The sequence below is a fragment of the Bacillus sp. V3-13 genome (assembly GCF_002860165.1).
Taxonomy (GTDB): domain Bacteria; phylum Bacillota; class Bacilli; order Bacillales; family Cytobacillaceae; genus Bacillus_BJ.
This window is the reverse complement of record NZ_PGUZ01000078.1, coordinates 1-57,671: the sequence shown is the minus strand read 5'-3', so window position 1 is coordinate 57,671 and position 57,671 is coordinate 1. Positions and strand designations below refer to the sequence as shown.

The window sequence follows — 57,671 nt, the reverse complement described above, 5'->3', positions numbered from 1 at the left end:
AACGGCAGTAATTCCTGACGGCACACAGACCATTACATACGGCTTGCCGGCAAACCAGCCTTTGTTTTTCGTAGCCTGGTTAATGTAATATTTCATCATTGTAGCAGTTGTTTCATAATCAGCGATGACGCCGTCTTTCATTGGCCTTAATGCGACGACATTGCCCGGTGTACGGCCAATCATGTTTTTTGCATCGTTTCCGACCGCCACAATGTGTTTTGTATCTGTTTGCAGCGCGACAACGGAAGGCTCCCTGAGGACGATTCCTTTGCCTTTCACATATACAAGGGTATTCGCTGTACCCAAATCGATTCCAAGATCTCTTGTCCCAATTCCAAACATAAATGTATCTCCCTTTCTGATACTTAAGCAAAAAATGCAAATAAGATGTTTTATCCGGTTTCGGTTTACCCGCTTGTCCTTTATTGTCGAAAGAACGCTGCGAACGTTGGCGAAAAGCCGGTGCAACGATAGTTTTTTAACGTTTTAAAATTGACCTGAATGGCTATACTGGATGGTTTGAAGCCTTAATCCAGCCTGCAAAAATCATAAACAATATTATAGCCTATCGTCAAATAAAAACCTAGTGTCATAAATACCCTTTTTCTTTGAGGCTGACATATTTATTTTCACCGATAATTAAATGATCAAGCATTTCAATCCCAATTATTTTCCCGCATTCTGCGAGCCGCTTTGTGACTTCGATATCCTCCCTGCTCGGTGATGGATCCCCGGAAGGATGGTTATGCACACAAATAATCGACGCTGCCGACCTCCGGAATGCTTCTTTGAATACTTCCCGAGGGTGGACGATCGAGGCATTCAAGCTCCCGATAAAGATCGTCTGTCTGTGCAGCACCTGGTTTTTTGTATTGAGATAAAGACAAACAAAATGCTCCTGGGACAGAAACCTCATATCATTCATTAACAATTTCGCGCCGTCCTCGGGAGAGCGGATAATATAACGGTCATCATCGCTAAGATTGGCAATCCGCCTGCCCAGCTCAACCGCTGCGAGGACCTGTATCGCTTTTGCCGTTCCAATTCCTTTGATTGCAGTAATTTCTTCTAATGAAGCATCCTTTAGCAGCCTTAGACCTTCAAAACTCGACAAAACCCGGTTTGCCAGCTGCAGGACAGATTCCTGCTTTGAACCAGTTCGCAGCAACAGCGCCAGCAGCTCGTGGTTTGACAAGTTTTCCGGGCCATTCTGGACAAACCGCTCACGGGGGCGTTCATCCGCGGGAAAATCGCGAATCATTAATTCTGTGCTCAAATCAATTCCTCCCTGTTCGCCGATTGTGACGAGGGAGAGCTTACCAGGCAGCAACGAAATGACCTAATCTGCTCTTGTAAAACTTGCAGCCAAATTCCTGTACTTTCGGTTGCATTAGGATCCAACATAACAAAGCTGATTTAAAACGGCAATTCGAAGCCTGCCTTTCTTAATTCTCGAACCGTTCTTGAGACCGGCAATCCCATTACAGTAAAGAAATCGCCTTTAATCTCTTTGACAAGCATGCTTCCGAGGCCCTGTATTCCATATGAACCTGCTTTATCAAACGGTTCACCGCTGTTTACATACGTTTTGATTTCTTCATCGGTTAACTCCCAAAACGTCACATCGGTTTTTTCATAGAACTTTATGTTTTTTCCATTACCAATAATCGATACACCTGTAAAAACAGCATGGGTTTTACCTGATAGCTTCCTCAGCGTCGAGACCGCGTCAGCTTCGTCCTCAGGTTTTCCAAGCACTTTTCCCCCGGACACCACTATCGTGTCTGAACCAAGAATAAAAGCAGACGGGAATTTACCGGCGACAAAGCGTGCTTTTCGATCGGCAAGCTCGGTGACGATCTCCTCCGGACTTGACTGAGGATCAAAGATTTCATCAACATCACTGCCTGAAATTTCGAATTCCAAATGAAGATTTTCAAGGAGTTCTTTTCGCCGTGGAGAAGAAGAGGCTAAAATGAGGCGCTGCACCTAAAATCACCTTACCTTCACAATTGCATGATCATTAGAGAGATACAAGCTAATCGTATCAAACTTCCCTGTTTCTAACAATTAAAAAAGAGGAAAACAGGAAGTTTTTCTGTTTTTTTTTTTGCGGTTTACGCTAATTTCGGTGTTTGGTAGTCTCTAATTGAACTACCCACCACTTAACACCCTAACGGGTTGTTTGATGTGGGGGATTCTTGTAAAGACAAGACACATACCAAAAATATGCGACCGTCTCCCGTTCAACTAGGAGGCGGTTTTTTCACTTTTTAGTTTCGACAAACCTTTTGCTTCCAGTCCTGTAAGAGCCCCCGGGAAGAAAAGTTCGTTCGTAGAACGAAACCTGTCTACATCAAAAAGTTCTGAACGGTAATACGCACAAGTGCGAATCTCTTTCAGCATTTTCGAAACATACCCCCACTGCACCCAATGATGAGCACCTATTATCTTCTCTGGTAATAGTGTACCCAACACTGGTGGGAGTTTTTCTTTGAATCCCATTGCTCTTCGAGCGATTACAAAGCTTGCAGCTTCGTGAATGGAGATCCCAAAGCGTTTCATGTATTTCATTTTACCAATTTGGCTTGTATAAGCTGGATTTACTTCGAATACTGCTACACCCATTTTTTCAGCTCTTGATTTAATCGCTGAGACCATTTTATTATAAGCAAACATATTGAATTTGAAGTTTGCTTTTTTATTTCCATATGGAGGGGATACTTTCGATTTTGTCGTATCCAATTTTTCAATAGCCAACGGTTTGTTTGCCCGATGGGCAATATTCACTAATTCGATTGCCTCTGCCTCAATCATTTTAGAGATTTGACCCGATGTTTTTCCTAAAATATTGAATTTTAATGACCATGAAGAAATAAGCTGTCCCTTGGAATTAACATTCGAAACAGCGAAGTGGTCAACATTGCAATCAATTCCGATCATTCCATCAGATTTGGAATAGTTGATATTTTCTTTTCGTTCCGTGCTCACTATACATTTGAATATGTAGTAATCTCCATGTTCTTCAACGGACCAGGCGATTGGCTTTCCGTATTTTTTCTTATCCTTACAATTCATCTGACTAAAGATAGCCTTTTCCACTTCGCCTTGTCCGTAAGGAAAATGAACATTGTTTATCTCAACATTTACACCTGACGGTGTTTTAAAGTTTAATGTTCGTTCTGATATGTCGTATCTAAAAACAAAATTGCCGGAACCTGAATCTTTTCTGCCTGAAATAGTCATTTGATTGTAACGGGAATGTTCCCATTCCTTCAGCCACAACTGCTGGTTATTTTTATATTTTTCAACGGTGTGTTGGGACTTGAACAACTTTTTGGAGCCAAAAACAACACTGGTTATCCCTGTTTTTAATTTCTTTAATTCTTGTTCGTATTTGTTCAACCTGAAAGTTAAAAAACCAATCTTTGTTTGAAGTTTCCGAATTTCATTATCCAAGTAAATATGCTCAAACTGATAAGCGTGGTAATAGATGTCCGTTTTCATTTTAAATTGCACAACAAAAAAACTTCCCATTTTGTTTATCTTTGAGTTTTTAGGGAAGGATGGCTTCCCTTTTATGAAGGAAGTTTTAATCTTTTTTAAGGTTGTCAGTCTGGTTTTTTCTTTTTTCATTTTGTTTTTAATAGATACAATTTGTGTTTCTTTATTCGAAACATACAATTTGTTTAACTCAATAAGGCTTTTTTGCATAGCAGATGCTTCTTGGACAGCACTATTTGCGTAATAATCATCAAGATTGAATCTTTCTTTCACCGTAAGGTGCATAGATTTTGGACGTCTATTTTGACCGGAACGCTTTTCTTTTATAGTCGTGCTGAAAGCAAAGTGTTTGGCTCTATTAAACACTAAAAGGGCATGGCTAGTGGCTTCCACATATTCTTTCGGAAGAGTATTTTTATATACTCGATTTGAAAAATACGCTTTTATACCCATAATCCATGCTCCTTTCTAAACAATTATATTCTATATTTTATCAGAATATATGTTCCTTTTTCAATTGAAAAGCGTTCTCCTTCGGAGGGGCGATTCATCCCCTCCCTACTCATTGGGCTACGCCCAACCCATTCCTTTGAGAAAGGGGTCTTCTCGCCCGAAATGATAAAATGAAGAGCCTGCCAAAGGTGTGAGCAGACTCTGATAATTTGTCCAATTTCCCGGAAAATATACGATTTGGCTATAATTACAGAGCATGGTAGGCGGCAAGGACAGCAAGCAAACTTTTCTGCAAAGCTTTTTCCGAGTCGGCACCCGGAGATTTTGCATAAAGCTGCGCTTGTTTTAAGCCATTTTCCAATTCAACTTTGAGTGTTTTTATTTCATCCTTTTGCAATGTATTAGCAGGCACCTTGTTCAGTGATTGTGCGTGTGCACTGACTTTGTCAGTTAATGCAGCATCAAAGGGCCGGGAAAGAGATGCATGCGTGCCGGCTGAAGCAACATCGGAGTAGGCAGAGGCAGCGATCTCGAGCAGCTTTACTTCCCCTTCCGTTAAGCCGCTTGCTTCTTTCCCCCCGACTTCCAGCGCCTTGGCATATATTTTTAATCCTTGCTTCTGCAGGCTGATCCCCATACTTTTAGCAGCTTCAAGGCTATCTGCCACAGCGAGAAAAAGAAAGGCTTGTCCATTCATTTCAATGATTTTTCCGACAGCGCCCTTCTGCTCGGCTGCAGCCAGAGCTGCTTTTGCCGCATCGGTGGTTGTATAAACGCCTTCCTGCACAACAAACGTTGAAATCGGCGCAACCATTGCTGTTGCTTCACCTTTGCCAGCCTGTTCTGCCCCACCCTGGCTCGCGTCTTCGCCAGTCGGAACATCCTTGACTGTCTGCTCCGTTGTGACCAATTTGAGCATAATGAAGCCAAGGCTCACCCCCAGCAGCACAGCAAAAAAAACAGACCAAAAGAGCGAAGAGAAAACCTTCTTCGAATTTTTCGAGCCTGTCTTTTCTTTAAAGGCGTTCCAGCCACGTTCTTTCTTCTGCTTCAACATATCTTCGATTTTATATTCGTTTATATCCTGTTCAAAATCCGGATCAGGAAGAATCCAATCAAAGCTTTCATCAACTGCCTCCTGGCCGGCTGCTGCTTCTTCATGTGGAGATATTTTTGCTAAATCGGCTGGAGCTTTCTTTTCATGGCTTGCTTGATTGGGATTTTGCGGTTTTTCCTTATAGGGACGGTCACTGCCGTTAATTTTGATCGTAATGGTTTTGCCGTTTTCATGCTTGTCCACTGCTTGCTCCCCCTCCAGTCGATGCAGATTTGTTTCATCCTAACATACTGGCAAAAAAAAATAACAAGACTTTTGTCGTCTTGTTATTGAATGCTTTCGTCAAATTTTTCGAAGGGAAATCCCGGGCAGGTGACCCGGATCATCTTTCAATATTCATGGTTTTTTATCGAATCAAACCATTCATATTAAGGCTGATCATTGTTTGTGTTCCCTTCTGAAAAACGGCTTGTCGGGTCTTTCTTATTCGATACTTCAGGAGCGGCAAGGGGCGGCAGTTCTTCCTGCAAGTCTTCCAACCCGGGATAATAATAAGCTGCGATCGTTAATTCAAACTCAAGCAGCTCGGGTGTCTGCTCTACAGAATAGATCTCCTCCGGCGCAGTGAATTGTAATTGTTCCACCTTGACGATTCTTTGTAAGCCTTCGATCACTTCAATAAAGCTTTCCATTTCAAAGTAAGTATCCGCTTCTCCGGCAATCACAACTGTTGTTTTTTTCACCCCGTTCGGGAGAACTCCGTCGCCGGGATTTTCACTGCTTTTGCCGGTTTCGATATTAGCTTCGCCGATCTCGTCGCCGTCAGCTAAATTATTGTGATCCGTTTTGGCCGGCTCGATTTCTTCCTCACTTCCCGGCCCGTTCAGCCTTATTTCTTTTACATATGTATCCGAAATAATTTCTGCCCTCTCAATATCGAGGAGCAATTGATCAAGCATCCGTGTCACCGGCATCCGGCGTTGTAGCTCCATGGTGCTTAAGGGAGGTTCTTCATCCATTTGTTCCAATCGTTTTTGGATGATTTTTAATTCGCCTTCCGCCAGATTTAAATCGGATTCTTTTCTTTGCAGTTGTTCATTAAGAGGCAGCAAAAATGCATAATAGCTTCCAAGCGCCATGCCCCCAAACAGCAATAGCACGAGAACGGTGATCAGGATTTGTTTTTTCGCCACTTCTCGATTCACGGGGTCTCTCCCCCTTCTTCCGTGTCGGCACTTCGAGGGCCGGCTGCCTCACTATATGCTTTTTTTAACGCAGGAATATCGAGCTTAACTTCATATTCAGCATAGTATCTTGGCAGATATTCTTTTTTGCCTATTTCTACAAGCTCTTCATCCGATACGCCGGTATTATTATTCAAAACTTCCCAGTCGCCGGCTTTCGTTTCCTTCACGATTGCTTCCTTGACCCAGTCAATGTTTACTAAAGCGTTCAAATAATAGGCAGCCTCGCTTTTCGTATCAAATTGAACAACCTGTTTGATTAAATATTCCTGATCAATTGCGAACTCGGTAATAAAGCCTCTTTCAGGGAGAAGTCTTGTCAGCTCCTGCAGTAAATACACGGTATTTACTCGCTGATCGCCAGCCCGGGTAATTGCGGTTTCCAACTTTTCTACTGAATGGACAGATTGATGATCAGCTAATTTTTTTCCTTCCACTTCAATGATATCATTTGTTAGGCGGAGCTGATTTTCAATTGATTCCAGATTTTGTTTGCGCACCTCCAGCTGCCAGTAAAAGACCGCTATTCCAGTTATAAGCACTGCAGCCGCGACAGCGAGCAAAATGGCGGCTGTTTTGTTTCTTGGTTCTTTCTTCGGGAGGAGGTTGATATCTGCGAGCATGTCTATACCTCCTTCAATCCTAATCCGATATTGACGTGAAAGGGAGTTAATAATGCTTCTGATGATCCTGCCATCGCCCGGTGCGTTATTTTCACCGACTTCACCGCAAAGCGCCTGTTCATTTCGGCAAAGATTTCATCAAGCCATGGATGGTCGCCATCGACAACAATCTTTGTAACCTGGCGGCTGCCCTGGTTTAAAGAGTAATGGTAGAAATTCATGACTCTGTCAATTTCTTTGTAAATGTCTTCGAGAGGATTGAGTACCTCGCTCCTGCTGCCGGTAAATTCAAATTGTTCCGTTTTATAATTCCACGTTGAAGCGTCAATGTCCATCCCGATATGCCTCATAAACACGGGTAAATGCCTCTCAAAAATGCTGACATTTACAGTCTGCAGATCAAACTGGATCATCATCAGGTTGTCATTGTTCCCGGCTAAATCAAGCTTATGATACAGCCGGTAGAGAGCAAGGCAGGAAATATCAGCTGCATTAGGCTTCAGCCTTGCACGTTCAAGCAGGTCAACATATTCTTTTACGATTTCTTCAGGGGCCGCAAACAGCAGCAGCTCCTTTTTCTCGCTGTCTTTACCGGAAAGCGGGTAGAAATCAAATACCGCTTCCTCAAATGGGAGGTGAATGCTTGTCCCGAGTTCCATAAACAAATAGCCTCTTATTTCATCATCTTTAATATCCGGCGGAATCGACGTTTTTCTAATGACAACAAATGGATCAGGAACGAGAAAACGGACCTGCTTCCTTGAAATTTTCCAATTGGCAACACACTCTTCCATTATCGTTTCAAGCGTTTCAGGATCGATAATCTTCCCGTTCTTGACAATTCCGGGCGGCAAAAACCGCGCTCCCGTTCTCGCTGGAACAGGCGGATTTGCTTGTTTCAATTCGACGAAACGGATGATATGGTCTTTTATCGTCAGGTTGACTGTCCGTGCTTTGCCAAAATGAAAATTCAGTGCCATTGTAAAAACTCCCTAAATAAAAGAATGAATATACCAGTACAGCAATTCTTCACCAAAAAAATAAGCTGTCAGGGCGCCAAGCCCGATAAAAGGGCCAAACGGGATCGGCTTCTTCTTTTCCAGCTTTCCGGCCATCATTCCGATCAGGCCGAAAACCGCACCAAATAATGTCGCCAAAAAGAACGCCAGGAGCACAAGCTTTGTGCCTGTTGCAAAGCCGAGCACCGCAAACAGCTTAACGTCCCCGAAGCCCATTCCACCTTTGCTGACAACCGTAATCAGCAGCAACAAGCCAAAGCCAGCTGCCGCTCCCAGAAACGAATCCCACCATGGATCGAGCGGCAAAAAGACCCGTTCCAATAAAAAAATCACTGCAAATACGAGCAGGACTTTATCGGGAATAATCATATACTTTATATCCGTAATAAACACAATCACAACGAGGGAAATGAGCGACCATGCAACAAAAAGCTCTGCCGACCAGCCTGTCAGCAGCGGCGCTGACACAAACAAAAGCCCTGTTACCAGTTCAACAAATGGATACAGGGGAGAAACAGGAGCTCTGCAGCTCCTGCATTTCCCTCCCTGTAGCAAATATGAGATGACCGGTATCAGTTCGAACCATGACAGCGTATGCCCGCAATAAGGGCAATGCGACCGCGGCTTTACAATTGACTTATTTAACGGCACCCGCAAGCCGACGACATTGAAGAAGGAGCCAAGGAGGATGCCAAGAGTAAAAACATATAATTGCATCATTTTAGTATTCTAATAATTCCTTTTCTGTCGCCGTAGCGTTTTTATCTCCAACTAACCTGACTGAATTATGATTTTTTAGCTCATAAGAATATTTTCCCGAGGACTGATCTTTTTTCACAGTAACCGTATAAGTATCATTTTTCACATTATCCAAATAATTGTCCAATTCCGTTTTTGTTAATGTCGTTGTTGCTGCAGAAGGATTATTGGAAGTAACATATAATTTCGCTGCATTTACAATCGAAATTCCTTCAGCAACTTTGGCATCATTTTCTGCTTTATTAATAATCCCGCCCACACTTGGCACAGCAATTCCGGCAACAATTCCGAGGATTACGATCACAGCCAAAAGTTCAACTAAAGTGAACCCTTTTTCACTTTTTGCACTTGCTTTGATTCTTTGCCACATCTCCATCTTCCTCTCTTTAGTTCATTTGCCCCGATTCTTTTGACCTTGCTAACTCAAGTATACTAGAAAAATAGAACAATAAAAGTAATAAATGTTAATATTCTTTCAAAATTTCAGCCGACCTGCTGGAATATCTCAAACATCGGCATGATGATCGCGATGACGATTGTGCCAACAAGGCTGGCGAGAATGACGATCATGATCGGTTCGATCAATGATTTAAGGCGGTCAGTGCTGCTTTCAACTTCCTTTTCATAGAAATCGGCAACCTTGGCGAGCATCGAATCAAGCGCCCCCGTCTCTTCGCCGATTGCAATCATTTGCGAAACGAGAGGAGGAAACACCCAATGTGCACGCATCGGCTCTGTCAGCGATTTTCCCTGTTCCAGGCTGTCGCGTGATTTGCGGATGACTCTTGCGATCACTTCATTTCCGACTATATTCTCGACCATTGACAGCGCCTGCAGGATCGGCACCGAGCTCGCAAATAACGAACTTAACGTCCTCGTCATCCTTGCAAGGGCAGCCTTTTGCAAAATTCTGCCGAACAGCGGCAATTTTAAAAGAAAAAAGTCCAAATAGTATTTCGCCTTTTTGTTGTTCCTCATCATCACAACAACCGTAAAGGCGGCAATGAACAGGAAGATGACAAGCCACCAAAATCGCTGCATCATTTCACTGGATTTTAAAACAAATTGTGTAATAGCCGGCAGCTCGCCGCCAAAATCGGCAAACATGTCAACGAAGGTCGGGACAACGCTGACAAGCAAAAAAATCACAACCGCAACCGCAATGATTCCAACTGTTATCGGATAGGCAAGCGCCGACATGATTTTTTGCTTCGTAAAGTGCTGCTTCTCAAAGTGAACCGCCAGCCTTTCAAGCGTATCATCAAGATTTCCGCCTGCTTCCCCGGCTTTAATCATGTTCACAAACATGCTTGTAAAAATTCTTTTATGCCTGCCGACCGCTTCTGACAGCGGGTTGCCTTCGCGTAAATCCTCTTCTACGGCGATTAAAGCTTTTTTCAACGCTTTGCTTTCCGTTTGCTGTGAAAGGATCGCCGTTGACTCAACGACAGGCACCCCGGCCTTTAGCAGCGTTGAAAACTGCCGCAGGTAAATAACAAAATCCTCAAGCTTGACGGGATTGCCGATCATCAGCTCCTTCGTCCAGACCGTCTCGGGAATCTCCGCTATTTCCATCGTTCTGATCCCGTTTTCCTTAAGCTGGAGGAGCGCTTCCCTTCGCGATCCGGCTGTGACCACGCCGGACTTTTTCCCCTTGCGGTCGCGGCCGCTGTATTTAAAACGAGGCATATTAATTCACCTTTCCCTGAATATAAGGGATTGTCGCTTCTTTGGAAACCCGGCCTGACTGAACAAGCTCATAAATGCTTGATTCAAGCGTGTGCATTCCTTGCGCCTTCGAAGTTTGCATGACATTATTGATCTGGTGGATTTTTTCATTGCGGATCAAATTGCTGATCGCCGGATTATTGATCAAAATTTCAGTCGCAGCCTTCCTCCCCTGTTTATCCACAGTAGGAAACAGGCGCTGCGATATGATCGAGACAAGCACGGTCGCAAGCTGGATGCGAATTTGCGGCTGCTGGGCCGGCGGAAAAACATCGATAATCCGGTTTATCGTTGCTGCCGCACTTGACGTATGGAGCGTGCCCAAAACTAAATGGCCGGTTTCTGCGGCGGTTATCGCCGTTTGGATCGTCTCAAGGTCGCGCATCTCGCCGACAAGAATCACGTCGGGATCCTGGCGGAGCGCTGCCCGCAGCCCATTGGCAAAGTTGTTCGTATCAAAGCCGACCTCGCGCTGGTCGATAATGCATCCGCCATGCTTGTGCAAATATTCGATCGGGTCTTCAAGCGTAATAACATGCTTTCGCATCGTTTGATTCATATAATGGATCATGGCTGCAAGCGTCGTCGACTTTCCGCTGCCGGTCGGCCCCGTAACAAGAATTAATCCGTGCGGTTTTGCGGCGATTCTTTTCAGCGCTTCGGGCAATTCCAGCTCATCAAGGGAAGGAATGGCTGTCGGGACAATGCGAACCGCCATCGCTATGCATGATCTTTGCAAATAGGCATTGACCCTGAATCTGGAGACTCCGGGAATGCCGTAAGAAAAATCCAGTTCACCTTTTTCTTTAAAATGACTCCACATATTTTCCGGAATCAGTTCTTTTGCCATCCCTTCTGTATCTGCCGGCATAAGGGAATCCTTCCCATACCGTTTCAATTCTCCATTGATTCGCATTACCGGCGGGACGCCAACCGTAATATGAATATCCGAGGCTTTTAATTCAAAGCCGGCTCTAAGCAAAGCATCAACTCTATTTTTCATTTCTCCGCACTCCTAATCAGGAATTGCCATCCGCAAAACTTCCTCTGTTGTCGTGATGCCCTGCTTGACTTTTAAAAGGCCGTCATCGATTAAAAATATCGTTTTTGCTTTGATGGCCAGTTCGCGCATTTTTGAAAAAGATTCACCGTTCATAATGACCTTTCGCATCTCGTCATTGACGACGAGTACTTCATGAATGGCAATTCTTCCTTTATACCCGCTCATATTGCAGGAAGAGCAGCCTTTTCCTCTCCAAACCTGTTCAATGCTGAGGCCGCGTTTTGCAAAGATCTCCACTTCGCGCCGGCTTGGCTCATTCGCTTCAGCACAGTCCCTGCACACCTTCCTGATCAGGCGCTGGGCAACGATGCCGCTGATCGAGGAAGCAACCAGAAAGGGCTCGACTCCCATATCGAGAAGCCTTGTGATCGAGCCGATTGAATCATTTGTATGCAGCGTGCTGAGTACAAGATGTCCTGTTAAAGAAGCCCTGACCGCCACTTCAGCCGTCTCTTTATCGCGGATTTCCCCGACCATGATAATGTTCGGGTCCTGGCGCAAGATGGCCCGCAGCCCTTTTGCAAACGTCATGCCGATATTCGGGTTTACCTGGATTTGATTTATTCCTTCAAGCTGGTACTCAACCGGATCTTCAACGGTAATAATATTAACCTCTTCGTGGTTGAGGCGATTTAAGGCGGCATAGAGGGTGGACGATTTCCCGGATCCGGTCGGGCCGGTAATGAGAATAATCCCGTTCGGTTTTTCAATCATCCCGGTAAATCTCGCCAGGTTGATTTTATTAAAGCCAAGCTTATGGATATCATTTAGAGTACTGCCGAGATCCAGAAGGCGCAGGACGATTTTTTCACCGTAAACGGTTGGCAGCGTTGAAACCCGCAAATCAACCGGATGGAAATCGAGGTTGATTTTCATTCGCCCGTCCTGGGGAATGCGGTGCTCGGTAATATCCAATTTAGACAGGATTTTAATCCTTGCAGTCAGAACGCTTTGCATATGCTTTGGCAAGATCCGCTCTGTCCTTAGCACTCCATCAACCCTGTAACGAACGGCTACTTTTGTTTCCTGAGGGTCGATATGGATGTCGCTCGCTTTAAGCGTCGCGGCGTTCGCCAATATTTGGTTGACGAGCCGGGCAACCGGGGAATCCTGGTCAACCAATTTATCCTCTTCCACATTTGTCCGGGAGGATGAATCGTTGAGCAGCTCTTCAAAGCCTTCATCCATGTCATAGTACTTATTGATCGCCCGGAGAATATCATCCTTCGATGCAATGGCTGTATCAATCTGGAAGCCGGTGGACAGCCGCAGGTCATCAATCGTATAGAAATCCATCGGATCCGCCATCGCAATAAAAAGCTTTTGCCCGTCTTTTTTCAACGGAATAATTAAGTTGCGAATTGCCATTTCTTTCGGAATAATGCTAAATAGCTTTGGATCAAACGGATAACGGTATAAACTGACATGGGGAATGCCCAGTTGAAATTCAAGCACCTCGATCAACTGCTGTTCTGTAATATACCCCCGCTTCAGCAAGGCATCGCCAAGCTTCTGTCCTTTGCTTTTTTCGCGAAGTGCGGTTTGCAGTTGAGCGTCGGAAAGCAGGCCCGATTCAACCAGCAAGTCACCGAGCCGTTTTCGTGTTTGCTTAATCGCCATTCTTCCTTCACCTCCCTGATTCTTACACGATGTTGCCTGACTGACGTGAACCTGTTTATTTTACGGGTTCGTTCGACTGTCCCGATAAATCGCTTGCCGGCCCGCTGTTTGGCGGAGCTGCAGATTGGCCAGGTTGTCCGCTTCCGGCACCGGCTGCTGCAGAAGTGCCGGCCATGCTTTCTCCACCGTCAGCGGAAACACCGTCAACAGCTTCCGTTGCGCTTTCTGTATCGCCGGTTATCGGCTCGGGAGATTCCTCGACGATTAAACTGCGCAGCATTACTTGGTGAACAGGCGGGTAAAAGTCTTCCGCGACGAGCTCATCCTTGACCATTTTTCCATTTGGGCCTGAAACGGTCCGATATACCTTTACGACGGTTCCATCCTTGCCTTCAACGAGCGTTTTCGTCTGTCCGGGCGGAAGCTGGGCGCTGTATTGAACAATCGTTTTCGGCTTAAAAGTTTGTTTATCTTCGACTTTTACCGAGTAATCATCGGAAAATTGGGACCCTTTTAATGAAACGTATAATGCTGTTCCCATCATTCTAAACTCCAACTGGTAGACAAGGTCATTACGGTTGTTAAAAACGAAATCCATGTTCCTTTTTAAATCGATTTTCGCTTCATAGCCTGCTTCTGCGTATGCAGGAAGCTCCCTGCCGATATGGCGCTCAATGATTGGAAAATTCGTCGGCAGAACGGTTTGGTATATCGCAGATGCAATCATGCTTAACGCCGCTTCACTCCATTCTGAGGCGCTGCTGCCGTCCGCCGTTTTTATCATCGAAAAGGAGGAGTTTGCAGCAATTTCAATCGCCGCAAATTGTTCCGTCCACATCCGCAATTGTTCGAGCTGCACCTCGCCTGAAATCATTGTTTCGGAAATGACTTCACCTTGTTCAATTTCGGGCAAATAGCTTTCAATCTTGATGGTGTGTCCGCCTGTTTCAAGCATGGAAGCGAGGGCAGTTAAATCGGCTTGTAGCCTGGATATATCAAGCGCCCCGCTATCCTGTTCGTTCACACCGAGCGTTGAAAGTATTTCTGCCAATGATTTTTCATCTATCCGGACAATGGCATTGTTTCTTTTTCCCGATTGTGCCAGATTAACAGATTCCTCAAGGTCGAAATGGAACATCTTTAATTCTGCTTCAGCGACTTTTTCCCGATAATGAATGCGAAGTTTTGTGTTTTCTTCCCACTGCTTCTGCGCTGACGCGAGTTTTTTGATTGCTTCCCCGCTTGTCATTCCTGAAAGTTGAACTCCGGCGATCTCCGTATTTTGTCCGAACCCTTCAGCGGAGAAAACCCTGTCAATAGCAATTGATCCATAATGGGAAAAGCAATAAATATAAGCGGTACAAAAAAGCAGGGTGAAAAACAGCCTGGCTGTTGGCGAATTCCGTTTCATCGGCTTTCACCCTGCATCAAGTCGTTTTCTTTTTTATCAAAAATAAGTTCTTCGATTTCCGCCATGTAGGAAACACCTGGATTTTCTTCGATCACATCTATTTCCCCCGGCTCGGATTCTCTCTCATTAAGAAACTCATGGTCCTCTTGCAGTTCTTCTCTTCCCGCAGCAGCTTCTTGAACAGCAGGAATGCTGCCCCAATCCGCAATTCTATCATGATGCTCTGTCATATTTTGTTCCATGTGTTCAGTGCTGGCTGAAGCAGGGGTGCCTGAATTATCTCTGTTCTGCTCTTTATTATGTAAGCGCTCCGTGAAAGGTTGTTCGCTTTTAGCGCGGGCGGCAGAAACCGTGAAAATCGATAATTGCCATCTGCCCGCCCCTATATAAGCGAATATCGCTATCATGAGCACTAAAACGAGTGCTGTTTGCCACAGTTCAAACACTCTGTTTAGAGATTTACCAAAGAGAGCCAGCAAATATGCTGACAAAATCATGGTCATTTTACCCTTGTTCGTTAAGCCGAACGGCAAAAAATAAATGACCGGTATTAAGATAACAAGAGATACTGTTGCTAATAGAAAATGAGTCATCGCTTCACCCCTTTAAGCGGTAAAAAAGGACTGTATTAATATTTTCCCAGAATCTGCTTAAATCATGCTAAAACTGCTTATTTCGACTATTTAAGCCAAATATATCCTCCAAAATATTGTATAATAATAAAAGATATTTTGAAAGAAGGGGAATGGATGAACTTTAAAAAAATCGTGACAGATTCAGAAGGTTTCACATTAGTAGAAGTTCTTGCTTCCTTAACGATTCTTGGAATTATTTTAATAGGGTCCATGCAATTTTTTACCCAGGCATACAGCTATACAAATTTAAACCAAAAAAAGACCGCTGCGGTCAACGTAGCCCGCAATGCGCTGATGTTTTTCGAAAAAGAGAATTTTATTGAAATAAAAAAAAGCTTCGAAGACAACCGGGACGAAACGTTTACGATCCTGATTTGCAAGGATAAGTATGAAAAGTTTACAGAGGCACAAAGTCCTGCGCCCGGGTGTAGACCAATTACGGTTAATAATATCGAATATGATGTAACCGTTTCTCATTCAGACGAACAAAGCAGCGATTATAAAAGCCATTTTATTCCGGTCACCGTCCGGGTTGAATGGACTGCAGGCGGCGCCCCAAAGGAAACTGAAATTGAAGGAGTTATCAAAAGTGAAGATATCCGATGAAAGAGGGTTCACTTTATACGAATTGCTTGCTGTATTAGCGATATCTTTTATTGTTTTGCCTGTTATATATGGAGTCTTTTCATCGGGATTAAAGCTGTACAACAAGATTCAAGTTGAAGGCCAGCTGAGGGATGATGCCGATTACGCGGCTACGGTGGTGATGAATACCTTTTATTCGTTCCCGTTTGATTATGTGAAAGACTGCGGTGACAACTGTGTTGAGCTTGTTGATGGGACATATACACAAATCGCAAAGGCCGGCAGCGGGGAAAATATTTTTTACTCGGTCGATCAGCAGGCAAAATACAATGACAGTCTGCCAGCTCCCGAGAATCCAAGAGTGATACAACTTATTGAAAAAAACGGCCGGCAAATAATTGAGGTAAACGGGAAAGAGATTGAGTCGGCCGCAGATTTCGCAAAATCTTCGATCACTGTTTCATGCAATGAATATATCGATTCATCCGAAAATGCATGCGGAAAAGGAGTCATTAGCCTCGATTTGTTTTTGGATCATGACAGACTCAGCACACCATTAAACTTGAAAAGTGAGTTTGGATTTTAAAGGGGGAAGACCATGACAAAGAACGAAGCTGGTAACACACTGATTACGGTCTTGCTTGTTTCCCTCGTTTTTACGATTCTTGGATTATCGATTGTCGCCGCTTCGATTGGCGGGGCAAAGCGGGTTGAAACGCGGGAAAGCGATCTGAATTTAACGTATGGTTCTGTCAAGGTGATCGAAAAAATGGTTGCCGATTTAGCCGCTTCCACAGACACGATAGAGTTGGACAGGGATCATATCGGAGACATCGATAACGCACTTCAGCAAGAATTGCTGGACCTCATAAAAAAATACAAAGATGAACCATTTATTGACTGTTTAACGATCATTGATGTCAGCCGGTCACCTGGGATTAATCTTAATCCTTCCTGTCCAAACGAAGAAGCGCTCGATAGTCATTTTGCGATTGAAACAGATAAAGACTTTACGAGGGCATATGAAATGATCCTGACTGTGAAAAATCCCGTTGAAACAGAAGGAGACGTGGCAAGAACGCTGAGGAAACGAATTATTCTTTCCCCCCTGCCAAGCTTTCTTAAATACGCTGTCGGCTCTCATTCTGACGGGAAAGATAAGGGATTATTTCTGAACGGCTCCGCCAATATTGTTGGCAATGTCTATGCGAACCAGCTATCGATTGATAAAGAAGCGAACTACCAAAAACGCGATCAAACATGGGCCAGGCAAGCCACACCGCTGACATCTGTAAATGGAGATTTTTACAGCAGTACGGCAAACCTTTTGCCGCTCATCAAACGGGAAAATTTCTATAAAGAAGCGGCTCCCGGGCTCAAGCATGACAGCCAGTTTGTTAACATCCATTTCGAACAGACCTTCACCGACAGGACAAATGAGATGCTTGAAAACAGTACGCTGCAGGCGAGGCGTGCTGCGGATGGCTCCTCCTTCAGTGACGATTTACGGGATGATATCGACAATTATCAGCTTTTTACAACGACTATAGCTGGCGACGGCAAAGTCGAAAAGGTTGAGAAACAGTCCAATCCGCTTTCATTGCTGGGAGAATCGATTGAACCTCTTGAAGAAAGCTATCGCATCGAAGCGCGGGATAAACCGCTGAGATTTAAAGAAGACATCAAGCTAACCGGAGATGCAGTTGTAATGAGCACAAATGCACCGATCACATTCGAAGGAAAACTCGTCGTTTCCGGGGATCTTTACTTAGTCAGCTATAAAGATCTTACCTTGCTGGATGATGTCTATGTTGCAGGCGATATTCACATCATTAATCTTGACGGCAGGCTCGCAGCAGAGAAAATGATCGTTTCTTCCGACTCTGTGAGGATTGAATCATCCGCGGACAACAGCAAGGATTTAGAGGCGAAAGGATTAACACTGAACGGAGACATGGTTGCCGGCAAAGACCTTCGTGTCAAGGCGGCCGATACGGCGATCCAATTTAACAAAAATATCTTTGTCAATAAGGCGATAAGGATCAGCGGAGACGAAAATGATAATGGCCGCGAAAACGATGAAGTCGTGTTTGATTCGGTTATCTATGCCGGCGACACGGCACATTTATCAAATGTCAATATTTTAGGTGCTGAAGATAATAAAAAACAGCTCATTCTTATCGTCAAAAATGAACTGCTGATCACGAGGATGAACGAGTTTAATAATTTTAAAAATTCCCGCGAAAGCGCACCTCCTTATTTGCCGGACGAAGAGAAAGAAATCCAGCCTCTTAAAGCGTTTTTTTACACTGATAAAAAGGCGGAGCTTTATGGAGTGGGATCCCTTTTTTATATCAATGGCGGGATTTTCGCCAGGGAAAGGCTCGAGATCAATGCTGTCCGCGGAAAAGTGAAATCGATCGAACGGTTAAGATTCACCGACCAAAACGGTCAATTGTCGCGATTTATCGTCGATTATAACCAGGACGTTTTATTGGAACGGATTGACGGATTGCCGATTGTCGAGCAGCTGCAAATTTTCTCCGATCAGCTGATCATTGAATAAATTCACAGCAAAAAGCTGGCTCATCACCTGAGCCAGCTTTTTCTACCATCGGCCCGCTCCCTCCGATCCGCTATTTCCGCCGTCGCCGTCGACCGTCACTTCAAATAATGCAGATGCCTGGGGCTTTTTGCCGGTCCGCTGTTCTTCTGCCCTCGCCGTTACATTTGAGTAACCGATCTCTTTCCCGACTAAATACCATCTCCCGTTTTCAAGGACCGCCGCCACTTTATTGCCCATTTCGGATGTTACGAGCTCAATGCTTTTCCCGGTCGCATTTTCCGGATTAAAAATAAGCAAATCGGTTACAGCGATTTTTTCATTTATGCCGATTTTAAAGACCGCTTTCCTGAACTTCAACTCTTCAAGAGCAATATACGGATCCTTCACGATAATCGGCACCGTCACAGCAATACCGGAACCGTCCTTCGCGCGAACCGTCAACACGGTCCGGCCTTCCAATCGTCCAAAGAGATGGTGATCCCCGGAAAAGTCCGCTATTGAACGATCCGCTATCTCCATTTCCAGCTGCTGATTGGATGCGTCTGCAGGCCCAATATTGACGGTGAAGGCGATGGTTTTTCCCGTTTCAATTTCGATCGGATTTGGTGCGACAGTCATCGAATCAATCTGTTTTTGAATTGTGATCGTTTTGATCACCTCGCAGCCTGGTATCGCGAAGCCGCCCTCCGCTTTTACTTTTACCTTGTTCAATCCAGAAGCTGTAACCGGTATTGTATCTTGAGGTGAAAACCCGGTCCAGTCTGTATTCCCGTTAACATTTTCAATCGAGTAATAATACCTGGCTCCTTTGCCGGCTACTAAATGGACTAAATTCATATTGATATTTTCGTTGCTGGCCATCCCGTCTTCATAGGTTTCGCCTGAATTGATTCCTGTGAATCGATAGTCCGGGGCCAAATACATATTCACTTTTTCGTTATCGAAATAAGTGATTTCAACTACCCTGTTTGCTGAACCGGGTTTAAAAATCATTTCCTTGATAGGTTTATTTTTTAATCCGTAATCGTTTGGAAACTCGGTTATGCCGAGCCTTCTCCCATTTTGCGACAAATCTGTCTTTGTAATAATCCCCGCGGCATCACCATCATAAGCATTGGCAGGGAATTCATGAAGCCTGACCTTCATATTAATGACCTGGTTGGAGGCCGTGATGGTAGTCTGCTGGTCCCCAAAGCGGCTGTCGGTGTACTGCAGATGGGCAAGCGGCATTTTGACATTGCTGACAGCCCACTCTGCCTTTAGATTCAACGCGGCAATCAATTTCTCCGGTCTAAAAGAGCCGCTGCTGTAGTGGATATTGTCCGCAACACTGATTCGTGCCGCCGGTCTCCCCTCAAATATAAAGTTCTCGACTCCTTCTGACGGAATCAATGTAATGCCGTCAGGGAGCGGCTGAATCAATTTGATATTGCTTAACGATCCGCTAACAGTGCTGTTGACCAAACCGTTCGGCTCCAAAGAATACTCAACCTTAAACTCGTTCGTTCTGTCTGCCGAACCTGTTACCTTGATTAGATGATCTGGAGAATTGACCGCCCCGGTTATGTCCATCGTGCCTTTGAAACCAGGGGGTGCATCCGCTTTGACTTCCAACGTAACTGCAGGATGCGGGACGACAATTACTTCCCCTGAAAGATTGGTATATTTAAGTTTTATGTTATCAAACGTATATGTGCCGGTTTCGGAAAAGTCCAGCGGCAATGATAGGTCGAGCGGCTGGGGAGTGCCCTGGTTGACCGGGTAATTAAAATTGAATTTTAAGCTTGCCAAATTTCCTTCGACGCGGGCATTGGAACCTTCCGGGACGATGACTTTTCCGGCAAACTTGCCAATATCAACAAGCACCTCGCCGCTGATTGAAGGAGAGTCAATATCCGCCGAGATATCCCGGAATACAGATGCGATTGTTTCCTGCGAAGCTTGTCTTGCTGTCACTCCTGTAATTGCCGAAAGCTCGCGCAAATAGCCGATATCCACTTCTGTTTGATTTCCAAAACCGATTGAAAAAAGTTTAATATTTTGTTTCGCCAGGTTTTGCGCCGCATTGAGAGCATGCCTTCTTATCGCGTTGACAGCTTTATCCTTTCCCGGCCGCAAATCATACTCAATTCCTTTCGCTTCAAAAAAAGCTCGATACCCGGTATAAGGTTTCAGGCCGTACAGTTCATAGTTTACAGTTACTTCCCCGGTAATCTTGTTATCAGTTTCCCGGCAAAACCAGTCAAAAAAGTAACACTTTTTTTCATTATAGGTCACCGTTTCCCGCGAACTCGAAACAGTCGGTTCCCCGTCTGTCATAAAAATGATGTACTTATTGTTACTGCCGCCGCCGAACATATCCATGGCACTTTCAAACGACTGGGTGTAGTTCGTTCCGCCAACTGCCGTTAAGCTTTGCGCCGTTTCATTGATAAGGTCCAAGCTTTCACGCGGATGATTTGGAGAAAAATAAACCATTTTCCCCAATTCAACGGCGCTGCTGAAAGGAATAAAGGCAAAACGGTCATTCGGCCCCGCTTGTTCTTTAAAAAAGCGGACTGCTTCATCCATTGCATTTTTTGCACTTTGGAACTTGGCGGGATTGCGCCCGGCTTCATTCATTGAACCGGATTTATCAAAAATAAACACGACATCAATCGGCTCCCGGTTCGCGTTTGTTGTGCTGCCTTTAGGGATTAAATGCATATTCAGGCTGCCGTTTGCATTGCCTGTTTGCGGTTTGACAATTTCAGCCTGTGAAGGAGTAACCTGATAGTCGATAGAAGGACCGTTTTCCACGTTTGCGGATGCATGGTTTGGAAGATTTAAAATAAATATTAAGATCATTGCCATAAGAATCGTGAAAATTTTAGCATTGCTCATTTCATTCGCCTCTTCCAATTCCGTCTTTTTTCCTAATCACTCTTTTCTATTATTATACCAATTTACCTATCTGTGCCAATGAAAAATCTGATGCTTTTTGTAAAATTTTCTGTATTTAAACGGTAACAGATTCGCAGTTATTGCTGCCTTTTTTAAAAACAAAAAAACACCACAGCCCGGGCAGCTATGGCGTTCTCCACAAAGTTTTTATTTCACATATTCGGCGACGCGGTTGCGGCCGGCTCTTTTCGCTCCGACGTATAAAGCCCTGTCGGCATGGCGGATGAGGGAAAGGGGATCTTCCGCTTCCTGAGGCGCGGTGGCAACGCCAATTGAAACAGTGATTCTCACCATCATTTTTTTGCGGTCGCTGTCAATATTCTGCTTTACAATAAACGGCCGATTGGCAATCATTTGCCTGACCAGTTCAGCAAGTTCAAGAACTTCTTCTTTTTCTTTGTCCGGCAATAAAATGACAAATTCCTCACCACCGTACCGGGCAACAGTGCCTTGCTCCCCTACTAAACTAGTTAACCTTGCGGCAAGCTCAATTAAAATTTCATTTCCGCTCTGGTGTCCGTATGTATCATTGACCATTTTGAAATGATCAATATCGAGAATGATCAATGAGAGGATACTCCGTTTAAACTCATGCAGCTTTTCAAATTCGCTCCGGAGCAGCCCGTCAAAATATCGGTAGTTATATAGCTTCGTAAGGGCACAGCGCTCACTCTGAGCCTTTGTTTCTTCAAAGTGCTTGGCGTTTTCCACAGCAATCGCAAGATGCGAGCATAAAATATCGGTAATCATCAGCTGTGATTTTTCAAAAGCCCGCTTTCGCCGCGAAGCAAGAACTAAAATACCGGTTACGTTGTTGTTCCGGACGATCGGAACGCTCAGGATACTCTCGGCGTGCTCTGGCAAGTACCCTTGCGTGTACTTTTCCCACTCCTTTCTTGAGTTGAACAACACGGTTTTTCTTGTTGACCAAACATGTCCGCTAATTCCTTCATCTTTCTTTAAAGGCCGCACATTTTTTGATTCCAGTATTCCATTTTCAAATCTTCGTAACAGCCGAAGTTCGTTTTCATCGACTACTTCAAGAATATAAGCATAATCGACGGGCAGCATCCCTGTCAGTCTCTGGATGAACAAATCGAGCACTTCTTCGACATGGAGCTGTTCGGCAAGCTGATGGCCGATCTCGGTCGCTTTTTGCAAGTAATCATTTATTTTTTCACTTGAATAATAGAGATGTAAAATGATCGATAAGCTGGCAAAAGGAACGCCGACAAACAGCAATGAAAGCATACCGACCTGCTGGTAGAGAATATAAAGGAGCAGGCCAATCGGAAAAGTGATTAAGGAAGTGACCGCTTCCCAGATGAAGTCCTTTCCGAAGAACGAATGCTTCCGGCCATAAAGCAAAAACAAAATAAACGTTAACACGACCTGGTTCAAGGTAAAATAACTGCCCGCATAAATGACGGTCAAAAGCAGCGACTTCGGCTCGTTGACAAGGTCTATGCCTTGCGAGCCGCCAATTCCGTAGTAAATCAGGCCGGCTAAGAAAGAGACGAGGAAAAACATCAGTGAATTCAGCGGCAGGCGGAACAGCTCGTCCTTCCTGATCCGGATCCGAATCAGTAAAACGACGACTGCGGCCTGCATCATCACCATTTCTGCAAACAATCCGAACGTTAAAAAGACAGCAAGCGATACCCATTGAATCAAGAAGACCGGCGTATTGTTGATAATCATTGGCATGGCCGCAACAGCCGCCGTTAACAGTAAAAATCCCGCCAGTTCCCATTGATGCCCTGAAAAGCGCGGAGGATAAAATTGATACGTTAACCAGATGCCAAAGGGAACAATAAACAACCAGCATAGCCAAATTGTCCGTTTTTGCGTCAGTGTTAATACCATTGTTTATCCCCCCTCAATTTAACTCAGGAAAAAAGTCACATTTTTATAAATATTTTATCAAATTTTGAATATTATATCATACTTGTTTCTCATTTTTTATATAAGTTTTTTTAAAAATGGCTTTATTTCCGATAAAAAATAAAGAGATCCTGTCAGCACCAGCATCTCTCCTCCTTCCAGGGAAGGAATTGTTTCTTCTAGAAATATTCGCCAATCACTGGCGATTTCCCTTTTCGGAGACAGGCTGTGATTATACAATTCTTCAGCAGTTGCCGCCCTTGGAAAATCAAAGCCGGTAAAAACTGTCCGGTCAGCTGCGCTGTCAATATGGTCAAGCATTCTGTCCAACTTTTTATCTTTCAGGGCCGCAAACAAGACAATTTTTTTTCGGCTGCTATAGCGGCTTTTCAATTCTCTTGCAAGCGCGGCAACTCCTTCTTCATTATGGGCCCCGTCCATGACGATCAAGGGGCTGTCTGAAATGATTTCAAAGCGGCCCGGCCAGCTTGCCTTTTTCAAACCGGCGCGGACGGCGGATTCTTCGATTCCGAATGCAAAAAACTGATTGAGAATTTGCGAAGCCATAATCGCCAGTGCCGCGTTTTCAGTTTGATGCTTTCCGATCATGTGAATCTCAACATTCTCGAAATCCTTAAACAATGTACGAACCGTAAACAGTTCCCCTTTTGCGATGGATGTATGGGAGGTGATCGCAAATTCGGATCCGAGCTGATAAAACGGCGCTTTCATTTCCTTAGCAGCTTGTTTGATTACTTTGATCGGTCCGTCCTGGGTTACAGCGGTAATGACTGCTGTTCCTTTTTTGATAATTCCCGCTTTTTCTGCGGCAATTTGTTCATGCGTTTCGCCAAGGATGCTTGTATGGTCGAGGCCGATGCTTGTAATAACGGAAAGCAGCGGGTTGATGATATTTGTCGAATCAAATCTTCCGCCGAGGCCGACTTCATAAATGACAACATCCACACGGTTGATTTTTGCAAAATAATACATCGACATTGCCGTGATCACTTCAAACTCTGTCGGTCCGCCCATACCGGTATGTTCGAGCTCTTCCGCTAAAGGAAAAATCGCATTGGCCGCCTCGAGCAAATCCTCGTTGCTTATCGGCGCGCCATTGACACTGATCCGCTCATTAAAGTGCTCAAAGTAAGGGGAAGTAAACGTGCCTACTTGAAAGCCGGCTTCCTGTAAAATGGAGCGAAGGTAAGCGACTGTAGAACCTTTCCCGTTCGTTCCGCCGATGTGGATCGTTTTCAGCCTTCTGTCGGGATATTTCAGCTTCTCCATCATCCACTCCATTCTTTTCAGTCCCGGCTTGATGCCGAGCCTGAGGCGGCCGTGGATCCAGGTTAACGCTTCGTCATATGTATGAAACATATTTTTTGCACCTCTTGTAGTAAAAGCTTAAAGACGAACCCTCCTGCGGATTCGCCTTCAGCTCTATATTTTTCCGGAAATAGTTATTCTCCTGATAATTCTTTAATCCGGGATTGGACTGCTTCCCTTTTTTCTAGATAATCTTTTTCTTTCGCGCGTTCTTCGTCAATTACTTTTTGCGGAGCCTTTTTGACGAATCCTTCATTGCCAAGCTTCTTTTGAACCCGTTCAACTTCCTGGTTCAGTCTGGCGAGCTCTTTTTCAAGTCGGGCGATTTCTTCGTCAATATTGATGAGCCCTTCAAGCGGAAGAATGATTTCCAGTCCGGAAACAACCGCTGTCATCGCCTTGTCAGGTGTTTCGGGCTCCAGTCCCGCCAGCAGCTCTTCCGGATTGCAGAATCGTTCAATATAGGCCCGGTTTTTTTCGATAACCTGTAAAGTTTCTTCGTTTTTCGCCTTTAGTATCATCTTAACCTTTCTGCTCATTGGGGTGTTTACCTCAGCGCGAATGTTTCGGACAGCGCGGATGATCTCAACGAGCAGCTTCATTTCCGCGGCAGCCTGCTGGTCAGTGAATTCCTCCCTTGCCTTTGGCCACTCGGCTGTTGTAATTGATTCACCGCTGTGCGGCAGGTTTTGCCAAATTTCCTCTGTAATAAACGGCATAAACGGATGGAGGAGGCGCATCGTTTGATCCAGTACATACGCGAGAATCGAGCGCGTTGTTTTCTTCGCTGCCTCGTCTTCCCCATACAATGGCAGCTTTGCCATTTCAATATACCAATCACAGAAATCATCCCAAATAAAGTTGTAAAGCACCCGTCCCACTTCACCAAATTCATAGCGGTCAGACAAGCGGGTTACCGTTTCAATCGTTTCATTTAACCTTGTCAGGATCCATTTATCCGCGACCGACTTTTCTCCGCCCAAATCAATTTCCTGAACAGAAAGACCGTTCATGTTCATTAATGCAAAGCGGGAAGCATTCCAGATTTTGTTGGCAAAGTTCCAGGTCGCTTCAACCTTCTCGATGCTGAAGCGCAAGTCCTGGCCAGGTGAGCTTCCCGTTGCCAGGAAGTAGCGGAGCGAATCGGCCCCGTACTGGTCAATGACATCCATCGGGTCAACACCGTTTCCGAGCGATTTACTCATTTTCCGGCCCTCGGCATCGCGTACAAGTCCGTGGATCAGCACATCTTTAAATGGCCGCTCGCCTGTAAATTCAAGCGCCTGGAAAATCATCCGCGACACCCAGAAGAAAATAATATCATAGCCGGTTACTAATGCTGCAGTTGGATAATAGCGCTTGAAATCGGCGGCATCCGCGTCAGGCCAGCCCATCGTCGAAAACGGCCATAATGCCGAGCTGAACCATGTATCAAGGACGTCCTGATCCTGTTCCCAATTTTCAATATCTGCAGGCGGTTCATGGTCAACATGGACTTCGCCTGTTTCTTTATGGTACCAGGCCGGAATCCGGTGTCCCCACCAGAGCTGGCGTGAAATACACCAATCGCGGATGTTTTCCATCCAGTGCAGGTATGTTTTTTCAAATCGGTCCGGAACAAAATAAACTTTGTTCTTCTTGTTTTGCAGGGCAATCGCTTCATCTGCAAGAGGCTGCATTTTAACAAACCACTGTGTGGACAGATACGGCTCGACAACAGCGCCGCTCCGCTCTGAATGGCCGACAGAATGCAAATGCTCTTCAATTTTAAAGAGAACGCCCTGCTCCTGAAGGTCCTTCACGATTTGCTTCCGGCATTCAAAACGGTCCATCCCTTCATATTTGCCGGCTCGTTCGTTCATCGTGCCATCCTCGTTCATGACAAGCACCCGTTCAAGTCCATGGCGGTTGCCGATTTCAAAGTCATTCGGATCATGGGCAGGAGTGATTTTCACTGCACCTGAACCAAATTCCATATCGACATAATCATCGCCGACAATCGGAATCTCGCGGCCGACAATCGGCAAAATCACCGTTTTCCCGATTAAGTGCTGATAGCGCTCATCTTCCGGGTGGACCGCAACAGCCGTATCGCCGAGCATCGTTTCCGGGCGGGTTGTCGCGATTTCGATATGCCCGGATCCGTCAGCAAGCGGGTATTTCATATGATAAAACGCACCTTGGACATCTTTGTAAATCACCTCTATATCGGATAGGGCTGTTTTCGTCGAAGGGTCCCAGTTAATGATATATTCGCCCCGGTAAATCAAGCCTTTCCTGTAAAGAGATACAAATACTTCGCGAACCGCTTTTGATAAGCCTTCATCCAATGTGAACCGCTCGCGGCTGTAATCGAGCCCGAGACCGAGCTTGGACCATTGCTGGCGGATATGGTCTGCATACTCTTCTTTCCAGCGCCACGTCTCGGCGACGAATTTCTCACGTCCTAAATCATAGCGGCTCTTTCCTTCGTTTCGCAGCTTTTCCTCCACTTTCGCCTGGGTCGCAATACCGGCGTGGTCCATCCCCGGCAGCCAGAGGACATCATAGCCCTGCATTCGTTTCATTCTCGTTAATATATCTTGAAGCGTCGTATCCCAGGCATGGCCCAAATGCAGCTTCCCTGTTACATTTGGCGGGGGTATAACAATTGTGTAGGGCTGTTTTGCCTCATCATCCTTTGCTTCGAAATACTTACCCTTAAGCCACCATTCGTAACGGCCCTGTTCAGTCGACTTTGGATCGTATTTCGTCGGCATCGTTAATTCCTGATCCATCAATCTCATCCTTTCTGCAAGTGCAATTTTTTCAAAGAAAACAAAAAACTCCATTCGCCTTAAAAGGACGAATGGAGTAACTTTCGCGGTACCACCTTTTTTCCAAACAGCAAAAAACTGATTGGCTCTCACTGAAATAACGGATTCGCTCCGTCTGCCGCTACTGAATTTGATTCGTTCACGGAAGAAGCTCAAGGGCGACCTTCTGATGTGCAAGCTGGGAGCCTCGCAGCGAATGGCTCTCCTCTCTTAAAGCTGCAATCGATCATACTCTTCCCTGTCTTTGCTTATTTTTTATGCGATTTATATTAGTTATAGTACGAAAAAAGGGGAATTACGTCAATATTATTGACCATCTTTTTTATCCGATATACTCTTTGGCTAAAATTTAATGGATGTCACGCAAGTATGGGTGTTTACATAAAATAATGGTATTAGAAATGGAGTGAAATTAAAGGGGTGAAATTGATTGAGAAGGAAGTACAGCCCTTATACTTTACCGCCCTGGCTAAGAAACCTCAGAAATATTTGCGCGCAGTTTATCATACCGGTTTCCGTCTTTCAGGGAATTCGGACGTTCTTTATCCCAACTACCTTTGATGTTCTGCTATTGGCTGTTTTGATTTTATTGGCCATCGCTTTTCATTATGATTTAATCTAAATGGAGCCCTTAAGAATTGTTTTCCTGGGCTCCTTCTTTTTCCTGCTTTTTTTGCCTCTCGATTTCATCGATTCGCATCACGACATATTCTGTATTTTTCAAATGCCAAAAATGGCGCTGCAATTGTTGCACAAGCTTTCGTTCTTGTTTTCTCGTTGTTTTTTGAAAATAATGTACGGCTGTCCGGATGATTTGTCCAGGGTAGGCAAGATAGCTCAAAAAAAGCAGCATTTCATCCTCTTTGAAAGGGAAGTATTTAAAATAGCTGTATACCCAATCGATGCAATCATTGCATTGCCTCGGGTGCGTTTTTAAAGCGCGCGATAGAAACGGCAGCAAATCATGCGCCGGCGACCCGGGCCGGGACTGTTCAAAATTAATAAAATAGCCATAACCACGGTTATCAAATAAAAAATGTTCGATCGAAACTTTACCGTGAATGAGAACGATCCTTGCTTTTTCATTGTCCTTTGTTTTCTCATGCCACTCTTCAAGCTTTCGCTCAGAAAAACGTAAAGCCTGGCTAATTTCATGATAATACAGGCAAAACATTAACTCAAACGGGGACATATACTGTTTTTTCTCGCATTGGTCAATAAAATCGTCTAAAAACTCTTTATCTTTTCCCCATAGCTGCACAGTCGTTTCGTAATGTTCGTTCCGCTCTTCGCTTGTGATTTTGATGTCCTTCACAGATAATGTATGCATTCTGGCCAGCTCCCGAAACATCTGCTGGTGCTTCTCGAACTGATTTTCCCTTTCTTCGTTCGGAAGCCACGGCATTAAATAATAGAGCACATTTTTATGCAAAACGGCATAGCGGCCATCTGTTGCAGGATATATCGGCACAATCCGGTTATAGCCTTTTTGGTACAAAAAATGTACATGCCTGACAAAATCAGTCCTGTTCGAAAGGGAAATTTTCTTCAGTGCAAAGGTCCCTTTGTCTGAATAAACTTTTTGAATGCTGCCGAAATCTTCAACGAAATACGGTTTGACCGCGTAGCTTTTTAAAATTGGCGAAATTGATTTCAGCCGGTCATCATCGCTCATTATGATCACTCTCTTTCAAACCTCTCAAGCCTTGAATGACAGCTCGAGCACAAAGGGAACGGTACATACATAAGGAAAGCGGAGGCAAAAACCTTTTACCGTCCGCTCCAACCTTTTAAAATTGCGTACCGACAAACAAAGCCGCCTGCTGTTTTTAACGCTTTCCTGCCATTGCAGCGGGAATGTATAAAACCTGGCCTTCATAAATATCCTGATTTGCCTCTAAATGATTAACCCGCAAGAGCGTGCCGGTCGATACATCATAACGCTCGGCAAGCGAGTCGATCGTATCACCATGCTGTACGATACATATCTTTAACTTGGTCAGCTCTTCTTCTTCTTCTTTTCTTGCGAAAAACTCGGTTAATGACATACTTTTCTTTTTTGAACCCTTTTTCTTTTTCACCTGGCTATCTTCCGGGGTTTCGTTCTCCTCTGCCTCCTCTGTTGCTTCAGCCTGTTCTTCCTGTTTGGGCGGAGCTTCCTGGGCGTTTTCCGGCTCCTTTGCCTCCCCAGCTTCTTCGGTCTCCTTGTATTCGGCAAGTTCTTCTGTTGACGGGGCTGTATATTCACTCCGCTGGGCAGAAAAAGATATCTCCGGAGCTTTTTCGACTTGTGGGCTCTCCCCGGTTTTTTCAGCCGCAGGCTGCTCCATTTCCTGAACAGCAGCAGTCTCCGGCTGTTTTCTTGCTTCAGCCTCAAAAGGCTCATATAAATCTGCCTCTTCTTTTTCAGCGGCGGTTTTTACATCGTCTGCCGGATCGGACGCGAACCGCAGGACGGGTTCCTGCTTCTCTTCAGCGGCTTTGGCCTCCCGGACTGGTTCAAGTTTTTTCCGGCCCGGTTCGGACTGCTGCGTCACGTCTGGCCGCTCCAGCTTAGCTTCAGGTAACAATCCCGATTCCTGCTCTGCAAACACTGGCTGACTCTGTTTCGTGTCAGCGTGCGGGAAAAAAGGATACGGCACTGGTCTCAGCACTTCGTACTCCGTATCGATTTCTTCCTCAACAGGGCTTGTTTGCTGCTCACCGTACAGCCCGGATATGGTTAAATCCGCTGTCAGTTTCATGCAGCTTCTTTCCGGGAATAAATAATCAAACGAATCAACTTGAATATCAATATCAAACACACTTTGAATCCGGTTATTGGGAATGGTAATGTCTACCGGGAAACGGTGTATAAATTCACAAATGCCTTCCTCCCGCTCTTCGATCCCGTGGACAAATTTTGCTCCAGTTATCTCATCGCCATTGTCTGCCGCCGCTTCCTCATGCTTTTTATATTCTCCTGACAATTCCAATGAGCCGCGAATCGTCACATATTGTTCGTTTTCCTGGATCGTTATATTCGGGTCGAGCGAAACCGAAATAAGCTCGGCGACTTCCTGTCCTTTTTGGAACCATAACGACTCTTCCAAAGAAAATCGCAAAAACGACTGATTCCCCTGAGACAAAGCAATTCCTCCTTTCGTCCTCCTTCGAAATATCAACAATGTCACTATCACATTATGAATCGAACATTTTTTTTATGATAAGATTTAGCTGGCGGAGAAAATCAAAACGCCTGGATTGTTGTCAAATCCAGGCGTTTTGATTCGTTTTTCTTATTCTGTTGTTCATCCTGCCAAAACATCACAATTTAGCCCACTGTGCTGACATTACCCCTTAAGCTTTGAAAAAGCCTGTTCGGCAGCACTGATTGTCTTCGCTATATCTTCATCGCTATGGGCGGTTGACAAGAAAAGGCCTTCAAATTGTGATGGCGGTAAAAATATTCCCTGCTCCGCCATTTCCCGGTAATACGCTGCAAAATAGTCCAGGTTTGACGTTTTCGCTTTTTCATAATTGATGACTTCCTCATTGGTAAAAAAGAATCCAATCATCGAACCGGTCCGGTTTATCGTATGCGGGATGCCACGCTTTTCGGCGGCTGCTGACAAGCCTTCCTCAAGCTGGTCCGCTTTCCGTTCAAACTCCTGATAAGATTCAGGTGTCAACTGGCTTAACGTTTCAAGGCCTGCTGTCATCGCCAGCGGGTTTCCCGATAAAGTTCCAGCCTGATAAATAGGTCCGCTCGGCGCGATTCGTTCCATAATTTCAACCTTGCCGCCGTAAGCCCCGACCGGAAGTCCCCCGCCGATCACTTTCCCGAGACAGGTTAAGTCAGGTGTGACACCGTAGTAACCCTGGGCACAATGATAGCTGACGCGGAAGCCCGTCATTACTTCATCAAAAATTAGTAAAGCACCATATTGTGTTGTAAGCTCACGGAGCCCTTCTAGAAAGCCGGGCTGCGGCGGAACTACACCCATATTGCCGGCAACCGGCTCAACGATCACACCTGCGATATCCTCGCCAAATTGCTTAAATGCCGCCGTTACGCTGTCAAGATCATTATAAGGCACCGTAATCGTGTTCCGGGCAACCCCTTCAGGAACACCTGGGCTGTCAGGCAGCCCGAGGGTTGCAACACCGGAACCGGCCTTTATTAGCAATGAATCGCCATGGCCATGATAGCAGCCTTCGAATTTAACAATCTTGTTCCGACCAGTATAGCCGCGGGCTAAACGCAATGCACTCATCGTTGCTTCCGTGCCCGAGGAGACCATGCGCACCATTTCAATCGACGGGACACGATCGATGACGAGCTTTGCCAGTTCATTTTCAATCAGTGTCGGTGCGCCAAAGCTTGTTCCATGCTCGGCAACCTTTTTAAGCGATTCAATTACCCGGTCGTTTGAATGGCCCAGAATTAACGGCCCCCATGACAGAACATAGTCGATATATTCATTGCCATCGATATCGTAAATTTTCGAGCCTTTCCCGCCTGCCATAAAAATCGGATCCATATTCACCGATTTAAATGCGCGGACCGGGCTGTTGACTCCTCCCGGCATAAGCTTCCTGGCTTCTTCAAAAGCCGCAGCCGATTTTTGATAAGAACGCATCGCTATCCCTCTTTTCATTAGGTTGGAAGTGGTTTACTCCTTAAGCCAGCGTGCAGCATCCTTTGCGTGATACGTGATGATCAGATCCGCTCCGGCACGCTTCATGCCTGTTAACATTTCCATTACAATATTTTTTTCATCGATCCAGCCATTTTGCGCAGCCGCTTTGACCATTGAATACTCTCCGCTGACGTTATAAATAACCATTGGGAGATTAATATTGTTTTTTACGTCCCTTAATATATCTAAATACGGCATGCCAGGCTTGACGATCAGAAAGTCGGCACCCTCGATTAAATCGGATTCCGCTTCCCTTAAAGCTTCAAGCCTGTTGGCCGGATCCATCTGGTAGGATTTCCTGTCACCGAACTGCGGAGTGCTTTCGGCAGCCTCACGGAACGGGCCATAGAAAGCGGACGCATATTTTACGGCGTAAGACATGATCGGCACATCTATAAACCCTGCTTCATCGAGCCCTGCCCGTATCGCAGCAACAAAGCCGTCCATCATATTGGACGGGGCAATGATGTCAGCGCCGGCCTTTGCCTGGCTGACTGCGGTTTGCACAAGCAGCTCAAGGGATGGATCGTTTAAAACCTTTCCGTTCTCAATCACTCCGCAATGGCCATGGCTCGTGTATTCGCATAAACACGTGTCAGCAACAATAACGATATTAGGGAAACTTTTTTTAATTAAGCGGGTTGCTTCCTGGACAATTCCATGGTCGTGATAGGCTCCCTGCCCGCACTCATCTTTTTCAGCCGGAATTCCAAACAAGAGCACAGATTTAATGCCGAGTGAAACGATTTCTTTCATTTCTTCTTCGAGCCTGTCCAAAGACAAATTAAACACACCTGGCATTGAAGAAATTTCTTTTTTTATATTGTTTCCTTCTATGATAAAAAGCGGGTAAATCAAATCTTCCAAACGCAAAAAGTTTTCGCGGACGAGTTCGCGCATCGCAGCTGTTTGGCGCAAGCGGCGATGACGGTTAAATTGCAGATTCATGATTATTAACCTCCTGATCTTAAATATGCAGCCAAATTGTTTACCATTTCCTGAACCGTATAGGTGTCAGGCATTACATTTACGGTGAGGCCATAAAACTCGGCCCTTGCCTTTGTCACCGGTCCGATACAGGCAACCAGGCAATCCTTCACACTCTCCTTCAGGCCTTCAACTTCTGCCGTTTCAAAAAAGTGGTCAACGATCGAAGGACTCGTAAAAGTCAAAACATCAAGTCGCTTCCCTTTGATCATCTCGGTTAGCAGGCTGCGGCTTGCCGGAGGTAAAAACGTTTCATAGATGATCAGCTCATCGACAACCGCCCCTGCTTCCCGCAGCGATGCCGCAATGTACTCGCGGGCAAGATTCCCCTTCGGCAGCAAAATCTTCCCGCCGCCTTCCAGCAATGGCAAAAACTCTTTTACAAAAGCTTCCGCTACATACTCGCCCGGAGTAAACGCGGCTTTGAGTCCCTTTTCAAGAAGCTTCTGCCTCGTTTTTTCGCCAATCACCGCAATTTTGGGGAAGGATTCGCTTTGTAAATCCGGCAAAAAAGAAAAAAATGTCTCGACCGTAATGCTGCTTGTAAAAATAATCCAATGATAAGTATGCAAGTTTTCAAATGCTTTTACTAGTTGTCCGGATTTTTCAACAGCCTTAAACTCAATAAGAGGGATTTCCACCGGAATCCCTCCATACCTTCTGACAAGATCCGAAAATGAACTTGCCTGTTTTTTCGATCTTGGGATTAAAACGGTTTTTCCTTGCAACGGGAGGGGAGCACTCATTGCTGGTCAAGCTCCCTTTTCACCCGGTCGATTAAATCTTTTGCACCTTGTTCAACCAGCTTTTCCGCAGCCAATACCCCGAGCGTTTCTGGGTCCTGTCCCTTCACCTGTTCTTTATAAATCGTTTTGCCATCAGGTGATGCGACAAGCGCCGTTAAAACAATGGCACCGTCTTCGGCGGCTGTGGCATAGCCGGCAATCGGCACCTGGCAGCCGCCCTCCATCTTATCGAGAAAAGCCCGTTCAGCGCGAACCGTTCTGGCCGTTTCCGGACTGGTAAACTTATCAAACAGGGCACGAAGTTCTGAATCCGACTCCCGGCATTCAATGGCAAGCGCACCCTGGCCGACAGCCGGAACGCAAAGTGCGGGATCCAAAAACTCGGTGACTGCATCTGTTGCCCAGCCCATTCTTGCCAAACCGGCAGCAGCCAAAATAATCGCATCATATTCTTCCGTATCCAGCTTGCCAAGCCGCGTATCGATATTGCCGCGAATCCATTTAATCTCAAGGTCGGGCCGCGCTGCGAGGAGCTGTGCGCTTCTGCGCAGGCTGCTCGTCCCGATTACCGCCCCCGGCCTCAATTCGGCGAGGGGCAGGCGGCTTTTTGAGATCAACACATCCCGTGCGTCTTCACGTTCCGGAATACAGCCGATTGTAAGGCCGTCAGGAAGGACAGCCGGCATATCTTTCATGCTATGCACAGCCATATCAATGTCCCCGTCGATCATCGCCTGCTCGATCTCCTTGACGAAAAGGCCTTTCCCGCCTACTTTGGAAAGCGTGACATCCAAAATCCGGTCACCCTTTGTGACGATTTCCTTCACTTCAAAATCGAACGCGGGATCAATCTGCTTTAATTGATCAATCACCCAATTCGTTTGTGTTAACGCGAGCTTGCTCCGTCTTGAACCGACTATAATTTTTCTCATGACTGCCTCCTAAAAATCACGTATTCCAAAAATGAAAAGAAGATAATTGCCCGAACAGGAAAAAGTTAATTAAGACGATTAAAAATGATGCGACGTTCCAGAGCGCGAGCGATTTGCCAAACTTCCCTTTTGCGACGCGCTGGTACAGGTAGATGCTGTAAGCGGCCAGGACAACGAATGAGCCAATTACCTTGGCGTCAAACCAATGCATATCAGGTACTTTAATATAGGCCCACTGCACGCCAAGAATAAGCCCCAGTATCAGCATCGGTACGCCAATGACGTTCAATACGTATGACATATGCTCCAATCTTGATAAATCGGCAATCCGCATCAAGCGTTTGCCCCATTTTTTCCGCTTCAGCAAATCGTATTGAATCAAATACAGAAGCGAGAATACAAACGAAAGAGAAAACGCCCCGTATGACAAAATCGCCATCGTAATGTGGATTAACAGCAGTTCTGATACGAGCTGCCGGGCAATTATTTCTGATTCATATTGGATCGGCATGAATGTATGAATCGCCATAATAATAAACCCCAATATATTGGCGAAAAAAACGATAAAATCAACGCGCAACAAGCGGTTAATCGCCAATGACAAAGTGATCAGCACCCATGCATAAAAATAAAGGCCTTCGAAAATCGTCAGAACCGGGAACCGGCCCGTTTTCAGCATATATAAAAACAGAAATGAAGTTTGCAAAACCCATACAAATGCAAGTAACCAGAAGGCTGCTTTATTTGCCTTCCGGTTATGGTGAAGAAAATCAATAAAATATAAAAGCACGCTTAAGGCATACAGAACAATCGTCAGTTCGTGCAGCCGAGTCATATAGATGTCAAACATAATCAGCACCCTCTCTTATGATTGAAAGGAAGCCTCCGTTGAATGAACGTTAACCTTTTCTTTATCGGCCGCTTTCATTTCTTGCTGCCCGGCAACAAGCTGTTCAATGTTAAAAATCTTAATAAATAAGTCAAGTGCCTGATCGGCATCAGGCTGCGAGGCCAGTTCCTTCGCCTGCAAAATAGGATCCTTTAAAAGCTGGTTGATAATGCTCTTCGTATGCTTATTCAGTACCTTTATGTCCCGTTCTGACAAATCCGGAAGCTTTCTTTCGAGGCTCTGCATCGTTTCAGCCTGGATCGCGAGCGCTTTTTCGCGAAGCGCCGAAATAACGGGAACGACTCCAAGCATCTTCAGCCACTGCTTGAATTCAACGATTTCCGCCTCAATCATCAGCATGATCTTTTCCGCTGCCTTCTGGCGCTCTTTTAAGTTGGATTCAACAATTCCTTCAAGATCGTCAATATCGTAAAGGAAAACATCTTCCAACCCGGCAAGACCCGGATCCAAATCGCGCGGAACAGCAATATCCACCATGAATAATGGCTTGCCTTTGCGCATTTTTTGAACCTGGAGCATTTGCTCTTTTGTGACGACAAAGCCATTTGCCCCGGTTGAACTGATTAAAATATCCGCTTCGATGAGGGCGCATTGCAACTCCTGGAGCGTTTTTGCCTGGCCGGAAAAGCGGTTGGCCAGATTTGCGGCCTTTTCAAAGGTCCGGTTAATAACCGTTACTTTACTGGCACCGTTAGCATGCAGATTCTGAATGGCGAGTTCGCCCATTTTTCCTGCACCGAGCACAAGAACATGCTTATTCTCAAGAGAGCCGAAAATCTTCCTGGCAAGCTCCACGGCTGCATAGCTGACTGAAACAGCATTTGCACCAATATCGGTTTCAGCGTGGCCGCGTTTGGCCACAGTCACAGATTGTTTGAAAAGCTGGTTAAACACCGTTCCAATCGTGTTTTCTTCCTGCGCGAGCAGAAAGCTGGAACGCACCTGTCCCAGTATTTGTGTCTCGCCAAGAATCATTGAGTCCAAGCCGCATGAAACCTTGAACAAATGCTCAACCGCCCCATCTTGTTCATAAATAAACAAGAACGGTGAAAATTCACTTTGTTCGATTCCAAACCACTCCGACAAAAATTCTTTTATATAATAGCGGCCAGTATGTAGCTGGTCGACAACTGCATATATTTCAGTACGATTGCAGGTGGAAACAATCACGTTTTCGAGAATGCTCTTTTTCTCTTTTAGGGATTTCATCGCCTCACCGAGGTCCGGCTGGTTAAACGTTAATCGCTCCCGAATTTCGACAGGGGCCGTTTTATAGTTAAGACCGACAACTAAAATATGCATGTTTTATTTCCACCCCCTAAACTAAACAAAATTGCATAGAAAACTAATATTATTATAACATGTCCAGTTTCGATGTTCCTGCTAAAAATGTGAACAGAAAACGAAATAAGTATGGTAACATAGAAAAGCGGAATAAGCTATTCATGCTTGCTTATGGTTCATTTCATCCTACTAAAGTCATGAATCGACAAATACTTCCTTCTGTACATTATCAGAAAAAGCTTATATGTTCAAGCAATCGTTACTGGAGTGGTAAAAGAATGAAAAATCAGCGTATTTTCCCGGGAATTATTTTAATTGGCTTCGGCGTCTATTTTTACTTGCAGCAATCCCAGTTTACATTATTCCAGGAATTTTATACGTGGCCGACCTTGCTGATGATCGTCGGCATTGCCTTTTTGGGACAAGGGTACGGAGCAAGAGATTATGAGGCGATTCTTCCCGGTGTTATTTTAGTCGGCTTTGGCCTTCATTTTCATGTCGTTAACCGCCTTGAAATCTGGCCGGATCATATCGGGACGTTTATTTTGGTGATCGCGCTTGGCTTTTTGCTGCGCTACCAAAAGGCCGGCAATGGGCTGTTCCAAGGGTTCTTATTTTTGGCGCTTGCCGCCCTGTTAATGTTTTACGACAAGATTGCGAGATGGTTCGGATTGCTCGAAAACAGCGTCTCCCTTGCCTGGAGGTTCTGGCCTGCCGTTCTCGTCCTGATCGGTGTCTATATGTTATTTTTCAAGAAAAAATAGGATAGGTGAAACACTAATATGTTAAAAAACCAAACAAAGCCTGACGGCTCAGTACCGTCAGGCTTTTTTGTTCAAATATAACTCGAAATGATCGACCAGGCTTTATCCTTGCCCTCCCCTGTTTCCGAAGAAAAGACCACAACATGGTCATTTTCGTCAAGATCAAGTGTTTCTTTTGTCACGCGCAAATGCTTTTGCCATTTGCTTTTTGAAATTTTATCCGCTTTTGTCGCGATGACAATGCACGGGATATCGTAATGCTTTAAAAAGTTATACATCATAATATCATCTTCGGTTGGCGGATGGCGCAGGTCAACAATCAGGATAACGGCTTTGAGCTGCTTCCTGGTTGTTAAGTATGTTTCGATCATTTTCCCCCATGCCTCACGCTCCCGCTTGGAAACTTTGGCGTAGCCGTAGCCGGGGACGTCAACAAAATGAAGTATGTCATTAATTAAATAGAAGTTTAAAGTCTGTGTTTTCCCGGGCTTCGACGAGATTCTCGCCAAACCCTTTCGGTTGAGCATTTTATTGATAAACGATGATTTTCCTACATTCGAGCGGCCGGCCAGGGCAAACTCTGGCAAATCGTCCGGCGGATATTGATCAGGCTTTACGGCGCTGATGACAATTTCCGAACTGACTACTTTCATGTTGTTCCACCGCTGTATAAAGCATGGCTTAACACTTCATCAACATGGGAAACCAACACAAAATCCAACTGTTCACGTACGCTCTCCGGTATATCATCGATATCTTTTTCATTGTCTTTCGGAAGAATAATTTTTGTTAAGCCGGCACGGTGCGCACTTAACGTTTTTTCTTTCACCCCGCCAATCGGCAGGACGCGCCCTCTTAAGGTAATTTCACCAGTCATGCCGACTTCTTTTCGAATCGGCCTTCCCGACAGTGCTGAAACGAGTGCGGTCGCGATCGTAATTCCTGCAGATGGGCCATCCTTCGGAACCGCTCCTTCAGGCACATGGATATGAATATCGTACTTTTCATGAAAGTCTTTGTCGATTCCGAGCTCTTCAGCTTTGGAACGAATATAACTGAACGCAGCCTGGGCAGATTCCTTCATGACATCACCCAATTTTCCCGTTAACACAAGCTTCCCTTTACCTGGAGCAAGCGATACCTCGATTTGCAGCGTATCCCCGCCGACGGTCGTGTAGGCAAGGCCGGTTGCCACACCGACTTGATCTTCCAGTTCAGCCTGTCCATAGCGGAACTTCGGTTTGCCCAAAAATTCCTCCACACCTTTATCAGTGAGGACGACACGTTTCTTTTCGCCCGAGACAATGATCTTCGCCGTTTTCCGGCAGATCGTTGCGAGCTGGCGCTCAAGTCCCCGTACTCCAGCTTCTCTCGTATAGTAGCGGACGACCTTTTGAATGGCGTCCTCGCGCATTTGCAGCTGTGCTTTTGAAAGACCGTGGTCTTTTAGTTGCTTCGGAAGAAGATGGTTCTTGGCAATATTTATTTTTTCAAGCTCCGTATAACCTGCAATCGTAATAATTTCCATCCGGTCACGCAAAGGTCCGGGAATCGTCGCCAAATTGTTGGCGGTGGCAATAAACATTACCTTTGATAAATCGTATTGTTCCTCAATATAGTGGTCGCTGAAATTATGGTTTTGCTCAGGATCCAGAACTTCAAGCATCGCCGCTGACGGATCGCCGCGAAAATCGCTCGACATTTTATCTATTTCATCGAGGAGGAAAACCGGATTGATCGTTCCCGACTTTTTCATCCCCTGAATGATTCGGCCGGGCATTGCGCCGACATATGTGCGGCGATGGCCGCGAATCTCCGACTCATCACGGACTCCGCCAAGAGAGACGCGGACAAAATTGCGGTTTAATGATTTGGCAATTGAGCGGGCAAGGCTCGTTTTACCGACACCCGGAGGGCCGGCAAGACATAGGATCGGCCCTTTTAAGGAGCGGGTCAGCTTCTGGACGGCCAAATATTCAAGCACACGCTCTTTTACTGACTCAAGACCGTAATGGTCCTGATTTAAGATGCGTTCTGCTTTATGAATGTCCAGGTCATCTTCCGTCGCTTTCGACCATGGAATAGACACAAGCCATTCGATATAATTGCGGATCACTGCACTTTCAGCAGAGTTCGAAGGCACCTTTTCATATCTGTCCAGTTCTTTAAAAGCTGTCTCCTTCACATGGTCAGGCATGCCTGCCAGTTCAATTTTCTCGGTTAACTCGGCTATTTCGCCGGTTTTTCCCTCTTTATCTCCCAATTCTTTCTGGATCGCTTTCATTTGCTCGCGCAAATAATATTCCTTTTGCGTTCTTTCCATTGACTTTTTAACACGCTGGCCAATTTTCTTTTCTAAATTTAATACTTCTTTTTCGTTGTGAATGATTTCGATTACCCGGTTAATCCGTTCTTTCACATCGATCGTTTCAAGAATATCCTGCTTTTCCTTCAGCTTGAGCGGAAGGTGGGAAGAGATAATATCTGCCATGCGGCCGGGTTCCTCGATATCCGCGACCGAAGAATAAGTTTCTGCAGATATTTTTTTCGACATTTTTATGTATTGCTCAAAATATTCGAGCATCGTTCTCATTAATGCCTGATCTTCCACATCTTTTGTTTCCCTATCTTCATATACCTTTAGGGAAACCGTAAAATGATCCTCTTCATCCTTAAAGGAAATAATTTCAGCGCGATTTAAGCCTTCAACTAAAACCCGGATTGTACCGTTGGGCAATTTTAGCATCTGCTTTACTTTCGTTAATGTGCCCATTCGAAAAAGGTCATCTTCCGCAGGTTCATCTATCGATATATCTTTTTGTGTAGTGAGAAAAATTAAATGGTCATCTACCATTGCTTTTTCGAGTGCCTGTACCGATTTATCCCGGCCTACATCCAAATGAAGGACCATGGTCGGATATACCAGCAAACCCCGAAGCGGCAGGAGGGGGACGATGATCTCTTTCCTTTTCGCCATAAACTTGCACCTCCAAATGCAAATCTTTTTATCCTTTTAAAATATTTCAGGATAATCTTTGTACAATTCTAACCCATTTACGAAGCAGTGTCTATTAACAAGGCACGGGAAGGATGTGAATGCAATATTGCTATCAGCCCGGCACACTGCACTAAAAGGGACTGATTTACAAAATTCGCTTTTCTTAGTATCCAGTTTTATAACAAAAATATGTTTGCTACTCATACCTTTACCTCATTCGTTAAAAGAAAAACTTCGATCTGCGATATTCCCTCAAGCAAACCGAAGCTTAAAAAGCGGTTAGATGCTTTCTTTTTTGGCAATGTCGATCGATGCCGGAGTTGCCCGATCTTTTGCATATTCATGTACAAGCGCAAGATTAAAAACTTCAGTAAGATGGCGGACAGCTACAATGCTGATCCCGTCTATCTCGTGTAAAAGCGCCTGCATATTTTCTTCGGGAATAATGACCGTTTTCGCTCCTGCTTTTTTGGCGGCGATGACTTTTGGGTAAACGCCGCCGACTGGTTTGACATTCCCGTGGATGCTTATTTCACCCGTCATCGCTACCGTATGGTCGATCGGAATTTTATAGATGGCGGAATATATGCCTGTTGCCATCGCGATTCCGGCGGATGGACCATCTATCGGTATACCTCCCGGGAAATTCACGTGAATGTCATACTCGTCAGCAGGTACATTCATTGATCGCAGCACCGTTATGACGTTTTCAATTGAACCTTTAGCCATACTCTTGCGGCGAATTGATTTACCCCTGTCGCCGATGCTTTCCTCTTCGACAATCCCGGTAATATTGATGGAGCCCTTTTCTTTAGCGGGAATAATCGTCACTTCAATTTCAAGCAGCGCACCGCTGTTGGGGCCGTAAACAGCAAGCCCGTTCACCAAACCGATCGTTGAGGCAGGACCGATTTTCCTTTCCATTCTCGGGCTAAGCTGGCTTGTATTAATGACCCATTCAATATCTTCATCCTTTATAAAAGTTCTTTCCTCTGTAATTGCAAGGCCTGCTGCGGTTTGGATCATGTTGACAGCTTCGCGGCCATTGCGGGCATAGCTGGACAAAATCGCCAAACCTGTGTCCGTAATTGAGAGCTTAACTTTGTCTGCAGCTTTTTTTCCTATTTTCAAAATCTCCTCTTGATTTAACTCCCTGAAAAATACTTCCATGCAGCGGGAGCGAATCGCAGGAGCAATCTCGTTTGGCGTCCGGGTGGTCGCGCCGACGAGCCGAAAATCAGCGGGAAAGCCATTTTTAAAAATATCGTGTATATGGGTGGGAATTTGGACATTTTCTTCATTATAGTAGGCGCTCTCAAGGAATACTTTGCGGTCTTCGAGCACTTTCAGGAGCTTGTTCATTTGGATCGGATGAAGCTCTCCAATTTCGTCTATAAATAAAACTCCGCCATGAGCGTTTGTCACGGCTCCCTGCTTGGGCTGGGGAATGCCTGCTTGCCCCATCGCACCCGCTCCCTGGTAGATCGGATCGTGGACTGAGCCAATCAGCGGATCAGCAATACCCCTCTCATCGAAGCGGGCAGTCGTTGCGTCAAGCTCAATAAACACCGAGGCCGGTTTAAACGGAGACTTGCTGTTTTTCTTTGCCTCTTCGAGGACAAGCCTTGCTGCGGCTGTTTTTCCAACACCGGGCGGACCGTAAATAATCACATGCTGCGGATTGGGGCCGCAAAGCGCCGCTTTTAATGCTTTTATCCCATCCTCCTGTCCGACGATGTCGTCAAATGTGGAAGGGCGGACTCTTTCTGATAAAGGCTCGGTCAGCGAAATGGCCCGCATTTTTCGAAGCTGCTCCATTTCCTTCCTCGATTCCCGGTCGATTGATACTTTTTGCGTTCTCTGGTTTCGCAATAAATTCCAAAAATACAGGCCGATCACGATACCGAAAAACAACTGTATAAAAAGGGCAATGCCCGTCCAACTCATAGTGTTCCCTCCTGCTTGGTTATTCTCGTTAAAAGCTAGTATCTCCTTCACCTATCTGGAATAAACAAGGAATAACAAGAAAAAACACTGGCAAAAAAACAGCCAAACCCGGTTAAAGGTTTGGCCTCGATTCATATGTTATGCTGAAGTTTTCCGTTCTTTTTCAACAACAGTACCGTCGCTCAGGATGAGCTTCGGCAGGCTGTTTTCTGTAACTGTTTCAGCGGTGATGATACATTTTTCAATATCATCACGGGACGGCAGGTCAAACATCACATCAAGCATGATTCCTTCAATGATCGAGCGGAGTCCGCGTGCCCCCGTTTTTCTTTCAATCGCTTTTTTCGCGATTTCTTTTAAAGCACCTTCTTCAAATTCCAATTCGACATCATCAAGCTCAAGCATCTTTTGATACTGCTTGACAAGCGCATTTTTTGGCTTTGTAAGAATTTCAATTAGCGCATCTTCGTCAAGCTGTTCAAGGCTTGCGATCACAGGCAGACGCCCGATAAATTCCGGGATCAGGCCGAAGCGCAATAAATCCTCGGGAAGAACCTTGGATAGAAGATCTTTTTGCTCGACTTCAGGCTGTTTTATATTGGAACCAAAACCGATTACTTTTTGGCCAAGCCGGCGTTTAATAATCGGTTCGATACCGTCAAAAGCACCGCCGCAAATAAATAAAATATTGGTTGTATCAATTTGGATAAACTCCTGGTGAGGATGCTTGCGGCCCCCTTGCGGCGGAACGCTTGCTACCGTACCTTCGAGTATTTTCAGCAATGCCTGCTGCACTCCCTCACCGGAAACATCCCTTGTAATCGACGGGTTTTCCGATTTGCGGGCAATTTTATCAATTTCATCGATATAAATAATACCCTTCTCGGCTTTTTCCACATCATAGTCGGCAGCCTGGATCAGCTTGAGGAGGATATTTTCGACGTCTTCACCAACATAACCAGCTTCAGTTAATGATGTGGCATCTGCAATCGCAAATGGAACATTAAGGATCCGTGCCAATGTTTGCGCAAGCAATGTTTTACCGCTTCCCGTCGGACCGATCATCGCGATATTGCTTTTGGAGAGCTCTACATCATCAATTTTGCTGTTTGAATTAATGCGTTTATAGTGGTTATAAACGGCTACAGACAGCGACTTTTTCGCTTGATCCTGGCCGATGACATATTCGTCGAGAATGTCGCGAATTTCTTTTGGCTTCGGAACATCTTTGAACTCAACTTCCTCTTCAGTGCCGAGTTCTTCTTCAACGATTTCAGTGCAAAGCTCGATGCATTCGTCACATATATATACACCAGGGCCCGCAACCAATTTACGAACTTGGTCTTGTGTTTTACCACAGAAAGAACATTTTAATTGCCCTTTTTCATCATTAAACTTAAACATGCCTTCACCCCTCGTAAAACTTTTGAACAATATATAAAGCCGCAATTCTTGAGCTAACGGACAGAAACAATTCAACATACCGCCTGCGCTTCCAACATCAGGCGCCGCTGAAAAAAAGTCAACATACGAGGCACCCGGCGCCGGGCCTCGCATGGGAACTCGTAACAATTATGTATTGCATTGTAACACATTTTTGCACCAGACAGGAAATGATAACACTTGAAGTTGAAAGTCTGCACTGGTTATTGCCGTTTAACTAAGCTTAACCATAAACGCACAGAATAAATCGGAGTTTTAAAACAAAAATGATATGTTGTCTCTTTTCCTTTTCACTGGTTTGAAAAGAAAATGTTTATTCTATTTTAAAACTCTTTTTTTCGTTATATGTATTGATATGTAGAAATATGTACAGCAAATATGTTTGTTTTAAATGCCGGTCCTCCTTTTTTGCGTATAAAACAAGGCACGATTTCTCGCGCCTTGCCGGTTACTTTATTTTACCACGGCAGAGAAATTAAGTCACTGTTTCTGCACCTGGTTATCTATTCCATTTTAACTTATATTATTCTGCTTTCGTTTTGCTGTTTTCAATCAGAAAATCAACCGCTTTTCTCACTTGTAAATCAGCTTTGATCCCTTCAAGGCTGCCCAAAGCTTTTTCAATGTTTTCGACGGTCATGTTGTACATTTCAGCCATTTTTGAAAGCTCTTCGGTTACTTCTTCATCGGTAACTTCGAGATTTTCCGCTTTCGCAATTGCTTCAAGAGTTAAATTGGCACGGACACGCTTCTCAGCTTCTTCTCTCATTTGGCCGCGAAGAGCGTCTTCATCCTGGCCTGAGAATTGATAGTACAATTCAAGATTCATTCCCTGCATTTGGATGCGCTGTTCGAACTCATTAAGCATTCTGTCCACTTCGTTTTCAATCATAACCGCAGGAATGTCGATCTCAGCATTTTCGGCAGCTTTATCGACAACGGTATCACGGACAACATGCTCCGCTTCATGCTTCTTGCTTTCTTCAAGGCGGTTTTTAATTTTTTCTTTTAAAGCTTCCAAAGTTTCTACTTCTTCATCTACATCTTTAGCAAATTCATCATCCAAAGGAGGAAGCTCTTTTGCCTTAATTTCATGAACTTTCACTTTGAAAGTGGCAGGTTTGCCGGCTAATTCAGCAGCATGATATTCTTCCGGGAAGCTTACTTCCACTTCTTTTTCTTCACCAGCGGCCACTCCGACAAGCTGTTCTTCGAAGCCGGGAATGAATGAGCCGGAGCCAAGCTCAAGTGAATAATTTTCAGATGCTCCGCCTTCAAAAGCTTCCCCGTCAACAAAGCCTTCAAAATCGATGACCACTGTATCACCGTTTTCAGCAGTTCCTTCTTCTTTAACAGCAAGCTCTGCATGACGCTCCTGCAAAGATTTCAGTTCATTTTCAACGTCTTCATCTGTCACGTTTGTGTCGACAGCTTCCACTTCGATTCCTTTATATTCACCCAGTTTAACTTCTGGTTTAACAGTGATGTTCGCCTTGAAAATCACATTCTTGCCTTTTTCAATTTGCTCGACATCGATTTCCGGACGGTCAACAGGCTCAATTCCAGCTTCTTCTACAGCATTTGAATATGCTTCTGGAAGCAGAAAGTCAATAGCATCCTGATACAACGTTTCAACACCGAAACGTTTTTCAAACATCCCGCGCGGCATCTTTCCTTTACGGAAGCCAGGAACATTTACTTGCTTTACTACTTTTTTAAATGCAAAGTCCAAACCTTCGTTCAATCTCTCTGCATCTACTTCAAACGTGAGAACCCCTTGGTTCCCTTCTAACTTTTCCCATTTTGCAGACATACTGTTTTTTCCCTCCAACAATCTATTATCATTTCGTTCACGAATTTGATATGAATATGTACTTGTCCTGCAAGTCATAATCCATTTTTCATGTAATAGCTAAAAATTCACATATTACAACCACTACATTATATCACACGTTGCTTTTCTTTCAAGCGGCGAAGCTATATAATCGGATATGAAATTTCTTCTACCATTAAAATAAACTCGAGAGCTGCTTCCATTGCATCCCGATCTGCACCATACCCGGCGGCGATATCCTCTTCCCGCCTATCGACCCCATGATATTTTAAAGAAATAAAATGGTAGGCAGCCGCCCAAACGCGCGGATCTTCCGGCTCAAATTCAAATGGATATAATAAAAAACTATGGCGTTCCAGCAAGCTTTTAATATTTTCAAAAAGAACCGGATCATCATTCTCCAGCTTCTCCCGCAACAACTGTGAAATATTGATGAGGCCCTCCTGGTTTTGCACCGATCCAAGCTCTTCTGGATTAACGGTCATGCTTCTGCCAAACTTTTGAACAAGCACTTCTTTTTCGTATTCGTGTTCGGTCAGAAGATTTAATAGCATCGTTTTTAAAAAGGGATGACCTTCTTCCGCTCTTAAGTAATCGGTGATTTCTCCTGCATATGGGCGGATATTCCGGTTTGCCAGCTTTGCGATGAGAAGCATCTGGTCTTTCGGATTCCGGCTGGAAAAAAGGTTCAACTCATCGATCATACTCTCTTCATTCAGGGCGTCTTCCATTGTTTCGTCCGCTCTGCCCTCACTCATGCGGCGGCTGAAATGAAGCATTTTTGAGAAATGTTCAAGCTTGTCCTTCGGAATTTCCCGTTCCTGAAGAAGCACTTCAATCGTCGCCGCAATCTCTTCGTATTCATTGAGCTGAACAAGAATCATTAAGTACAAATCAACAATTTGAATATAGTCACCAATGCCTTCATTCAGCATTTCCTTCGCCAATTCCTTTGCTTTTGCAAGCTGGCCGGACTCGAAATAGGCAAGCACCAAACCGATATACACATCGCTGTTTGAAGGATCAAGACTTTTTGCTTCCGTGAAAAAGCCAATTGCATCATGAAACTTTTTTTGTTGCAGGTGGTCGAGCCCTTTTTCAATTAAGCGTTTTTCAAGGTCGGGAAAAAGAATGATATTTTCATCTCTCCCCGGCCGATTGCTTTTTTTCATGTATGTAAAACCGCCTTACTGTAAAAGTTAAAGTAAGTTTAGCATGAACAGTAAGAAAATCAAAAAGATTCACAGAAGAAGACTGTGAATCTCTACAAGTTATGTTCGTAAGAAAGGATTTTATCTTCATATTGAAGAGTTATTTCAATTTCATCCCAGCCATGAAGAAGGAGCTTTTTCCAGTAAGGGTGAATCGTAAACGAAGCTTCAAAGCCGGCATCATCATGAATCTTTTCTTCCTCAAGTTTGACGGTAAGAAAACACGGCCCACTCTTCGCTTTACTGATCAAATAGCCGACTTCTTCATCAGATAGTGAAATAGGAACAATCCCGTTCTTTAAGCAGTTTTGATAAAAGATATCGGCAAACGAAGGGGCAATGATCACTTTAAAGCCATAATCCAAAAGCGCCCATGGTGCATGTTCCCGGGAAGATCCACAGCCGAAATTTTCATTTGCGATCAGGATTTCCGCGCCTTCATTTTCCGGCCGGTTTAATTCAAATTCTTTGTTTAAGCTGCCGTCAGCATGGTATCTCCAGTCGTAGAACAGAAATTGGCCAAAGCCCGTTTTCTCAATCCGCTTCAAAAATTGCTTTGGAATAATCTGGTCTGTATCGACATTGGCCCGGTCCATTGCGGCTGCTTTCCCTGTAAAATTAGCTAATTCCGACACGTGAGACTCCTCCTCTATACCGTTTCTGCTGCAGCCAGGCTTCTGATGTCGACGAATCGTCCGTGGATGGCAGCGGCGGCAGCCATTGCCGGACTGACAAGATGTGTTCTCGCCCCCGCTCCCTGACGGCCTTCAAAATTGCGGTTCGATGTCGATGCACAATGGTAGCCTGCCGGAACAATGTCTGCATTCATGCTCAAACACATGCTGCAACCCGATTCTCTCCATTCAAAACCGGCCTCAATAAAAATTTGCGAGAGCCCTTCTTCTTCGGCCTGCTTTTTAACCTGCTGTGAACCAGGAACGACCAATGCCCTTACGCCGCTGTGAACCTTTTTGCCACGCGCGATTTCAGCTGCGGCCCGAAGGTCTTCAATCCGTGAATTTGTACATGAGCCGATAAAAACATACTGAATGTTGATTTCATCCATTCTCATGCCTTCTTGCAAGCCCATATACTCCAAAGCTCTTTGCAACGACCTTTTTTCCGTTTCACTGTCAAGATCGGCAGAAAACGGGATATGGCCGGAGATCGGGGCCGTCATTGACGGGTTGGTACCCCAGCTCACCATTGGTGTGATTTCTTCCCCTTTGATGTGGAGCTCTTTGTCATATTCGGCATCTGCGTCGGATGCAAGCGCCAGCCACTCGTTCACCTTTCTCTCAAATTCTTCTCCTTTTGGAGCATACTTTCTCCCCTTCAAATAGGAAAATGTCGTGTGATCAGGACTGACCAGGCCGGCTTTCGCCCCACCCTCAATCGACATATTGCAAACGGTCATCCGCTCTTCCATTGACATGTTTTCAATGACTTCGCCGCAATATTCAATCACATATCCTGTTCCAAATTTAATGCCGTATTTTGCAAGAATAAATAAGATAACGTCCTTGGCGGTGACACCGGCTGACAGCTTTCCTGAAATTTCAAGCTTCAGCGTTTTCGGTTTTGTCTGCCATAATGTCTGGGTTGCCAAAACATGCTCGACTTCGCTTGTTCCAATCCCAAACGCCAGCGCCCCGAAGGCACCATGGGTCGAAGTATGGCTGTCACCGCAGACAACCGTCATCCCCGGCTGGGTCAGTCCAAGCTCAGGGCCGATAACATGGACAATTCCTTGCTCCGGGCTTGATAAATCGGCAATCGGCACTTCAAATTCTTCACAGTTTTGCTGCAGGGCATTCATTTGATTAAGGGCGATTTCATCGTTGATTTGAAAACGGCCCATCGTCGGAACATTATGGTCCATCGTCGCAAACGTCCGATCCGGCCGCCTTACCTTTCGATTTTTCATTCTAAGGCCGGAAAAAGCTTGTGGGGAGGTTACTTCGTGCACCAAATGGAGGTCAATATATAATAAATCCGGTTTCCCGTCTTCCCGGTGGACAACATGCTTTTCCCATACCTTGTCGATAATTGATTTCGCCATCCTGTCATCCCTTTCTTATTAAGCATTCATTTAGCCGCATCTTACGCGTAAGCGTCCATAATATTCAAGATTGCTTCATTATCAAGAAGAGTCGCTTTTATTTCTCCGGCCATATCCGTTGTCGTGGCCGCAGGTTTTCCAAAAGCAGCGATATCCCGTGTCCGGAAGCCGGCTTCGAGAACCTGGACTACCGCTTTTTCAACAGCATTAGCCTCTTCTTCCATTCCAAACGATAAACGGAGCATCATTGCCGCCGATAAAATCATCCCGACTGGATTGGCAATATTTTTCCCTTCAATATCCGGGGCGGATCCATGGATCGGCTCATATAAGTACGGTCCGGATAACGATAAGCTTGCAGATGGCAGCATGCCAAGCGATCCGGTTAACACCGAGGCTTCATCGCTTAAAATATCGCCAAACATGTTTTCCGTTACGACGACATCAAATTGTTTCGGATTCTTGATCATCTGCATCGCTGCATTATCGACAAGCATGTTTGTGAGTTCAACATCCGGATACTTCCTGGCAGTTTCTTCAGCAACTTCCCGCCACATTCGGCTTGATTCAAGAACGTTTGCTTTGTCAACCGAAGTGACCTTCTTGCTGCGCTTGCTTGCCAGCTCAAACGCGGTCTCGATCACCCTTTCAACCTCTTCGCGCCGATAAAAGAGCGTATCAACTGCTGCCTCCTCACCATTTCGGCTCGTGCGCTCGCTTGGTTTTCCAAAATAGAGGCCGCCTGTCAATTCCCTTACCATCAGCAGGTCAACACCTTCGATCACCTCTCTGCGCAAAGGGGAGGAATCGGCAAGGCTTGAATAGAAGCTCGTCGGCCGTAAATTTGCGTATAAATCAAGGTCTTTGCGAAGCTTCAACAATCCTCTTTCCGGACGGAGATCAACAGGGAGGCGATCCCATTTCGGGCCCCCGACTGCGCCAAGCAGCACCGCATCGCTCTCGCGGCAAAACTGCACAGTCTCTTCGGGAAGAGGTATGCCGGAATCATCAATCGCTTCGCCGCCAATTTTCCCGTAAGAAAAATAGAATTGATGTCCGAATCTTTCTCCGATCGCCTGTAAAACTTCAATCGCTCCTTTTGTGACTTCTTTGCCGATTCCATCGCCGGGAAGCACCGCGATTCTTTTCTTCATCTATTATCCCTCCGTCAATTTAGATTTGGGTGGTTTCTTAAAGCTTGATATATGATAAATTGAAGCCAACCGCTTCGAAAATTATCATATTCTCATGATGTGAGAGGCCGGATCTGGGACTTGAAGCAATCGGCGATACGCCGATTGCCATTATTTAAGGCCGCATAAATTAAGATTGTTGCTGCATTTGCCTTACTTGCAGCTCCTCTGTATAAAGAACCCGGTTTACCGCATTCAAATACGCTTTCGCAGACGCCTCAAGAACATCCTGGGCAAGGCCTCTTCCGCTTGTTTCATGGCCGGCATAGCGCATTTTCACATATACCTGGGCGAGCGCGTCCCGCCCGGCTCCCACCGATTGAATCCGATAATCAAGCAGATTAATCTTTCCTTCCATGCACTTTTCAAGCGTGTTATATAAAGCTTCGATGCTTCCCGCGCCGGTTCCCGCTTCCTGGATCAGTTCATTGTTGCATCCGGATAAAGTCACAGTTGCGGTTGGAACCTGATTCGTTCCATACTGGATTTGAATCGAGATCAAGTCGTAAAAGCGCTGTTCTTTGGAGAGCTTCTCTTCAAGAACAATGGCCGCTAAATCATCATCAGTCATCTCTTTTTTACGGTCAGCCAGATCTTTGAAAACTTGAAATAACGACTTCACTTCATCCTCATGCACCGTTAAACCAAGTTCATCAAGACGGGTTTTAAATGCGTGACGGCCTGAATGTTTTCCAAGCACCATCGAATTCGTTTGGAAGCCGACAAGCTCAGGAGAGATGATTTCGTATGTCGTTTTCTCTTTTAAGACCCCATCCTGGTGAATTCCCGATTCATGGGCAAAGGCATTTTTGCCGACAACCGCTTTATTTGCCGGTACGGGCATACCTGTTAATTTGCTGACCAAGCTGCTTGTGCGGCTGATTTCCTTTAAATTTATATTTGTTGTTGCTTGATAATAATCATTTCTGATCTGCAATGCGACGGCAAATTCCTCCAGCGCCGCATTCCCGGCGCGCTCACCGATCCCGTTGATCGTTCCTTCAACCTGGGTTGCCCCATGCTCAACCGCGGCCAGAGAGTTGGCAATCGCCATCCCGAGATCATCATGGCAGTGAGCCGATAACGACACTTTATGAATCGATGGAACATGTTCTCTTAAGTATTGAAAAATGCCGCCGTATTCCTTCGGCGTAATGTAGCCGACTGTATCCGGAATATTAATCACATGGGCGCCGGCCTGGATCACCTCTTCGACAATTTCGGCGAGAAACGGGAGCTCGGTTCGGCAAGCATCTTCGGCAGACCATTGAATGATCGGAAACTTCGATGCGGCATATTTAACCGTTGCAACCGCTGTTTCCTTCACCTGGTCCGCTGTCAGCTTTAACTTGTACTCGCGGTGAATCGGTGAGGTTGCGATAAAAACATGAAGCCTCGGCTGTGCCCCGCCTTTTAATGCTTCCCAGGCAGCATCGATATCCGATTTCACCGAACGGGCCAGGCCCGTTACCGATGCGTTGTTAATAAGCCCGGCAATTTGCTGTACTGAACTGAAGTCTCCTTTTGAAGCGGCAGGGAAGCCGGCTTCAATAATGTCGACATTCAACCGTTCCAGCTGCCTTGCGATTTCGAGCTTTTCCGACATATTCAAGTTGACTCCGGCTGATTGCTCGCCATCCCTTAAGGTCGTGTCAAAAATGTTAATTTTGCGCACTTGCGACCACTTCTTTCTGTTTCTTGCGATTGACGAATGGCATCATTTTTCTTAGCTCCCTGCCAACCTCTTCAATTTGATGCTCTTTTTCATTTCGGTTAATCGCATTAAAGACCGGACGGTTTGCCTGATTTTCAAGGATCCAGCCTTTCGCAAATTTTCCTTCCTGGATGTCTTTCAAAACGGCCTTCATCTCTTCCTTCACCTGGCCGTTAACGACACGCGGACCGCTGACAAAATCACCCCATTGGGCCGTGTCGGAAATCGAATAGCGCATTCCTTCAAGACCGCCTTCATACATAAGGTCAACGATCAGCTTCAGCTCGTGCAGACACTCGAAATAGGCAAGTTCAGGCTGGTAACCGGCTTCGACAAGCGTTTCAAAGCCCGCTTTTACAAGTGAAGTCAACCCGCCGCATAAAACGGCTTGCTCACCGAAAAGATCGGTTTCGGTTTCTTCTTTAAAAGTGGTTTCCAATGCACCGGCACGGAGCGATCCGATCGCTTTCGCATAAGCAAGTGCCAATTCCCTTGCCTCGCCGCTGACATCCTGGTAGATGGCAAACAGCGCAGGAACGCCGGCCTCTTCCTCGTACGTTCTTCTGACAAGGTGGCCCGGGCCTTTTGGAGCCACAAGCAACACATCGCTTGAAGCTGGCGGGACAATCTGGTTGAAGTGGATGTTGAACCCGTGTGCGAACATTAACGCCTGGCCATTTAAGTTTGGCTCGATTTCTTCTTTATAGACCGCAGGCTGCTGCTCATCCGGAAGCAGAATCATCACTACGTCCGCGGCAGCAGTCGCTTCCGCCACAGAATAAACTTGAAAACCGTCCTCGACTGCTTTATCCCATGATTTCCCTTTTCTTACACCAACAACGACATCAACGCCGCTGTCCCTCATGTTCTGGGAATGGGCATGGCCCTGTGATCCATAACCGATAACTGCGACTTTTTTTCCATTTAAATAAGAACTGTTTGCATCACCGTTATAATACATTTTTGCCATTTTTCATCTTCCTTCCTGATTATAAAAATAGTAGTTTTTTAGACAATTGAGTAAGTTTTATTGGATTGCAGCGAGCGCTGGGTACCCCTTGGAAAAGCGGTAGTTCCCGTTCTTGCCAGCTCCTTGATTCCATATGGTTTGATCAGTTCAATAAACGCTTCGATTTTGTCCGACTCGCCCGTTATCTGAATCACGAGGCTGTCCTTGCTGACATCGATCACCGAAGCGCGGAACGGTTCAATGAGCGAGTAAATTTCCGTTCTTGTATTTGCAGTTACGAGAACTTTAATGAGCGCCAGCTCCCGGGCAACGATATCCTGGTCGGTAATATCGGCTACTTTTATAACGTCGATTTGTTTGTTCAGCTGTTTGGCGATTTGTTCAACCACCCTGTCGTTCTCCACATGTACGGCACACGTGATTCTCGATATCCCTTCCTGTTCCGAATGCCCGACCGAAATACTTTCGATGTTGTAATTCCGCTTGGAAAACAGGTTGGTAATTCGATTTAACACGCCCGGCCGGTTGAGAACAGTCAGTGAGATAATCCTTTTCACTTTTTAACACCTACCATCTCATGAATTCCTTTCCCCGGTGCAATCATCGGGTAGACATTTTCATCCGGCTCAACCCTGAAATCGAGTAAAACGGGTTCCCTGTCATGCAAAACTTGATTTAAAACCGCATTTGCTTCTTCGGGGGAATTAATCTCGTAACCTTTGATTCCATAAGCTTCTGCCAGTTTTACGAACGAAGGCTGCATCGAGAACTTGCTGTGTGAAAAGCGGGATTCGTAAAAGATTTCCTGCCATTGCCTTACCATGCCGAGCGCTCCGTTGTTGAGAATCACGATTTTTACCGGAAGCTGCATTTCGGCAATGACCGCCAGTTCCTGGGTCGACATTTGAAAGCCGCCATCGCCGAGAATCGCCAGCACACATGCATCCGGATCGGCGAGCTGTGCGCCAATGCTGGCCGGAAGCCCGAAGCCCATCGTGCCGAGTCCCCCGGAAGTCACCCACCGATCAGGGTTCTTAAGCGGATAATATTGGGCAGCCCACATTTGATGCTGGCCGACATCGGTCACGACAATCGCTTCGCCGTTTGTCTTTTCATAAAGCATCTCGATTACTTTTTGCGGCTTTAAGGCGGCGCCAGCTTCATAATGAAAAGGATGCTTTTGTTTCCATGAATTCAGGGTGTCCAGCCACTCCTTATGTTCAGGGGGTTTGCCTTCCTGTCCAACCATTTGCGCTAAAGCTTGTTTTGCATCGGCTACAATCGGAATTTGTGTCGGGATATTCTTGCCGATTTCAGCAGGATCGATGTCGATATGGGCAACGGTTGCGTTCGGGGCAAAGTGTCGTAAATTACCGGTCAGCCTGTCATCAAACCTCGCGCCAACGTTGATCAGGAGATCGCATTCGTATAAAGCCATGTTTGCCGTATAACAGCCATGCATCCCGGCCATCCCGAGTGACAATCGATGGCCTGCTGGAAATCCGCCAAGCCCGAGCAGTGTATGGACAACGGGAAGCTGCTGCTGCTCGGCATATTGCATTAATTCGTTGGTTGCTCTTGCATGCAACACACCTGCACCTGCCAGAATGACGGGACGTTTCGCCCTGCTGACGGCCTCCGTCAATTTTCTGATTTGCAAATAGTTCGGCTGTAGATTCGGCTGATAGCCAGGCAGTTCAATTTCCTGTTCTTCCGGCGGCACGGCCGCCATTGCCGCCATGTCCTTCGGCACATCGATCAGTACCGGGCCCGGCCGGCCGCTGCTTGCAATGTAGAAGGCTTCTTTGACGATGCGGGGAATATCTTCAATGTTGCGAATCTGGTAATTGTATTTCGTAATCGGGGTTGTAATCCCAAGAATATCCGCTTCCTGGAAAGCATCTGTCCCAATTACTCCTGTCGCCACCTGGCCCGTGAATACAACTAGCGGGAGCGAATCCATCAGCGCGTCGGTAAGCCCTGTCACAATGTTTGTCGCTCCAGGACCCGAAGTGGCTATCACGACTCCAGGTTTCCCGGTAATTCTTGCGTAGCCTTCCGCCGCATGAATTCCACCCTGTTCATGCCTTGGCAGCACATGCATGATTTTTGAATGATAGAGCTTGTCGTAGATCGGCAAAACAGCTCCGCCGGGATAGCCGAAAATCACTTCAACGTTTTCCTTCTCCAACGATTCGAGCAGTAGCTCTGCACCGCTAATCGCTTTCTGTTCAGCCTTTTTTTCCTTAAAGGCAGCTTCCTGCAACATTGATTGTTGACCTCCTCTAACTTGTTAAATAACCTTTACGCTTGCTTGAGCGTCCATTTTTTCCAAATAGAAAAAGCCTCCCCACCCCAAAAGTTGCCTAAATTGTTTAGACAAAGGGATGAAAAGGCTTTGATAACCTGTTCCACGGTACCACCCTTGTTCACGCAAAAAACGTTTGCGTGCACTCATGAACAGCGATTTTTTCGCTGCTCGTTTTCGTAACGGGTGCCGTAACACCCGACCGGCCCTACTTGAAGTTACCGTTCAAGCCGATACTCGGAGGTGAGTTCACTAAATGCTGGTCTCGCCGGTTCTCAGCTCATCCGGCTCTCTGTAGATTCCATGGCATAAAGCTACTTATCCTCTTCTGCGCTTTTTCGATATTTAGCTGACATGTGATGCTGTATTTTGCGAATACACTTTTACGCCTTCAGAAACAACTCTTTCCCTGAATTTTTCAAGAAGTTTTTTTGTATGCACGCCCGGGGCACCATCGCCGATCACTCTTCCGTCAACCTTGACGACTGCGATGACTTCGGCTGCCGTTCCAGTCAGGAACACTTCATCAGCTGTGTATACATCATGCCTTGTGAACGGTTCTTCTTTCATTTCATAACCAAGTTCAACAGCAATTTCCATCACGGCGTTTCTTGTAATTCCTTCAAGCGCCCCGATGTAGCCGGGCGGAGTATAGAACTTGTTATCCTTGATAATAAAAACGTTGTCTGCCGAGCCCTCAGCCACATACCCCTGGTCATTCAGCATCAGCGCTTCACTTACATTGGCGAGATGGGCTTCAATTCTGACAAGGACGTTGTTTAAGTAATTTAATGATTTCACTTTCGGGCTTAACACATCAGGACGATTTCTTCTTGTTGCCACAGTGACGATTTCAAGCCCTGTTTCATAAAGCTCTTTCGGGAAAATCGCGAGCGGCTCGACAATAACCACGACATTGGCCTGTTTGCATTTAAAAGGATCAAGCCCGAGGTCGCCGACTCCCCTGGAGACGACAACTCTTATATAGGCGTTTTCAAAGTGATTCTTTTCAACGGTTTCGACAATTATTTTTGTAAACTCTTCCTGCGTATACGGAATTTCCAGCATAATTGATTTAGCTGACCGGTACAGTCGGTCCATATGTTCCTTCATCCGAAAAATATTGCCGCTGTAAACCCGGATACCTTCAAAAATGCCGTCGCCGTATAAAAAACCATGATCGTAAACGGATATTTTTGCGTTTTCTTTCGTCACGTACTCTCCGTTTAAATAAATCCATTGTTCGGACACAAAAGCGCACCTCCATACTGTAATCAGCAAACGCTTTAAATTGGTAAAATTTTTGATTAAAAAAGCTATAGACCGGAATGTTCTCCGTTCATCATTCATTTTTAAATTTGCTGAAAAATTCTGTGTTTTTATATTTGAGGACTATCTTACGCCGATTTCAAGCGCCCGTCAATACCATTTCGATGAATTATTAGATAATTTAGATTTATCTGATTTCATGTATCCGCTTACATTGTTGATAGATTCACATTTATCAGGCAAAAAATTTTTTTTATTTTTTTTGATTTTATTATTGGAAGGGGAAGTGAAAATGAGGGGAAAATTTTTATGTTATATAATATGGAAGAAAGTCGTAATTTATGTTATATTTTCTAACATCAAAGAAAGCGCTTAACACAAATGAAAAAATCCAGTTCTGAACCGGGTTTATTTTATCCTGCTTATGCTGAATGCGGCTTAAGAACAACCTTGATGCATCGCTGAATCAGCAAGCTTGGGCATGCCTTCGGCGTCCGGGGATCCAGGTAATCTTTCATTCTTTCTCACCACCAATTTAATTTAATTTTGCCTGTCGGTAAAAATTTAACAACTCATTCACATCTTGAATCGATTGTTGCACATCTTTTTCCAGCAGCCGCTTTAGGTCGTTATCAAAGCAGACACCTTGCATCAATTTTGATCGAAGCAAGCACACCGTTTTAAAGTTGAGGATTTCATGTGTTTCCATCGTTTCATGCCACGCCAACTCTTGTGATTCCATCTCTTCACCTCCTGTTCCATAACAAACGTATTTTTCTCCCAGTTACCGCTGTTTATTCGCATGGTTGCGGTGATTCTTGAAGCTTACTGTTTTTATTCCGAAAAGTTTTTCAAGACAAAAAGCCTCCTGCAGTTCTTTGGAATCTGGAGGAGGCTCTTTTTAATATTGCAATGGTGCTTTTGCACATATATTAATTCCGCTGATATGAACCGCGAAAAGCCGCTCATAAATTTCAAGGTTCGCTCGTAAATTTTGAGTTTCCGCTCGTAAATTTTGATTTCCGCTCGTAAATCTCGAATTCCGCTCGTAAATTTTGATTTCCGCTCGTAAATCTCGAATTCCGCTCGTAAATCTCGAATTCCGCTCGTAAATCTCAAATTCCGCTCGTAAATCTCAAATTCCGCTCGTAAATCTCAAATTCCGCTCGTAAATCTCG

At 45.3% G+C, this 57,671-nt stretch carries 47 protein-coding genes and 2 other annotated features (1 of these 49 running past the window's edge); of the genes, 5 read left to right on the top strand and 42 right to left on the bottom strand.

What is annotated here, in order from left to right:
- From CU633_RS20855 to CU633_RS20785, 15 genes are all read right to left on the bottom strand, one after another.
- Positions 1–342: the beginning of a rod shape-determining protein gene (locus CU633_RS20855; RefSeq protein ID WP_101662480.1), read on the bottom strand. Its footprint begins 681 nt before the window's first position; 342 of the gene's 1,023 nt are visible here — the first part of the coding sequence; the start codon lies at positions 340–342; its stop codon lies off the left edge, out of view.
- A gap of 247 nt (positions 343–589) precedes the next feature.
- A complete protein-coding gene (gene radC / locus CU633_RS20850) occupies positions 590–1,261 on the bottom strand; it encodes a RadC family protein (protein ID WP_180955058.1) in 672 nt (223 codons plus the stop codon).
- Between the two features lie 155 nt (positions 1,262–1,416).
- Positions 1,417–1,989, bottom strand: coding sequence for a Maf family protein (locus CU633_RS20845; protein ID WP_101662478.1), 573 nt, complete (start codon positions 1,987–1,989; stop codon positions 1,417–1,419).
- Positions 1,990–2,250: 261 nt separating this feature from the next.
- The gene (locus tag CU633_RS20840; protein ID WP_257959190.1) at positions 2,251–3,957 is read right to left on the bottom strand and encodes an IS200/IS605 family accessory protein TnpB-related protein; all 1,707 of its coding nucleotides are present in this window, start codon (positions 3,955–3,957) and stop codon (positions 2,251–2,253) included.
- 247 nt (positions 3,958–4,204) lie between these two features.
- A complete protein-coding gene (locus CU633_RS20835) occupies positions 4,205–5,257 on the bottom strand; it encodes a stage II sporulation protein B (protein ID WP_101662477.1) in 1,053 nt (350 codons plus the stop codon).
- Between the two features lie 185 nt (positions 5,258–5,442).
- Positions 5,443–6,219 carry a pilus assembly protein PilO gene (locus tag CU633_RS20830; protein WP_101662476.1) on the bottom strand — a complete coding sequence of 259 codons (777 nt, stop codon included), beginning with the start codon at positions 6,217–6,219 and terminating at the stop codon, positions 5,443–5,445.
- Positions 6,216–6,881, bottom strand: coding sequence for a fimbrial assembly protein (locus tag CU633_RS20825; RefSeq protein WP_101662475.1), 666 nt, complete (start codon positions 6,879–6,881; stop codon positions 6,216–6,218). The genes CU633_RS20830 and CU633_RS20825 overlap by 4 nt, the downstream gene beginning before the upstream one ends.
- A gap of 2 nt (positions 6,882–6,883) precedes the next feature.
- A complete protein-coding gene (pilM, locus tag CU633_RS20820) occupies positions 6,884–7,861 on the bottom strand; it encodes a type IV pilus biogenesis protein PilM (protein ID WP_101662474.1) in 978 nt (325 codons plus the stop codon).
- Positions 7,862–7,873: 12 nt separating this feature from the next.
- Positions 7,874–8,617 (bottom strand): prepilin peptidase, encoded by a 744-nt coding sequence (locus tag CU633_RS20815; RefSeq protein WP_101662494.1) that lies wholly within the window; start codon positions 8,615–8,617, stop codon positions 7,874–7,876.
- A gap of 4 nt (positions 8,618–8,621) precedes the next feature.
- The gene (locus CU633_RS20810) at positions 8,622–9,029 is read right to left on the bottom strand and encodes a type II secretion system protein (RefSeq protein WP_101662473.1); all 408 of its coding nucleotides are present in this window, start codon (positions 9,027–9,029) and stop codon (positions 8,622–8,624) included.
- Positions 9,030–9,142: 113 nt separating this feature from the next.
- Entirely contained in the window at positions 9,143–10,348 is a 1,206-nt protein-coding gene (locus CU633_RS20805; protein ID WP_101662472.1) for a type II secretion system F family protein, read from the bottom strand.
- A gap of 1 nt (position 10,349) precedes the next feature.
- Entirely contained in the window at positions 10,350–11,390 is a 1,041-nt protein-coding gene (locus CU633_RS20800; protein ID WP_101662471.1) for a type IV pilus twitching motility protein PilT, read from the bottom strand.
- 12 nt (positions 11,391–11,402) lie between these two features.
- The gene (locus CU633_RS20795; RefSeq protein ID WP_180955057.1) at positions 11,403–13,070 is read right to left on the bottom strand and encodes a GspE/PulE family protein; all 1,668 of its coding nucleotides are present in this window, start codon (positions 13,068–13,070) and stop codon (positions 11,403–11,405) included.
- 55 nt (positions 13,071–13,125) lie between these two features.
- Positions 13,126–14,481 carry a G5 domain-containing protein gene (locus CU633_RS20790; RefSeq protein WP_101662470.1) on the bottom strand — a complete coding sequence of 452 codons (1,356 nt, stop codon included), beginning with the start codon at positions 14,479–14,481 and terminating at the stop codon, positions 13,126–13,128.
- Positions 14,478–15,074: a hypothetical protein gene (locus tag CU633_RS20785; RefSeq protein WP_101662469.1), complete on the bottom strand. Its 597-nt coding sequence runs from the start codon at positions 15,072–15,074 to the stop codon at positions 14,478–14,480. The genes CU633_RS20790 and CU633_RS20785 overlap by 4 nt, the downstream gene beginning before the upstream one ends.
- 156 nt (positions 15,075–15,230) lie before the next feature.
- Between CU633_RS20785 and CU633_RS20780 the strand changes: the two genes are divergently transcribed.
- From CU633_RS20780 to CU633_RS20770, 3 genes are read left to right on the top strand one after another with little or no spacing between them, the layout of a single operon-like run.
- Positions 15,231–15,722, top strand: a complete 492-nt coding sequence (locus CU633_RS20780) for a type IV pilus modification PilV family protein (protein ID WP_101662468.1) — start codon at positions 15,231–15,233, stop codon at positions 15,720–15,722.
- A complete protein-coding gene (locus tag CU633_RS20775; protein WP_101662467.1) occupies positions 15,706–16,287 on the top strand; it encodes a PilW family protein in 582 nt (193 codons plus the stop codon). Before CU633_RS20780 ends, CU633_RS20775 begins: the two co-directional genes overlap by 17 nt.
- A 12-nt stretch (positions 16,288–16,299) precedes the next feature.
- Positions 16,300–18,267, top strand: coding sequence for a hypothetical protein (locus CU633_RS20770; protein ID WP_101662466.1), 1,968 nt, complete (start codon positions 16,300–16,302; stop codon positions 18,265–18,267).
- Between the two features lie 42 nt (positions 18,268–18,309).
- Here CU633_RS20770 and CU633_RS20765 read toward each other — a convergent pair whose 3' ends face one another.
- From CU633_RS20765 to CU633_RS20750, 4 genes are all read right to left on the bottom strand, one after another.
- A complete protein-coding gene (locus CU633_RS20765) occupies positions 18,310–21,150 on the bottom strand; it encodes a VWA domain-containing protein (protein WP_101662465.1) in 2,841 nt (946 codons plus the stop codon).
- Between the two features lie 207 nt (positions 21,151–21,357).
- A complete protein-coding gene (locus CU633_RS20760; protein WP_101662464.1) occupies positions 21,358–23,076 on the bottom strand; it encodes a sensor domain-containing diguanylate cyclase in 1,719 nt (572 codons plus the stop codon).
- Positions 23,077–23,172: 96 nt separating this feature from the next.
- A complete protein-coding gene (locus CU633_RS20755) occupies positions 23,173–24,474 on the bottom strand; it encodes a bifunctional folylpolyglutamate synthase/dihydrofolate synthase (RefSeq protein ID WP_101662463.1) in 1,302 nt (433 codons plus the stop codon).
- 83 nt (positions 24,475–24,557) lie between these two features.
- Positions 24,558–27,200, bottom strand: a complete 2,643-nt coding sequence (locus CU633_RS20750; RefSeq protein ID WP_374703396.1) for a valine--tRNA ligase — start codon at positions 27,198–27,200, stop codon at positions 24,558–24,560.
- Between the two features lie 60 nt (positions 27,201–27,260).
- Positions 27,261–27,493: a binding site (T-box leader), on the bottom strand.
- 176 nt (positions 27,494–27,669) lie between these two features.
- On the opposite strand from CU633_RS20750, the gene CU633_RS20745 reads away from it, so the two are divergent.
- Positions 27,670–27,861, top strand: a complete 192-nt coding sequence (locus CU633_RS20745; protein WP_101662462.1) for a hypothetical protein — start codon at positions 27,670–27,672, stop codon at positions 27,859–27,861.
- Positions 27,862–27,870: 9 nt separating this feature from the next.
- Here the strand turns inward: CU633_RS20745 and ysxE are convergent, their stop codons facing one another.
- The 8 genes from ysxE to hemA form a co-directional block, all read right to left on the bottom strand.
- Positions 27,871–28,914 carry a spore coat protein YsxE gene (ysxE, locus tag CU633_RS20740; protein WP_101662461.1) on the bottom strand — a complete coding sequence of 348 codons (1,044 nt, stop codon included), beginning with the start codon at positions 28,912–28,914 and terminating at the stop codon, positions 27,871–27,873.
- A gap of 154 nt (positions 28,915–29,068) precedes the next feature.
- A complete protein-coding gene (spoVID, locus tag CU633_RS20735) occupies positions 29,069–30,367 on the bottom strand; it encodes a stage VI sporulation protein D (protein ID WP_101662460.1) in 1,299 nt (432 codons plus the stop codon).
- Positions 30,368–30,571: 204 nt separating this feature from the next.
- Positions 30,572–31,861: a glutamate-1-semialdehyde 2,1-aminomutase gene (hemL, locus tag CU633_RS20730; protein ID WP_101662459.1), complete on the bottom strand. Its 1,290-nt coding sequence runs from the start codon at positions 31,859–31,861 to the stop codon at positions 30,572–30,574.
- Between the two features lie 33 nt (positions 31,862–31,894).
- A complete protein-coding gene (gene hemB / locus CU633_RS20725) occupies positions 31,895–32,869 on the bottom strand; it encodes a porphobilinogen synthase (RefSeq protein WP_101662458.1) in 975 nt (324 codons plus the stop codon).
- 5 nt (positions 32,870–32,874) lie between these two features.
- Positions 32,875–33,654, bottom strand: coding sequence for a uroporphyrinogen-III synthase (locus CU633_RS20720; protein ID WP_101662457.1), 780 nt, complete (start codon positions 33,652–33,654; stop codon positions 32,875–32,877).
- On the bottom strand, positions 33,651–34,586 hold the full coding sequence (gene hemC / locus CU633_RS20715) for a hydroxymethylbilane synthase (RefSeq protein ID WP_101662456.1): 936 nt from the start codon (positions 34,584–34,586) through the stop codon (positions 33,651–33,653). Before hemC ends, CU633_RS20720 begins: the two co-directional genes overlap by 4 nt.
- Before the next feature lie 16 nt (positions 34,587–34,602).
- Positions 34,603–35,436 (bottom strand): cytochrome C assembly family protein, encoded by an 834-nt coding sequence (locus CU633_RS20710; RefSeq protein WP_101662455.1) that lies wholly within the window; start codon positions 35,434–35,436, stop codon positions 34,603–34,605.
- Between the two features lie 15 nt (positions 35,437–35,451).
- Positions 35,452–36,798, bottom strand: a complete 1,347-nt coding sequence (hemA, locus tag CU633_RS20705) for a glutamyl-tRNA reductase (RefSeq protein WP_101662454.1) — start codon at positions 36,796–36,798, stop codon at positions 35,452–35,454.
- 260 nt (positions 36,799–37,058) lie between these two features.
- Between hemA and CU633_RS20700 the strand changes: the two genes are divergently transcribed.
- Positions 37,059–37,544, top strand: coding sequence for a LiaI-LiaF-like domain-containing protein (locus CU633_RS20700; protein WP_101662453.1), 486 nt, complete (start codon positions 37,059–37,061; stop codon positions 37,542–37,544).
- Positions 37,545–37,615: 71 nt separating this feature from the next.
- On the opposite strand, the gene yihA is transcribed toward CU633_RS20700, so the two are convergent.
- The 15 genes from yihA to CU633_RS20620 form a co-directional block, all read right to left on the bottom strand.
- On the bottom strand, positions 37,616–38,197 hold the full coding sequence (gene yihA / locus CU633_RS20695; protein WP_101662452.1) for a ribosome biogenesis GTP-binding protein YihA/YsxC: 582 nt from the start codon (positions 38,195–38,197) through the stop codon (positions 37,616–37,618).
- Positions 38,194–40,521, bottom strand: a complete 2,328-nt coding sequence (gene lon / locus CU633_RS20690; protein ID WP_101662451.1) for an endopeptidase La — start codon at positions 40,519–40,521, stop codon at positions 38,194–38,196. The genes yihA and lon overlap by 4 nt, the downstream gene beginning before the upstream one ends.
- A 300-nt stretch (positions 40,522–40,821) precedes the next feature.
- A complete protein-coding gene (gene lonB / locus CU633_RS20685) occupies positions 40,822–42,489 on the bottom strand; it encodes an ATP-dependent protease LonB (RefSeq protein ID WP_101662450.1) in 1,668 nt (555 codons plus the stop codon).
- 138 nt (positions 42,490–42,627) lie between these two features.
- The gene (gene clpX, locus CU633_RS20680) at positions 42,628–43,893 is read right to left on the bottom strand and encodes an ATP-dependent protease ATP-binding subunit ClpX (RefSeq protein ID WP_101662491.1); all 1,266 of its coding nucleotides are present in this window, start codon (positions 43,891–43,893) and stop codon (positions 42,628–42,630) included.
- Positions 43,894–44,455: 562 nt separating this feature from the next.
- Entirely contained in the window at positions 44,456–45,745 is a 1,290-nt protein-coding gene (gene tig / locus CU633_RS20675; RefSeq protein WP_101662449.1) for a trigger factor, read from the bottom strand.
- A 164-nt stretch (positions 45,746–45,909) separates the two neighbouring features.
- Complete coding sequence (locus CU633_RS20670) at positions 45,910–46,938, bottom strand: tetratricopeptide repeat protein (RefSeq protein ID WP_101662448.1); 1,029 nt, start codon at positions 46,936–46,938, stop codon at positions 45,910–45,912.
- Positions 46,939–47,030: 92 nt separating this feature from the next.
- Positions 47,031–47,573, bottom strand: a complete 543-nt coding sequence (gene leuD, locus CU633_RS20665) for a 3-isopropylmalate dehydratase small subunit (protein WP_374703397.1) — start codon at positions 47,571–47,573, stop codon at positions 47,031–47,033.
- Positions 47,574–47,626: 53 nt separating this feature from the next.
- A complete protein-coding gene (gene leuC / locus CU633_RS20660) occupies positions 47,627–49,039 on the bottom strand; it encodes a 3-isopropylmalate dehydratase large subunit (protein WP_101662446.1) in 1,413 nt (470 codons plus the stop codon).
- A 41-nt stretch (positions 49,040–49,080) separates the two neighbouring features.
- Positions 49,081–50,193: a 3-isopropylmalate dehydrogenase gene (leuB, locus tag CU633_RS20655; RefSeq protein WP_101662445.1), complete on the bottom strand. Its 1,113-nt coding sequence runs from the start codon at positions 50,191–50,193 to the stop codon at positions 49,081–49,083.
- A gap of 169 nt (positions 50,194–50,362) precedes the next feature.
- Positions 50,363–51,907 (bottom strand): 2-isopropylmalate synthase, encoded by a 1,545-nt coding sequence (locus CU633_RS20650; protein WP_101662444.1) that lies wholly within the window; start codon positions 51,905–51,907, stop codon positions 50,363–50,365.
- Positions 51,894–52,916, bottom strand: coding sequence for a ketol-acid reductoisomerase (gene ilvC / locus CU633_RS20645; RefSeq protein ID WP_101662443.1), 1,023 nt, complete (start codon positions 52,914–52,916; stop codon positions 51,894–51,896). Before ilvC ends, CU633_RS20650 begins: the two co-directional genes overlap by 14 nt.
- 38 nt (positions 52,917–52,954) lie before the next feature.
- Complete coding sequence (gene ilvN / locus CU633_RS20640; RefSeq protein ID WP_101662442.1) at positions 52,955–53,473, bottom strand: acetolactate synthase small subunit; 519 nt, start codon at positions 53,471–53,473, stop codon at positions 52,955–52,957.
- Positions 53,470–55,185 (bottom strand): acetolactate synthase large subunit, encoded by a 1,716-nt coding sequence (gene ilvB, locus CU633_RS20635; RefSeq protein WP_101662441.1) that lies wholly within the window; start codon positions 55,183–55,185, stop codon positions 53,470–53,472. The genes ilvN and ilvB overlap by 4 nt, the downstream gene beginning before the upstream one ends.
- Before the next feature lie 111 nt (positions 55,186–55,296).
- Positions 55,297–55,564 (bottom strand) — a binding site (T-box leader).
- 5 nt (positions 55,565–55,569) lie between these two features.
- Positions 55,570–56,475: a branched-chain-amino-acid transaminase gene (gene ilvE, locus CU633_RS20630; RefSeq protein ID WP_101662440.1), complete on the bottom strand. Its 906-nt coding sequence runs from the start codon at positions 56,473–56,475 to the stop codon at positions 55,570–55,572.
- 553 nt (positions 56,476–57,028) lie between these two features.
- Complete coding sequence (locus CU633_RS20620) at positions 57,029–57,235, bottom strand: spore coat protein (protein WP_101662438.1); 207 nt, start codon at positions 57,233–57,235, stop codon at positions 57,029–57,031.
- Positions 57,236–57,671 lie beyond the last annotated feature (436 nt).

Coding starts and splice junctions, on each gene's coding strand:
- radC (WP_180955058.1), bottom strand. CDS start 1,261: ATGATTCGCGATTTTCCCGCGGATGAACGCCCCCGTGAGCGGTTTGTC.
- CU633_RS20840 (WP_257959190.1), bottom strand. CDS start 3,957: ATGGGTATAAAAGCGTATTTTTCAAATCGAGTATATAAAAATACTCTT.
- CU633_RS20825 (WP_101662475.1), bottom strand. CDS start 6,881: ATGCTCGCAGATATCAACCTCCTCCCGAAGAAAGAACCAAGAAACAAA.
- pilM (WP_101662474.1), bottom strand. CDS start 7,861: ATGGCACTGAATTTTCATTTTGGCAAAGCACGGACAGTCAACCTGACG.
- CU633_RS20815 (WP_101662494.1), bottom strand. CDS start 8,617: ATGCAATTATATGTTTTTACTCTTGGCATCCTCCTTGGCTCCTTCTTC.
- CU633_RS20810 (WP_101662473.1), bottom strand. CDS start 9,029: ATGTGGCAAAGAATCAAAGCAAGTGCAAAAAGTGAAAAAGGGTTCACT.
- CU633_RS20805 (WP_101662472.1), bottom strand. CDS start 10,348: ATGCCTCGTTTTAAATACAGCGGCCGCGACCGCAAGGGGAAAAAGTCC.
- CU633_RS20800 (WP_101662471.1), bottom strand. CDS start 11,390: ATGAAAAATAGAGTTGATGCTTTGCTTAGAGCCGGCTTTGAATTAAAA.
- CU633_RS20795 (WP_180955057.1), bottom strand. CDS start 13,070: ATGGCGATTAAGCAAACACGAAAACGGCTCGGTGACTTGCTGGTTGAA.
- CU633_RS20790 (WP_101662470.1), bottom strand. CDS start 14,481: ATGAAACGGAATTCGCCAACAGCCAGGCTGTTTTTCACCCTGCTTTTT.
- CU633_RS20785 (WP_101662469.1), bottom strand. CDS start 15,074: ATGACTCATTTTCTATTAGCAACAGTATCTCTTGTTATCTTAATACCG.
- CU633_RS20780 (WP_101662468.1), top strand. CDS start 15,231: ATGAACTTTAAAAAAATCGTGACAGATTCAGAAGGTTTCACATTAGTA.
- CU633_RS20770 (WP_101662466.1), top strand. CDS start 16,300: ATGACAAAGAACGAAGCTGGTAACACACTGATTACGGTCTTGCTTGTT.
- CU633_RS20765 (WP_101662465.1), bottom strand. CDS start 21,150: ATGAGCAATGCTAAAATTTTCACGATTCTTATGGCAATGATCTTAATA.
- CU633_RS20760 (WP_101662464.1), bottom strand. CDS start 23,076: ATGGTATTAACACTGACGCAAAAACGGACAATTTGGCTATGCTGGTTG.
- CU633_RS20755 (WP_101662463.1), bottom strand. CDS start 24,474: ATGTTTCATACATATGACGAAGCGTTAACCTGGATCCACGGCCGCCTC.
- CU633_RS20750 (WP_374703396.1), bottom strand. CDS start 27,200: ATGGATCAGGAATTAACGATGCCGACGAAATACGATCCAAAGTCGACT.
- ysxE (WP_101662461.1), bottom strand. CDS start 28,914: ATGAGCGATGATGACCGGCTGAAATCAATTTCGCCAATTTTAAAAAGC.
- hemL (WP_101662459.1), bottom strand. CDS start 31,861: ATGCGTTCTTATCAAAAATCGGCTGCGGCTTTTGAAGAAGCCAGGAAG.
- hemB (WP_101662458.1), bottom strand. CDS start 32,869: ATGAATCTGCAATTTAACCGTCATCGCCGCTTGCGCCAAACAGCTGCG.
- CU633_RS20720 (WP_101662457.1), bottom strand. CDS start 33,654: ATGAGTGCTCCCCTCCCGTTGCAAGGAAAAACCGTTTTAATCCCAAGA.
- hemC (WP_101662456.1), bottom strand. CDS start 34,586: ATGAGAAAAATTATAGTCGGTTCAAGACGGAGCAAGCTCGCGTTAACA.
- CU633_RS20710 (WP_101662455.1), bottom strand. CDS start 35,436: ATGTTTGACATCTATATGACTCGGCTGCACGAACTGACGATTGTTCTG.
- hemA (WP_101662454.1), bottom strand. CDS start 36,798: ATGCATATTTTAGTTGTCGGTCTTAACTATAAAACGGCCCCTGTCGAA.
- CU633_RS20700 (WP_101662453.1), top strand. CDS start 37,059: ATGAAAAATCAGCGTATTTTCCCGGGAATTATTTTAATTGGCTTCGGC.
- yihA (WP_101662452.1), bottom strand. CDS start 38,197: ATGAAAGTAGTCAGTTCGGAAATTGTCATCAGCGCCGTAAAGCCTGAT.
- lon (WP_101662451.1), bottom strand. CDS start 40,521: ATGGCGAAAAGGAAAGAGATCATCGTCCCCCTCCTGCCGCTTCGGGGT.
- lonB (WP_101662450.1), bottom strand. CDS start 42,489: ATGAGTTGGACGGGCATTGCCCTTTTTATACAGTTGTTTTTCGGTATC.
- clpX (WP_101662491.1), bottom strand. CDS start 43,893: ATGTTTAAGTTTAATGATGAAAAAGGGCAATTAAAATGTTCTTTCTGT.
- tig (WP_101662449.1), bottom strand. CDS start 45,745: ATGTCTGCAAAATGGGAAAAGTTAGAAGGGAACCAAGGGGTTCTCACG.
- CU633_RS20670 (WP_101662448.1), bottom strand. CDS start 46,938: ATGAAAAAAAGCAATCGGCCGGGGAGAGATGAAAATATCATTCTTTTT.
- leuD (WP_374703397.1), bottom strand. CDS start 47,573: ATGGACCGGGCCAATGTCGATACAGACCAGATTATTCCAAAGCAATTT.
- leuC (WP_101662446.1), bottom strand. CDS start 49,039: ATGGCGAAATCAATTATCGACAAGGTATGGGAAAAGCATGTTGTCCAC.
- leuB (WP_101662445.1), bottom strand. CDS start 50,193: ATGAAGAAAAGAATCGCGGTGCTTCCCGGCGATGGAATCGGCAAAGAA.
- ilvC (WP_101662443.1), bottom strand. CDS start 52,916: ATGGCAAAAATGTATTATAACGGTGATGCAAACAGTTCTTATTTAAAT.
- ilvB (WP_101662441.1), bottom strand. CDS start 55,185: ATGTTGCAGGAAGCTGCCTTTAAGGAAAAAAAGGCTGAACAGAAAGCG.
- CU633_RS20620 (WP_101662438.1), bottom strand. CDS start 57,235: ATGGAATCACAAGAGTTGGCGTGGCATGAAACGATGGAAACACATGAA.